The 56,035-nt window shown below is 67.4% G+C and carries 50 protein-coding genes and 1 tRNA gene; 23 read left to right on the top strand and 28 right to left on the bottom strand.

The genetic code is table 11. The annotated features are described in order from the left end of the window. Nucleotides 1-351 precede the first annotated feature (351 nt). Nucleotides 352-684, bottom strand: a complete 333-nt coding sequence (locus C8J30_RS13810; RefSeq protein ID WP_110806431.1) for a hypothetical protein — start codon at nt 682-684, stop codon at nt 352-354. A 342-nt stretch (nt 685-1,026) separates the two neighbouring features. Here C8J30_RS13810 and folE2 point away from each other — a divergent pair, with 342 nt between their 5' ends. Together folE2 and C8J30_RS13800 are read left to right on the top strand one after the other, a co-directional pair. Continuing rightward, nucleotides 1,027-2,118 (top strand): GTP cyclohydrolase FolE2, encoded by a 1,092-nt coding sequence (gene folE2 / locus C8J30_RS13805; RefSeq protein WP_110806430.1) that lies wholly within the window; start codon nt 1,027-1,029, stop codon nt 2,116-2,118. Nucleotides 2,119-2,283: 165 nt separating this feature from the next. Then, the gene (locus C8J30_RS13800; RefSeq protein WP_110806429.1) at nt 2,284-4,635 is read left to right on the top strand and encodes an ATP-dependent helicase; all 2,352 of its coding nucleotides are present in this window, start codon (nt 2,284-2,286) and stop codon (nt 4,633-4,635) included. 241 nt (nt 4,636-4,876) lie between these two features. On the opposite strand, the gene rnd is transcribed toward C8J30_RS13800, so the two are convergent. The 18 genes from rnd to C8J30_RS13710 form a co-directional block, all read right to left on the bottom strand. Further along, the gene (gene rnd, locus C8J30_RS13795) at nt 4,877-6,031 is read right to left on the bottom strand and encodes a ribonuclease D (protein WP_110806428.1); all 1,155 of its coding nucleotides are present in this window, start codon (nt 6,029-6,031) and stop codon (nt 4,877-4,879) included. Nucleotides 6,032-6,206: 175 nt separating this feature from the next. Further along, nucleotides 6,207-6,797: a phosphoribosylglycinamide formyltransferase gene (gene purN, locus C8J30_RS13790; RefSeq protein WP_110806427.1), complete on the bottom strand. Its 591-nt coding sequence runs from the start codon at nt 6,795-6,797 to the stop codon at nt 6,207-6,209. Further along, complete coding sequence (gene purM / locus C8J30_RS13785) at nt 6,794-7,840, bottom strand: phosphoribosylformylglycinamidine cyclo-ligase (RefSeq protein WP_110806426.1); 1,047 nt, start codon at nt 7,838-7,840, stop codon at nt 6,794-6,796. Before purM ends, purN begins: the two co-directional genes overlap by 4 nt. Nucleotides 7,841-7,918: 78 nt before the next feature. After that, the gene (locus C8J30_RS13780) at nt 7,919-8,395 is read right to left on the bottom strand and encodes a GFA family protein (protein WP_110806425.1); all 477 of its coding nucleotides are present in this window, start codon (nt 8,393-8,395) and stop codon (nt 7,919-7,921) included. A gap of 10 nt (nt 8,396-8,405) precedes the next feature. After that, nucleotides 8,406-8,984, bottom strand: coding sequence for a gamma-glutamyl kinase (locus C8J30_RS13775; protein WP_110806424.1), 579 nt, complete (start codon nt 8,982-8,984; stop codon nt 8,406-8,408). A 70-nt stretch (nt 8,985-9,054) separates the two neighbouring features. Beyond that, nucleotides 9,055-10,455, bottom strand: coding sequence for a UDP-N-acetylmuramoyl-L-alanine--D-glutamate ligase (gene murD, locus C8J30_RS13770; protein WP_110806423.1), 1,401 nt, complete (start codon nt 10,453-10,455; stop codon nt 9,055-9,057). Between the two features lie 110 nt (nt 10,456-10,565). Continuing rightward, nucleotides 10,566-11,117 (bottom strand): DedA family protein, encoded by a 552-nt coding sequence (locus C8J30_RS13765; RefSeq protein ID WP_110806422.1) that lies wholly within the window; start codon nt 11,115-11,117, stop codon nt 10,566-10,568. Nucleotides 11,118-11,396: 279 nt separating this feature from the next. Continuing rightward, nucleotides 11,397-11,750 (bottom strand): hypothetical protein, encoded by a 354-nt coding sequence (locus C8J30_RS13760; protein ID WP_110806421.1) that lies wholly within the window; start codon nt 11,748-11,750, stop codon nt 11,397-11,399. Between the two features lie 26 nt (nt 11,751-11,776). Beyond that, on the bottom strand, nt 11,777-12,859 hold the full coding sequence (mraY, locus tag C8J30_RS13755) for a phospho-N-acetylmuramoyl-pentapeptide-transferase (RefSeq protein ID WP_110806420.1): 1,083 nt from the start codon (nt 12,857-12,859) through the stop codon (nt 11,777-11,779). Then, on the bottom strand, nt 12,859-14,310 hold the full coding sequence (locus tag C8J30_RS13750) for a UDP-N-acetylmuramoyl-tripeptide--D-alanyl-D-alanine ligase (RefSeq protein WP_110806419.1): 1,452 nt from the start codon (nt 14,308-14,310) through the stop codon (nt 12,859-12,861). Before C8J30_RS13750 ends, mraY begins: the two co-directional genes overlap by 1 nt. Nucleotide 14,311: 1 nt before the next feature. Continuing rightward, a complete protein-coding gene (locus tag C8J30_RS13745) occupies nt 14,312-15,796 on the bottom strand; it encodes a UDP-N-acetylmuramoyl-L-alanyl-D-glutamate--2,6-diaminopimelate ligase (RefSeq protein ID WP_110806418.1) in 1,485 nt (494 codons plus the stop codon). Nucleotides 15,797-15,892: 96 nt separating this feature from the next. Further along, nucleotides 15,893-16,324, bottom strand: coding sequence for a PACE efflux transporter (locus C8J30_RS13740; RefSeq protein ID WP_110806417.1), 432 nt, complete (start codon nt 16,322-16,324; stop codon nt 15,893-15,895). Nucleotides 16,325-16,465: 141 nt separating this feature from the next. Continuing rightward, nucleotides 16,466-17,326, bottom strand: coding sequence for a hypothetical protein (locus C8J30_RS13735; RefSeq protein ID WP_146227914.1), 861 nt, complete (start codon nt 17,324-17,326; stop codon nt 16,466-16,468). Between the two features lie 151 nt (nt 17,327-17,477). After that, on the bottom strand, nt 17,478-18,032 hold the full coding sequence (locus tag C8J30_RS13730; RefSeq protein WP_110806415.1) for a CIA30 family protein: 555 nt from the start codon (nt 18,030-18,032) through the stop codon (nt 17,478-17,480). An 82-nt stretch (nt 18,033-18,114) separates the two neighbouring features. Beyond that, nucleotides 18,115-19,407 (bottom strand): NAD(P)/FAD-dependent oxidoreductase, encoded by a 1,293-nt coding sequence (locus C8J30_RS13725; protein ID WP_110806414.1) that lies wholly within the window; start codon nt 19,405-19,407, stop codon nt 18,115-18,117. A gap of 3 nt (nt 19,408-19,410) precedes the next feature. After that, nucleotides 19,411-19,830: a Rid family hydrolase gene (locus tag C8J30_RS13720; RefSeq protein ID WP_110806413.1), complete on the bottom strand. Its 420-nt coding sequence runs from the start codon at nt 19,828-19,830 to the stop codon at nt 19,411-19,413. 59 nt (nt 19,831-19,889) lie between these two features. Beyond that, nucleotides 19,890-21,029, bottom strand: coding sequence for a tyramine oxidase subunit B (locus C8J30_RS13715; RefSeq protein WP_110806412.1), 1,140 nt, complete (start codon nt 21,027-21,029; stop codon nt 19,890-19,892). Between the two features lie 57 nt (nt 21,030-21,086). Further along, nucleotides 21,087-22,517: an APC family permease gene (locus C8J30_RS13710; RefSeq protein WP_110806411.1), complete on the bottom strand. Its 1,431-nt coding sequence runs from the start codon at nt 22,515-22,517 to the stop codon at nt 21,087-21,089. A gap of 226 nt (nt 22,518-22,743) precedes the next feature. On the opposite strand from C8J30_RS13710, the gene C8J30_RS13705 reads away from it, so the two are divergent. Then, nucleotides 22,744-23,673 (top strand): AraC family transcriptional regulator, encoded by a 930-nt coding sequence (locus C8J30_RS13705; RefSeq protein WP_181420882.1) that lies wholly within the window; start codon nt 22,744-22,746, stop codon nt 23,671-23,673. 68 nt (nt 23,674-23,741) lie between these two features. Continuing rightward, entirely contained in the window at nt 23,742-24,185 is a 444-nt protein-coding gene (gene aroQ / locus C8J30_RS13700; RefSeq protein WP_110806409.1) for a type II 3-dehydroquinate dehydratase, read from the top strand. Here aroQ and C8J30_RS13695 read toward each other — a convergent pair. Genes C8J30_RS13695 through C8J30_RS13680 form a run of 4 tightly spaced genes read right to left on the bottom strand, consistent with a single transcriptional unit; the run spans nt 24,182 to nt 29,678 of the window. Next, a complete protein-coding gene (locus tag C8J30_RS13695) occupies nt 24,182-25,417 on the bottom strand; it encodes a pyridoxal phosphate-dependent aminotransferase (protein ID WP_110806408.1) in 1,236 nt (411 codons plus the stop codon). The genes aroQ and C8J30_RS13695 overlap by 4 nt on opposite strands. Nucleotides 25,418-25,424: 7 nt before the next feature. Then, nucleotides 25,425-26,936, bottom strand: a complete 1,512-nt coding sequence (amaB, locus tag C8J30_RS13690) for an L-piperidine-6-carboxylate dehydrogenase (protein WP_110806407.1) — start codon at nt 26,934-26,936, stop codon at nt 25,425-25,427. Nucleotides 26,937-26,952: 16 nt separating this feature from the next. Further along, nucleotides 26,953-28,386 carry a hypothetical protein gene (locus C8J30_RS13685; RefSeq protein WP_110806406.1) on the bottom strand — a complete coding sequence of 478 codons (1,434 nt, stop codon included), beginning with the start codon at nt 28,384-28,386 and terminating at the stop codon, nt 26,953-26,955. An 8-nt stretch (nt 28,387-28,394) separates the two neighbouring features. Beyond that, nucleotides 28,395-29,678, bottom strand: a complete 1,284-nt coding sequence (locus C8J30_RS13680) for an NAD(P)/FAD-dependent oxidoreductase (RefSeq protein ID WP_110806405.1) — start codon at nt 29,676-29,678, stop codon at nt 28,395-28,397. A gap of 175 nt (nt 29,679-29,853) precedes the next feature. On the opposite strand from C8J30_RS13680, the gene C8J30_RS13675 reads away from it, so the two are divergent. Continuing rightward, complete coding sequence (locus C8J30_RS13675) at nt 29,854-30,783, top strand: LysR family transcriptional regulator (RefSeq protein WP_110806404.1); 930 nt, start codon at nt 29,854-29,856, stop codon at nt 30,781-30,783. A 100-nt stretch (nt 30,784-30,883) separates the two neighbouring features. Further along, on the top strand, nt 30,884-32,530 hold the full coding sequence (locus C8J30_RS13670; RefSeq protein ID WP_110806403.1) for an FMN-binding glutamate synthase family protein: 1,647 nt from the start codon (nt 30,884-30,886) through the stop codon (nt 32,528-32,530). 9 nt (nt 32,531-32,539) lie between these two features. On the opposite strand, the gene C8J30_RS13665 is transcribed toward C8J30_RS13670, so the two are convergent. From C8J30_RS13665 to C8J30_RS13650, 4 genes are all read right to left on the bottom strand, one after another. Continuing rightward, nucleotides 32,540-33,232 (bottom strand): ATP-binding cassette domain-containing protein, encoded by a 693-nt coding sequence (locus tag C8J30_RS13665; protein WP_110806402.1) that lies wholly within the window; start codon nt 33,230-33,232, stop codon nt 32,540-32,542. 9 nt (nt 33,233-33,241) lie between these two features. After that, nucleotides 33,242-34,414, bottom strand: coding sequence for an FtsX-like permease family protein (locus tag C8J30_RS13660; protein WP_110806401.1), 1,173 nt, complete (start codon nt 34,412-34,414; stop codon nt 33,242-33,244). Next, entirely contained in the window at nt 34,411-35,559 is a 1,149-nt protein-coding gene (locus C8J30_RS13655) for an HlyD family efflux transporter periplasmic adaptor subunit (RefSeq protein ID WP_110806400.1), read from the bottom strand. The genes C8J30_RS13660 and C8J30_RS13655 overlap by 4 nt, the downstream gene beginning before the upstream one ends. A 151-nt stretch (nt 35,560-35,710) precedes the next feature. Beyond that, nucleotides 35,711-35,786, bottom strand: a tRNA-Thr gene (locus tag C8J30_RS13650). A 342-nt stretch (nt 35,787-36,128) separates the two neighbouring features. On the opposite strand from C8J30_RS13650, the gene C8J30_RS13645 reads away from it, so the two are divergent. After that, nucleotides 36,129-37,118, top strand: a complete 990-nt coding sequence (locus C8J30_RS13645; RefSeq protein WP_110806399.1) for an aldo/keto reductase — start codon at nt 36,129-36,131, stop codon at nt 37,116-37,118. Between the two features lie 20 nt (nt 37,119-37,138). On the opposite strand, the gene C8J30_RS13640 is transcribed toward C8J30_RS13645, so the two are convergent. Continuing rightward, the gene (locus C8J30_RS13640) at nt 37,139-38,029 is read right to left on the bottom strand and encodes a LysR family transcriptional regulator (protein WP_110806398.1); all 891 of its coding nucleotides are present in this window, start codon (nt 38,027-38,029) and stop codon (nt 37,139-37,141) included. A gap of 101 nt (nt 38,030-38,130) precedes the next feature. Between C8J30_RS13640 and C8J30_RS13635 the strand changes: the two genes are divergently transcribed. The 16 genes from C8J30_RS13635 (at nt 38,131) to C8J30_RS13560 (ending at nt 56,008) form a co-directional block, all read left to right on the top strand. Next, entirely contained in the window at nt 38,131-39,153 is a 1,023-nt protein-coding gene (locus C8J30_RS13635) for a zinc-binding dehydrogenase (RefSeq protein ID WP_110806397.1), read from the top strand. Between the two features lie 179 nt (nt 39,154-39,332). Continuing rightward, entirely contained in the window at nt 39,333-39,914 is a 582-nt protein-coding gene (locus C8J30_RS13630; RefSeq protein ID WP_110806396.1) for an ANTAR domain-containing response regulator, read from the top strand. After that, nucleotides 39,911-41,086: an ABC transporter substrate-binding protein gene (locus C8J30_RS13625; protein ID WP_110806395.1), complete on the top strand. Its 1,176-nt coding sequence runs from the start codon at nt 39,911-39,913 to the stop codon at nt 41,084-41,086. The genes C8J30_RS13630 and C8J30_RS13625 overlap by 4 nt, the downstream gene beginning before the upstream one ends. Before the next feature lie 282 nt (nt 41,087-41,368). Further along, nucleotides 41,369-42,655 carry a CmpA/NrtA family ABC transporter substrate-binding protein gene (locus C8J30_RS13620; protein WP_110806394.1) on the top strand — a complete coding sequence of 429 codons (1,287 nt, stop codon included), beginning with the start codon at nt 41,369-41,371 and terminating at the stop codon, nt 42,653-42,655. A 3-nt stretch (nt 42,656-42,658) separates the two neighbouring features. Further along, the gene (ntrB, locus tag C8J30_RS13615; RefSeq protein WP_110806393.1) at nt 42,659-43,528 is read left to right on the top strand and encodes a nitrate ABC transporter permease; all 870 of its coding nucleotides are present in this window, start codon (nt 42,659-42,661) and stop codon (nt 43,526-43,528) included. Between the two features lie 7 nt (nt 43,529-43,535). Continuing rightward, the gene (locus C8J30_RS13610) at nt 43,536-44,333 is read left to right on the top strand and encodes an ABC transporter ATP-binding protein (RefSeq protein ID WP_220033734.1); all 798 of its coding nucleotides are present in this window, start codon (nt 43,536-43,538) and stop codon (nt 44,331-44,333) included. 5 nt (nt 44,334-44,338) lie between these two features. After that, on the top strand, nt 44,339-46,783 hold the full coding sequence (nirB, locus tag C8J30_RS13605) for a nitrite reductase large subunit NirB (protein WP_110806392.1): 2,445 nt from the start codon (nt 44,339-44,341) through the stop codon (nt 46,781-46,783). Then, on the top strand, nt 46,780-47,112 hold the full coding sequence (gene nirD / locus C8J30_RS13600) for a nitrite reductase small subunit NirD (protein WP_110806391.1): 333 nt from the start codon (nt 46,780-46,782) through the stop codon (nt 47,110-47,112). Before nirB ends, nirD begins: the two co-directional genes overlap by 4 nt. Then, nucleotides 47,109-49,697 carry a nitrate reductase gene (locus C8J30_RS13595; RefSeq protein WP_110806390.1) on the top strand — a complete coding sequence of 863 codons (2,589 nt, stop codon included), beginning with the start codon at nt 47,109-47,111 and terminating at the stop codon, nt 49,695-49,697. The genes nirD and C8J30_RS13595 overlap by 4 nt, the downstream gene beginning before the upstream one ends. Further along, nucleotides 49,694-50,500, top strand: coding sequence for a uroporphyrinogen-III C-methyltransferase (gene cobA, locus C8J30_RS13590; RefSeq protein WP_110806389.1), 807 nt, complete (start codon nt 49,694-49,696; stop codon nt 50,498-50,500). The genes C8J30_RS13595 and cobA overlap by 4 nt, the downstream gene beginning before the upstream one ends. 227 nt (nt 50,501-50,727) lie before the next feature. Next, complete coding sequence (bioB, locus tag C8J30_RS13585; protein ID WP_110806388.1) at nt 50,728-51,675, top strand: biotin synthase BioB; 948 nt, start codon at nt 50,728-50,730, stop codon at nt 51,673-51,675. After that, nucleotides 51,672-52,805 (top strand): aminotransferase class I/II-fold pyridoxal phosphate-dependent enzyme, encoded by a 1,134-nt coding sequence (locus tag C8J30_RS13580; RefSeq protein ID WP_110806387.1) that lies wholly within the window; start codon nt 51,672-51,674, stop codon nt 52,803-52,805. The genes bioB and C8J30_RS13580 overlap by 4 nt, the downstream gene beginning before the upstream one ends. Then, nucleotides 52,802-53,419 (top strand): dethiobiotin synthase, encoded by a 618-nt coding sequence (gene bioD, locus C8J30_RS13575; protein WP_110806386.1) that lies wholly within the window; start codon nt 52,802-52,804, stop codon nt 53,417-53,419. The genes C8J30_RS13580 and bioD overlap by 4 nt, the downstream gene beginning before the upstream one ends. Continuing rightward, nucleotides 53,419-54,687, top strand: coding sequence for an adenosylmethionine--8-amino-7-oxononanoate transaminase (bioA, locus tag C8J30_RS13570; RefSeq protein WP_110806385.1), 1,269 nt, complete (start codon nt 53,419-53,421; stop codon nt 54,685-54,687). Before bioD ends, bioA begins: the two co-directional genes overlap by 1 nt. Continuing rightward, complete coding sequence (locus C8J30_RS13565; RefSeq protein ID WP_110806438.1) at nt 54,687-55,283, top strand: pimeloyl-ACP methyl esterase BioG family protein; 597 nt, start codon at nt 54,687-54,689, stop codon at nt 55,281-55,283. Before bioA ends, C8J30_RS13565 begins: the two co-directional genes overlap by 1 nt. Further along, entirely contained in the window at nt 55,280-56,008 is a 729-nt protein-coding gene (locus C8J30_RS13560; RefSeq protein WP_110806384.1) for a methyltransferase domain-containing protein, read from the top strand. The genes C8J30_RS13565 and C8J30_RS13560 overlap by 4 nt, the downstream gene beginning before the upstream one ends. Nucleotides 56,009-56,035 lie beyond the last annotated feature (27 nt).

Raw genomic sequence — 56,035 nt, 5'->3', positions numbered from 1 at the left:
GTCAATAAGCAGCCGCTTATTTACGCCCTGATAACCGTCAGGAGGGCGGGCTTAACCTTGGCAGGCATCACCCGGCCGCGGCGAGGATGGCCGTGATCCGACCGCGACACGGTGTGTTCTGCGTCCGACACCGCTGCCGCGTCGCATCGGTCGCGGTGCACGATCACGGCCTTCGCGACACGGCCTTCGAGACACGGCGGCGCTCGCCCGTCGGGCAGATCCTCCAGCCAAGCGGCCTTGGCCGCCTCCTTGAAGCGCCTGAGCGACAGGGTGAAAGGGTTGGTCTTTTGCGACAGCTCGCAGATCTGTCCCAGGGGCTGGCGCGGGTTCGCCGCAAAGACAAGCCGTGTCTCAAGAGGGCCCAGACAGGTGATCGGGGCCCCACTCCAGCCCGGCAAGCGCCAGCACGGGATCGGCGCCGTGAACGCCGCGCCGCATCGGAAAGCTGGCGCGCAGACGCTCGACGTCTTCGGCCTCGTTCTTCGAGACTGCAGCCCAAAAGCCCCCCGCGTCGGCAAGCGCCACGAAGATCGGCGCGGTCGTCATCTGCCGCAGCGCGTGCAGCCAGTCGCCAAGCGCTTTCGCATCCAGCCGCTCACGATAGCGATCGACGTCGAGCGAGATCACTTGCAGATCGGCAGTGCTGCCGCCATCGACCTGAAATTGGAGACTGTCCGAAGTCACTGTAAACGAAGGTGACCTGCTCCCCGACATGAGCCCGGAAGGCGGTCATGCCCGATATACCCTCTTGTTCGACATGCCAAAACAGCCTGTTGTCTGGCGACCGGATCAAGCGCCACTTTGCCGCCAAGGCGAGCGCGGCAGCGTCGCGCCGTGGCAGATTTCGGGGCGGCACTCCCGCCGCAAGAGCCGATCCGATGTCTGCGCCGCCCGACACCGGGGCCGCACAAATCGACGCTCCGACGATTTCCTGAGCTCTTTCGTCGTTTCTTGTGCAACTTTGGTTGGACTTTCGACGTCTCACTCCCATATCGAAACTTGCGCGACAGGCGAAAGGGAGACGCCATGAACATCCACGGACGCATCGACACGCCCGATACGGCAGAAGCCAAGGCCGCGCTTGAAGTTCTGCGGGCTTTCGTGGCGCAGGCACATCCCGCCGAGGTGGCGGGACTGGACCCGGCCATTGCCCGGCTCTTCAACCCGGCCCCGACCCCCTACCCCGAGCTCGCCCGCGTCTATGACGCCGAGTTCCGCCCCGATGACGCCTACAAGGCCGCGATGCCCGATCTGCAGAACGGTCCGGCCTCGCTGATCCGCGGCGCCAAGACCCGCATCGAACATGTCGGAATCTCGAATTTCCGCCTGCCGATCCGCTACAAGCTGCGCGATGGCGGCGATGTCACGCTGGAAACCTCGGTCTCCGGCACGGTGAGCCTTGAAGCCGAGAAGAAGGGCATCAACATGTCGCGCATCCTGCGCAGCTTCTATGCCCATTCGGAAAGCGAGTTTTCCTTCGAGGTGATGGCGGCGGCGCTCGATGACTATATCGATCATCTGGAAAGCTTCGACGCGCGGCTGATGATGCGGTTCTCGCTGCCGCTGCAGGTGGAGAGCCTGCGCTCGGGCCTGCGCGGCTGGCAATACTATGACATCGCGCTGGAGTTGGTCGAACAGGCCGGGGTGCGCACCAAGATCGTGCATCTTGACTATGTCTATTCCTCGACCTGCCCCTGCTCGCTTGAACTCAGCGAAGACGCCCGCATCCGCCGCGGGCGGCTGGCGACGCCGCATTCGCAACGTTCGGTGGCGCGGATTTCGGTGGTGGTCGAGCCGGGCAAGACGCTCTGGTTCGAAGACCTGATCGAGATCGCCCGCGACAACGTCCCGACCGAGACCCAGGTCATGGTGAAGCGCGAAGACGAACAGGCCTTTGCCGAGCTGAACGCCGCCAATCCGATTTTCGTCGAAGATGCGGTGCGCTCGTTCGCGGCCGGGCTCATGGCCGAGCCGCGGGTGGCGGATTTCCGCGTCATCGCCAGCCATCAGGAAAGCCTGCACAGCCACGATGCGGTGGCCGTGCTGACGGAAGGTCCCACTTTCGCCAGCGCGAGCCTCGATCCGAAACTTTTCGCATCGCTTGTGCATGCCGGGTAACGCGGTGCGGAAGGCGCCCCTTCCGCCCGTGTGACCCGCTCCCCCCGGGGGATCCCGCATCGGCATCGGGTTTGCCGCGCGGGATCGCCCGGGGGGTTCGTATTTGCAGGAACAAAAAACGAACAGGCCTTGGCTTTGCCGCCGCGCAAGCTATAGTGGCGCCCCATGAGCAGTATCCTCGATGATGATGATTTCGGCGGGCTGAGCCTGTCGCAACGTGCCATGATGGCGGCGCGCGGCCCTGTCGGCACGCCCTGGCTCGACGGTCTGAACGACGCGCAGCGGCAGGCGGTCGAGGCGCTCGATGGCCCCGTGCTGATGCTTGCAGGCGCGGGCACCGGCAAGACCAAGGCGCTGACCTCGCGCATCGCGCATCTGATCCATTCCGGCCGCGCCCGGCCGAACGAGGTGCTGGCCGTCACCTTCACCAACAAGGCCGCGCGGGAAATGAAGGACCGCATCGGTCGGCTGATGGGGCAGACGCTGGAGGGGATGCCATGGCTCGGCACCTTCCACTCGGTCTGCGTCAAGCTCTTGCGCCGTCACGCGGAACTGGTCGAGCTGCGCTCGAACTTCACGATTCTTGACACCGACGATCAGGTCCGGCTTTTGAAACAGCTGATCATCGCCGCGAACATGGATGAGAAGCGTTGGCCCGCGCGGCAACTGGCCGGGCTGATCGACAGCTGGAAGAACCGCGCCTGGACGCCCGAGCGGGTGCAGGGCGCCGAGACCGCGCATTTCAACAACCGCGGCTCCGAGCTTTACGCCGCCTATCAGGAGCGTCTGCGCACGCTGAACGCCGTCGATTTCGGCGATCTGCTGCTGCACATGGTGACGATCTTTCAGCGCCATGCCGATGTGCTGCAGCAGTATCAGCGCTGGTTCAAATATATCCTCGTCGACGAATATCAGGACACCAACACGGCGCAATATCTGTGGCTGCGGCTGCTGGCGCAGGCGCATCGCAACATCTGCTGCGTCGGCGACGACGATCAGTCGATCTACGGCTGGCGCGGGGCCGAGGTGGGCAATATCCTGCGGTTCGAAAAGGATTTTCCGGGCGCGGTGGTGGTGCGTCTGGAACAGAATTACCGCTCGACCGAGCATATTCTGGCCGCGGCTTCCGGTCTGATCACGGCGAACCGCGACCGTCTGGGCAAGACGCTTTGGACCGCGGACAAGGGTGGTGAAAAGGTCCGGCTGATCGGCCATTGGGACGGCGACGAGGAAGCGCGCTGGATCGGCGAAGAGGTCGAAAGCCTCTCGCGCGGCACTCGCGGCCTTGATCCCATCCCGTTGAACGGACAGGCGATTTTGGTGCGCGCCAGCCATCAGATGCGCGCCTTTGAAGACCGTTTCCTGACCATCGGCCTGCCCTATCGCGTCATCGGCGGCCCGCGCTTCTATGAACGGCAGGAAATCCGCGATGCGATGGCCTATTTCCGGCTGGCCGTGTCGCCCGACGATGATCTGGCGTTCGAGCGGGTGGTGAACCTGCCCAAGCGGGGCTTGGGCGACAAGGCGCAGGCGGTCATTCAAAGCTGCGCGCGGGCGGCCGAGGCGGGTCTGGTCATGGGCGCGAAAGCCGCGCTGCAGCAGGGCGCGATCAGCGGCAAGGCGGCGGGGGCGTTGCGCAATTTCCTTGAGGGCATCGGGCGCTGGCATGCGGCGGTGCTCGACAATTCCGACCATGTGCGGCTGGCCGAAACCATTCTGGAGGAGAGTGGCTACACCGAGATGTGGCTTGCCGACAAGACGCCCGAGGCGCCGGGGCGGCTCGAAAACCTGAAGGAACTGGTGAAGGCGCTCGAAGGCTTCGAGAACCTGCAGGGGTTCCTTGAGCACGTCGCGCTGATCATGGACAATGACAAGGACCAGTCCGAGGACAAGGTCTCGATCATGACGCTGCATGCGGCGAAGGGGCTGGAATTTCCCGCGGTCTTCCTGCCCGGCTGGGAGGATGGGCTGTTCCCGAGCCAGCGCGCGCTGGACGAGGGCGGTCTGCGTGCTTTGGAGGAGGAACGGCGGCTGGCTTATGTCGGCATCACCCGGGCCGAGGCGCTGTGCACGATTTCCTTTGCGGGCAACCGACGGGTTTACGGGCAATGGCAGTCGCAACTGCCCTCGCGCTTCATCGACGAATTGCCCGCCGCGCGGGTCGAGGTGCTGACCCCGCCCGGGCTTTACGGCGGCGGCTTCGGCGCGGCGACGCAGGCTGGCTTCGGCAGTCTGGAGAGCCGCGCGACCAAGGCCGATGTCTACAATTCCCCGGGCTGGAAGCGGATGGAGACCCGCGCGACCGAGCCGCCGCGGCCGAAGGCGCGCACAGTGACGACGGTCGACAGCGTTGCCTTTGGCATCGGCGACCGGGTGTTCCACCAGAAGTTCGGCTATGGCGAGGTGATCGACCTTGAAGGCGACACCGCCTTGATCGAATTCGAAAAAGCCGGATCGAAGCATGTGAAGGCGGGGTTCCTGAAACCTGCCGTCGGGCTGGATGACGTGCCGTTCTGACCGGACCGCCTGATCTGACCGAGGCCACCGCCGAGGTCACGCGCAAGATTAGCCCCATGACCGCCGAGGGCCCAAAGGCACTCGGTGAGCCGCCCGCCCCGCCCTCGGCGGGCGCTTCTCGCCCGCCAGGTCAGGCGCCGGCCTCTGTCAGGCTTGGGGAGGCGATCCCGTGACGGACGTCGCAAAACGGGCGGGGAAACGCGCTGCGTTTCCCCGCCCGAGGACATCTTGCTAATTCGGATCAGACCGGCACGACCCGCACCGAGCCGCCCGCGGCGGTCAGCGCGATCTCGCCCTTGGCCAGCCGCAGCGCGTCATTGCCGAAGACATCGAGCCGCCAGCCGTTCAGCGCCGCCACGTCGCGCTTGCCCGCGGCGATCCGGTCCAGATCCGCGGCGGTGGCAATCAGCTTCGCCGCCACCCCGGTCTCTTCCGATTTCGCCTTCAGAAGCACGCGCAGCAGATCGGCCAGCGCCGTATTCACCTGCAGCTGTGCATCCTCGTCGGGCACCCGCGGGAAATCCTCGGGCTTCGTCTCCATCCCGACCTTCACCGCCGCGATGATGCCATCGGCAATGTCGCCCCGCCGCGCCTCGCGCAGCAAAAGCCGCGACTTGCCCAGCTCATCGAGCGTCAAGGGCTTGGTCGAGGCCAGTTCCAAGAGCGCATCGTCCTTGAACACGCGCGAGCGCGGGATGTTCTTGCCTTGGGCATAGGCCTCGCGGAAGCGGGCCAGTTCGCGCACGACGGCCATGAAACGCCCCGAATTCGTCCGCGTCTTCACCCTTTCCCAGGCTTCCTCGGGGCGGGTGATATAGGTCTCGGGCGACAGAAGGATCGCCTCCTCCTCCTCGACCCATTTCTCGCGGCCGGATTTCTTCAGCTCTTTCGAAAGGAATTCGTAGATCATCCGCAGATGCGTGACATCGGCCAAAGCATAGGCCTTTTGCGCATCGGTCAGCGGGCGGCGCGACCAATCGGTGAAGCGCGAGGTCTTGTCGAGCGACTGCCGCGCGATCTTTTTCACGAGCGTCTCGTAGCCGACCTGCTCGCCAAAGCCGCAGACCATCGCCGCGACCTGCGTGTCGAACAGCGGCAGCGGGAAGACCCCGGCCTCGGTGAAGAAAATCTCCAGATCCTGCCGGGCGGCGTGGAAGACCTTGACGGTGTCCTGATGCCGGAAGAGGTCGTAAAGCGGTTCAAGCGACAGGCCCTCGACCAGCGGATCGACCAGAACCGCCTCGCCCTCCTTGCCGGGAAGCGCCATCTGCACGAGGCAGAGCTTCGACCAGTAGGTGCGTTCGCGGAGGAACTCGGTATCAACTGTCACATAGGGGGCAGCCTTGGCGCGGGTGCAGAATTGCTCCAGTGCGTCGGTGGTGGTGATCGTCTGCATCGTGCCTTTTCCCGGGGATCGCGGGGGCATCCCGCCTTGCCCTTCCGGTTTAGGCATTTGTCCGCACAAAGGAAAGCGTGTCATTGCAGGAATGCACAATTCCTTGTGACCAACGACACATTATTCGCTGCAGAGGGCGGCTCTGACCGGGTCGGACGGAGCCAAGCGCCCGCCGTCACAGATCCAGACGGCTGCGGTTGCCGGTCACGAAGCGGCGCAGCACGGCGGGGTAAAGCTTGTGCTCCTGCGCCAGAACACGGGCCGCCAGCGTTTCCGCCGTATCGCCCGGCTCGACCGGCACCCGCGCCTGACCCAGGATCGGGCCGTCATCCAGAACCGGCGTCACCTCATGCACGGTGCAACCGGCCTCGGCATCGCCCGCCTCGAGCGCGCGCTGATGCGTGTGCAGGCCGGGATATTTCGGCAGCAGCGAGGGGTGGATGTTCAGCATCCGCCCGGCAAAGGGCGTGACGAAATCGGGCGTCAGCACCCGCATGAACCCGGCAAGGCACAGAACATCGGGCTTCGCTGCAAGGATCGGTTTCAGCAGTTCCGCCTCGAACGCCGCGCGATCCTTGCCGAAGGGTCGGTGGTCGATCACCGCCGTCGCGACGCCCAGACGCGCGGCGCGGTCGATCCCCGCCGCGCTCGGGTCGTTCGAGGCCACCAGCACCGGCGTCGCATAGCCAAGGCCCTTCATGTCCTCGACGAGGCGGAGCATGTTCGAGCCCCCCCCCGAAATCAGGATCGCGACGCGGGTGGTCACAGGAGCTTGCCCGTATAGGCGACGCCCTTGCCCTCGGTCACGGTGCCGATCACGGTGACGGTTTCGCCCGCGGCTTCCAGAAGCGCTTTCAGCGCCGGGGCCTCGCCCGCGTCCACCACGCAGATCATGCCGATGCCGCAGTTGAAGGTCTTCAGCAGCTCGGGTTCGGCCATGCTTGCGGTCTCGGCCAGCCAGCGGAAGACCGGCGGCAGCGGCCAGGACGAAAGGTCAATCGTGGCCCCCAGCCCCTCGGGCAGGACGCGCGGCAGGTTCTCGGTCAGACCGCCGCCGGTGATATGGGCGAGCGCATGCACGCCCCCCGCGCGGATCGCGGCCAGCGCCTGTTTCACGTAAAGCCGGGTCGGCGCCAGCAGCGCCTGCCCCAGAGTGCCGTCCGAGAAGGGCGAAGCCGCCTCCCAGCCAAGGCCCGACAGCTCGACCACCTTGCGCACGAAGCTGTAGCCGTTCGAATGCACGCCATTCGAGCCAAGACCGAGCAGCACATCGCCCGCGACCACGCCCGCAGGCAGATCCGACCCGCGTTCCATCGCGCCGACGGCAAAGCCCGCCAGATCGAAATCTTCCTTGGCATACATGCCCGGCATCTCGGCGGTCTCGCCGCCGATCAGCGCACAGCCCGATTGCGCACAACCCTCGGCGATGCCCTCGATGATCGTCGCGGCCTGCGCGACCTCGAGCTTGCCGGTGGCGAAATAATCCAGAAAGAACAGCGGCTCGGCGCCTTGGCAGACCAGATCGTTCACGCACATCGCGACAAGATCGATGCCGATCGTGTCCACGACGCCGGTGTCGATGGCAATCCGCAGCTTCGTGCCGACGCCATCGGTCGCGGCCACAAGGATCGGATCATTGTAGCCCGCGGCCTTGAGGTCAAAGAGCGCGCCGAACCCGCCCAGCCCCGAAACGGTGCCCGGACGGTTGGTGCGTTTCGCCGCCGGTTTGATCCGTTCGACGAGCGCATTGCCCGCATCGATATCCACGCCTGCATCGGCATAGGTCAGGCCAGTCTTGCGCTCGGTCATCGCTGTCTCCGTCGGATTCGTCGTGCGAAGCCCTAGCGCAAAGGGGGCCGCTTGAAAAGCACCGCGTGGCGGGCGGGCTCAGCTGACCTTCGCCAGCGCCGCGCGGCGGCGCTCCAGCGCCTCGGGCGACCAGACCTCGGCGCTTTTGTAATACTCGGCAAAGACCTTCGCGCCTTCCGGGAAAACCACCCAAGGCTGTTTCGTCGCGGTGAAGATATGCACATCGGGCGGACAGGCGGCGGGGGTGTCGAGCGTGCCGACGCGGACAAAGGCCAGCACCCGCCCTGCCCCGGCATAATGGCTGAAGACCGCAACGCGGCAGCTGGGGCAGCGGGCGATCTCCTGCCCCTTGCCCGAGGCCGAGGGCGTCATGACGTAATCAACCGCGCCCATCACCTGAAGCCGGTCGGTCTCGATCAGGGTGTTCAGCGCGAAGGCGGTGCCGGTCTCGCGTTGGCACCAGCTGCAATGGCAGGCATGGGTGATCATCGGCGCCGCGGTCATCCGGTAACTCATCTGCCCGCAGGTGCAGCGGCCAGTCAGGCATTCGGTCATGCGATCCTCCTTAGTGCTGCGCCGTCTCCCACATGTTGTAGCAGCGCGCGAAGCGGGTTTCATGTTCCGCCCGCAGCGTCTCGGGCAGATCGAGCGCGCGCTGGGGCGAGACATTGACGACGGGCAGTTCGACCGGCCCCCCGAAGCGCTCGGCCAGAAAGGCCAGAATCCGGTCTTGCGCCTCGTAGCGGAAGAGGTGCTGCACCGGGCAAGACCCGTCCTTGAGGCTTAAAAAGCGCGATTGCGCCCCCTCGGCCTCGGGGTTGCCGGGGGTCAGCATCCGCGCGATGAACTCGGCGAAACTCAGATGCGCGGTCGAACGGGGCGTGCCCTGCAGCTTCGACCGGGTGCGATAGCGGTAATTCGAGCCGTGCCAGTCGAGCGGATGACGGATCACCGCCATCATCTCGTAATCGGCCTTGAGCAGCGGGCGCAGCGACCGCGCGTAGCTGGCCACCGTCATGTGTTTCAGATGCGGCGGATCGCGCAGGACAATCGCAGCGCGGGCATCAAGCGCCGCCTCGATCGCGGTCGTGCCGGTCTTGGGAACCGCGAAAAACACGAGGCTCTCGCGGGGGAACACCATCATGGGGGGCTCTCGCCTGTTGTTGTGGCCGCGGGCGAGTATGACGGCGCCCGCGCCCCATCGCAAGCGCCCCTCAGTCGGGCAGCGCCTGTGCGAGCGCGGTGAAATGCTCGCCGCGTTTTTCGAAGTTCGGATATTGGTCGAACGAGGCCGCCGCCGGGGCCAGCAGCACGGTATCGCCCGGTTCGGCCTCCTCGGCGGCGCGGGCGACGGCGCGGTCCATCGTCTCGCAGATCTCATGCGCGAGCGGCGCCAGTTCGAGGGCGAAATCGCGCCCGGAATGGCCGATGAAATAGGTCTTCTTCACCGTGCCCAGAAGCGGTTTCAGCGCGCTCACGCCGCCTTCCTTGCCCATGCCGCCAACGATCCAGCGAATGTTGGTGAAGGCTTCCAGCGCCTTGGCCGCGCTGTCGACGTTCGTCGCCTTGCTGTCGTTCACATAGCGCACACCGCGCTTTTCCGCGATGGTCTGGCTGCGGTGCGGCAGCCCGCCAAAGCTGTGGAAGGCCTCCTCGATCAGCTTCGGCGCCAGACCGAGCGAGCGGCAGGCGGCATAGGCGGCGCAGGCGTTTTGATGGTTGTGCGCACCGGGCAGCGCCTTCACGCCGCGCAGATCGATCGAGGCGACCTGCCGCCCCTTGCGCCATTCGGCCAGAAAGCCTTTGCGCGCAAAGACCGACCAGCCGTAATCGCCGAGTTTCTTCGCCGAGGAGACCCGGATCACCCGGTCATCCTCGCGCCCCATCGCCATCTGATTGGCCAGATAGACCCCCTCGGGCTCGTCGATGCCGATCACCGCGCGATCAGGCGCGCCTTCGGCAAAGAGCCGACGCTTGGCGGCGAAATAGCCGCCCATGCCGGAATGGCGGTCCATGTGATCGGGCGAGAGGTTGGTGAAGACGGCGATATCGGGGGTCAGCGCGCGGGCGAGATCGGTCTGGTAGGAGGAGAGTTCCAGCACCACCACCTCGCCATCCGCGGGCGGATCGATATCAAGGACACCGCGGCCGATGTTGCCCGCCATCTGCGTGGGCCGACCCGCGTGGGTCAGGATGTGATGGATCAGCGCCGTGGTGGTCGATTTGCCGTTCGAGCCGGTGATGCAGACCGTGCGCGGCGTGACGTCGAAATCATCCCAGCCCGCCGTCGCCCAGGAGCGGAAGAAGAGCCCGATGTCATTGTCGACCGGCACGCCCGCCGCCATCGCCGCGGCGATGACCGGATTGGGGCGGGGATAAAGATGCGGGATGCCGGGCGAGGTGATCAGCGCGGCGATGCCGTCAAAGGCGCCCTGACGGGTCAGATCGGTGCAGGTGTACCCCGCGGCCTCGGCCTTGGCCCGGGCTTCGGGGCTGTCGTCCCAGAGCACGGGCTCCGCGCCGCCTGCCCTCAACGCCGCCGCCGTCGCGAGCCCCGAGCGCCCGAGCCCCAGCACCGCGACGCGCGCGCCCTCATATCCCTGAACCGGTATCATCCGCGACCTCCGTAAGCAGCGGGGCTCTGCCCCGCACCCCGAGATATTTGAGGCAAGATAAAAGGAAAAGCCCTTCCGGCCCGGTTCACGGCACAAGCGCGCGAGGCGCGTCAGCGCCGCCGCAGGATCCGGTGCAGCGCCCAGGCCGCGGCCAGCACGCCAAGGATGGCGATCGCCAGATGGACATGCAGCGCCAGATCGCCGAAGAAGCGGGTGATCGCCTGCCCCGCGACATAGCCGAGCCCGACGAAAAGATGCGCCCAGACGAGGCAGGAGAGCGCGTCAAGCGTGGCGAAGCGGCGCCAGCCGATCTCGGAGGTGCCGATCAAGACCGCCCCCGCGATCTTCAGCCCATAGACGAAGCGAAAGCCGAGGACCGAAAGCGTCTGATGCCGCCCAAGCTGGCGATGCAGCGCCTGCACCGGGCCTTTCGAGAGCAGGCGGGCGGCCAAGGCGCCCTGCCCCGCAAGCCGCCCGAGCGCGAAGAAAAGCTGATCGGCCGCGATGGCTCCGGCGGTGACGACAAGCGAAACGATCTCGACCGGAAAGAGTGCGCGATGCGCCAGCACGCCGCCCAGCACGGCGACGCCCTCGCCCTCGGCCATCGTGCCGAGAAACAGGCCCGGAAGACCGGCGGTCTGGATCAGCGTGTCGAACGACATGGGAACCCTTTGAAAATGCGAAGAACGGCCCGGCTCACCCGCAGTTCCGGGCCGTCACGCTGCCTGCGCCGCATCTGCGGGAACAGGTCGTCGGAAGGGGCGGATCGCGCCTTCCCGCCCGGGGGCCCGCGTGTTCTGGAGCGGGGGGCCGGGACTTGCGGGCTCACTCGGGCAACCGCCCGATCCTGCGCCCGCACGCGGGATCGGGGCGTCCCGGGGTCGTCCCCGGGGGTTGCCGTCCTCGGGCGGGCGGCTAGCCGCCCGCTCAGCCGATCAGGCTCAGCGCTTTTTCAGCGCGTAGCCGGCGATCGAGACGAAGCACAGCACCACGGCGCCGGCGAAGGCGACCGGCGCGAGGCCCGGCTGGGTCATCGCGAAGATCAGCGCGACGATGTTGAGCAGGGCAAGGAACACCCAGACCGAGGTGCGGGCGCGCTCGGCGGTCATCGGGCGCGTGTCGGCGCCGACGATCACGTCGAGGAACTTGCACAAGGCCAGAAGACCGATGGTCAGCGCGATGACCGGGCCCCAGCCCAGCGTCAGGTTGCTCATGCCGGTCAGATTGGCAAAGAACACGAGGAACGGCAGCAGCACTGCCGTGACTTTCAGCGGATCCGTGAAGTTCTTGATCATGCGGGTCTTCCTTCCTTTTCAAGGGGTCAGCGGATTTTCAGCGTAGCAAGGCCTATCAGAGCGAGGATTAGAGAGATGATCCAGAAGCGGATCACGATCTGCGGTTCGGCCCAGCCCTTCTTCTCGAAGTGGTGGTGGATGGGTGCCATCAGGAACACCCGTTTGCCGGTGGTCTTGAAGTAGGCCACCTGAATGATGACCGAGAGCGCCTCGACGACGAAAAGCCCGCCGACCACCCCCAGAACAAGTTCGTGTTTCGTGCAGACGGCAATCGCGCCGAGCGCGCCACCCAGCGCGAGCGAGCCGGTGTCGCCCATGAACACCGCCGCCGGGGGCGCGTTGTACCACAGGAATCCGAGGCCTCCGCCGATCAGCGCGGCGGTGAAGACGAAAAGCTCCCCGGTGCCGGGCACGAAATTGACGCCCAGATATTGCGTGAAGTCGGCGCGGCCCACGACATAGGCGATGGCGCCGAGCGTGCCCGCCGCGATCATCACCGGCATGATCGCGAGCCCGTCAAGCCCGTCGGTCAGGTTCACCGCATTGGCGGCGCCGACGATGACGAACATCGAGAACGGAACGAAGAAGATGCCGAGGTTGATCAGCACATCCTTGAAGACGGGCAGCGTCAGCATGTTCGTCAGTTCCGGCGGATGCATCAGCGCGGCACAGATCCCCGCCAGCGCCGCCAGCGCAAGGCCAAGCGCCATGCGCGTGCGTCCCGAGACGCCCTTGACGTTCTGCTTCGTCACCTTGGCATAGTCATCGGCAAAGCCGATCGCGGCATAGCCATAGGTGACGCCCAGCACGATCCAGACATAACCGTTCGACAGCCGCGCCCAGAGCAGCGTCGAAAACAGCAGTGCAGAGAGGATGAGCAGGCCCCCCATCGTCGGCGTGCCCGCCTTGGCGAAATGGGTGGCCGGGCCGTCGTCGCGGATCGGCTGGCCCTTGCCCTGCTTGCGGCGCAGGATGTCGATCAGGGGCCGCCCGAACAGGAAACCGAAGATCAGCGCGGTGAAGAAAGCTCCACCGGCGCGGAAGGTGATGTAGCGGAAGAGGTTGAAGAAATCGCCCCCGTCCGAAAGGTTCGCAAGCCAGTAAAGCATTATTCTTTTCCCTTGAAGGCCTCTGCCGCGCCGGGCTGACCGAGTTTTCTGAGCGCGTCAACCACGAGCGAGACCTTCGAGCCTTTCGATCCTTTTACCAGCACCACATCCCCGGCATCGACCAGATGCGGCGCGCGGTCGGCCAGATCCCTGGCGGTCTCGACCCACTCGCCCCGCTTGCCCCGCGGCAGCGCTTCGTAAAGCGCCCGCATCCGCGGTCCGGCCAGATGCACGATGTCTATCGATACCATTGCGGGCAGTTCGGCAATCGCGGCATGAAGCCGCGCCTCCTCGGGACCGAGCTCCAGCATGTCGCCCAGAATGGCGACGCGACGCCCGCGTTTGACCCGCCCCACCCCGTCGCGCGGGACCTGTCCGGCGAGCACGTCGAGCCCCGCTTCCATCGAAGCAGGATTGGCGTTGAAGGCATCATCGAAGAGATCGAAGCTCTGCGCCTCGTCGATCAGATCAAGCCAGATCCGCTCGCGTTTGCCACGCCCCGCGGGGGGCGCCCAAAGCCCGATATCGAGCGCCGCAACGGCCGGATCGGCCCCCACCGCCTGCGCCAGCGCAAGAACCCCCAAGGCGTTGTTTGCAAAGTGTTTTCCCGGCGTCATCACCTTGAAGAGCATCGGCCGCCCGGCATGGTCGGCCTGCACGATCGTGGCATCGCCCACGATTTTCGCGCTCACCAGCCGGTAGTCCGATCCGGGCGCCGGACCGAAGCTGACAACCGTCCCCGCGCGCGCCTTTGCCGCAGCCAGAAGAATGCCCGTCGTCTCGAGGCCGGTGGGCACGACAGCGGTGCCGCCGGGCTCCAGACCGTCGAAGATCGCGGCCTTCTCATGGGCGATCTGATCGAGGTTTTCGAAGGCCTCCAGATGCGCCGCAGCGACCGTGGTGATCATCGCGGCATGGGGTCGCGCCATCTTGACCAGAGGCGAGATTTCCCCCGGATGGTTCATGCCGATCTCGATCACCGCGAAATCGGCGTCCGCGGGCATCCGCGCCAGCGTGATCGGCACGCCCCAGTGGTTGTTGAACGAGGCCTCGGCGGCATGGACGCGGCCTTGCGCCGACAGAACCGCGCGCAGCATCTCCTTGGTCGAGGTCTTGCCGACCGAGCCCGTCACCGCGATCACCTGCGCGCGCGACCGCGCCCGACCCGCGCGGCCCAGATCTTCCAGCGCCTTGAGCACGTCGGGGACCAGCAGCAGCGGGTCTTCTTCGCTCATCCCCTCGGGGATGCGGCTGACGAGCGCGCAGGCAGCGCCCTTTTTCAGCGCATCGGCCACGAAATCATGGCCGTCGCGCACGTCTTTCAGCGCCACGAACATCTCGCCGGGGCGGATCGAGCGGGTGTCGATCGACAGCCCCGTCACCATGAAGGGGCGCGTCGCCCGGCCGCCGGTGGCGACGGCCGCATCGATCGAGGTCCACAAAACGGCCATGTCAGATCTTCCCATCCAGAGCGGCCACGGCGATCGAGGCCTGTTCGGCATCGTCAAAGGGGAAGACATCGGTGCCGATGACCTGCCCCCGCTCATGCCCCTTGCCCATGATCAAAAGCGCATCACCCGGGCCAAGCGCATCGACGCCGCGCAAGATCGCCTCGGCACGGTCGCCGACTTCGGTCGCCTCGGGTCCCGCGCCCGCCATGACGGCAGCCCGGATCGAGGCCGGGTCTTCGGTGCGCGGATTGTCGTCGGTGACGATGACCTGATCGGCATGGGCCGAGGCGGCCGCGCCCATCAGCGGGCGCTTGGTGCGGTCGCGGTCACCGCCCGCGCCGACGATGGCGACGATGCGCCCCAGAACATGCGGACGCAGCGCCTTGAGCGCGGTTTCGACCGCATCGGGCGTATGGGCGAAATCGACGAAGACGGTGGCGCCATTCGTGCGCGTCGCGGCCAGCTGCATCCGGCCGCGCACGGTCGAAAGCTGCGGCAGCGCGTCGAACACCTCTTTCGGCTCGGCGCCGCAAGCGATGACCAGCCCCGCGGCGGTCAGCACGTTCATCGCCTGAAAGCCGCCGATCAGCGGCAGGCGCACCATCTGCGGCCCGCCATGCCACAGGAAGCGCACATCCTGCCCGGCCGCATCGAAGCGCTGCCCCTGCAGCTGGATCTCGCAGCCATCGCCGTGGCCAACGCGGATCACCTTCTGCCCGCGCGCCTTGGCGAGCGCGGCCAGCCCCGGCCCTTTCGGATCGTCGGTGTTGATCACCGCCGTCCCCTCCTCGGGCAGGACGCGGGTGAAGAGACCCGCCTTGGCGTCGAAATATTCCTCGAAGGTGGCGTGATAATCGAGGTGATCCTGGGTGAAATTGGTGAAGGCCGCCGCGCGCAGCACGACGCCATCAAGCCGCCGCTGCGCCAGCCCGTGCGAGCTGGCCTCCATCGCCGCATGGGTGACGCCCGCCGCGGCCATGTCGGCCAGAAGCCGGTGCAGGGTGATCGGCTCGGGCGTGGTGTGTGCAGAGGGCGCGGTGAAGGCGCCCTCGACCCCGGTGGTGCCGATATTCGCGGCCTCAAAGCCCAGCGCCTGCCAGATCATCCGGGTGAAGGTCGCGACCGAGGTTTTGCCATTCGTGCCGGTCACCGCGACCATCTGATCGGGTTGCGCGCCGAAAAAGAGCGCCGCCGCGCAGGAGAGCGTCAGCCGCGCATCCTCGACCACGACGAGCGCGACCGAGGTGCCCGCAAGCGCCTGTCGCACGCTTTCCTCGCCCGACCGGTCGGTCAGCACCGCCGCCGCGCCACGCTCCAGCGCCGCCGCGACAAAGGTTGCGCCATGCACCTTGGTGCCCGGCAGGGCCGCGAACAGATGCCCGGGTTTGACCAGTCGGCTGTCCACCGAAAGACCCGTCACCGCAACGTCGCTCCCCGGACGGGCCGTCAGCCCCAATGCACTCAAAGGCTTCGCCGTGAGGGCCATATCTTGTGTCCTTGTTCAGTTCCTGCCCCATTTAGAGGCGAAGCCGGGGGGGCGTCAACGCAAGCCTTGTAAACAAGGCCGAAGCCGCCCATCGGGTCACGGCCGCGCGGCGATGCCCTGGCGTGGAACCAGCCGGTCGAAGCCCCAGGTGAACAGGAAGGTGTAGATCAGGAAACAGCCCAGAAGCGCCGCCTCCATCGCGATCGCCGCGGTCAGGGTGACGCCGTAAAAGCCCATGTAAAGCGGCACGGTAAAGAGAAACAGCCCGCCCTCGAAGCCCAGCGCATGGGCGGCGCGCAGGGCAAAGGTGCGGGTCAGCCGGAAGCGATGCTCGATCGCCTCGAAGCCGCGGTTGAAGACAAGGTTCCAGATCAGCGCCACCAGAGTCACGAGGATCGAGACGAGAAGCGAGTCCTCGGCCGGGCCGGAACTGAGCGCCGACAGAAGCAGCGTCGACAGCGCGATGGCCCCGGCTTCGAAGGTAAAGGCATAGACGAGACGCCGCAGCGTCGGGGACAATGTGACCATTTGGGGCCTCGAAGCGATCGCTTCCCGATTTCGGATCGGCCCGTCCCGACTTTGGTTTCTGCATCGGCGCCACGGTTTCCGCGCCTGCGGCAGAACTATCCCGCCGCTGGGGACAGGGTCAAGGCCGAAGCGGGCCGTGGGTCACTCGGGGAAGACGCAGACAAGCCGACCCGGCTCGCCCTCGGCGATATAGGCCCGGTTCCGATCGCCGGTCTCGGCGCGCAGCGTCCGCTCGGCCTGATCGATCGCCGCGCCAAAGCGGGCCACGACCTCGGCCCGGGGGCTTTCGAAGACAAGGCTCTGCTCCAGAAATCCGCCGCCTTCGGGCCGGTAGTCATACTGCACCCGCGCGACCGGCAGGCCAAGGTAATTGCCCTGCAGCGCAACATCGATCTGCACCCGCGGGCCGACCTTCTGCGCCGCGACCAGCTCCGGCGCCAGAAGCCCGCCCGGAGGCCAGATCACCGGCGTCTCGGTCGCCGCGACCGGGCCGTCGGGCGCATCGGGCGGCGTCGCGTAACTGTCGGACAGGTTTTCGAAAAAGGTCTTCAGCGCCTCGGACGGGGTGCAGCTGTCCATCCCGGCCAGAAAACCATCAAGGACGGGCAGCCCGGGCTCCGGCCCCGGCTCGAAGCGCAGCACCTTGCCCGCCTCGGTCGAGACGACAAGCCAGCCCTCGGAATCCTCGCCGATGAAGGTGACGGGGCTGTCGAGGAATTGCGAGGCGCAATCCTTGCCCACACCGCGCAGCAGATTGGCCTCGCCCCGGCCCGGGATCTTCACCGTGATCACCTCGCCCGTGCAGCGCCCCGAAGTGTCTTCCGCCGTGACCTTGGTGCGCAAGACGGCGCAGGTGCCGCGATAGGACAGCTTGCCCGCCTTCACCAGATCGCACCCGCCCGCAAAGGGCAGATCCGGCGCGCGGGCCTGCCCGGCCCCCGCGGCAAGGAGCGGACAGAGCGCGATCATGGCGGCGATGATGACGGAATGCAGACGTGTCATCCGGTCCCTTTCCGAAAGTCTTTTGCGGCGCAGCATGACGCCGAGCGCTGAAGGAAAGGCTAATCGATGCGGCGTCCCGGCCCGGATCGTGCATTTTTCACGCCCGGGCGCGCGGCGGTGCGGCTCCATCGCGATGGGGCGCCGCGCGGGCTCAGTAAAAGCCGACCTCGCGGACCTCGATTTCGGCCTCGTGCGCGCGTCCATAGGCCACGACCGCGACCGAGCGCAGGCTTTCCACCGCGGGCGTGCCCGGCATCATCCGCCCCGAGGCGTGAAAGGCGGTGAAGGGCAGCCGCACCTCGGCCCAGTCGGGCGTGACCTCGAAGGGCGCCTGATAATATTGCCAGGGCATCAGGGTCGCGCCGTTGCGCAGATGCGCGAAGTAGCGCTGCCCATTGCCGCGCACGATCAGCCGCAGGCCGGTCGTGCCCGCGGGCGGAGGGGCATCGAGATCGCGCCGCATCTGGATGAAGCCGCCATTGTTCGCGGTGCTGATCTGGCCGGTCATCCGCGCATGCGGCGCGCCGTCGCCCGTGACGATCTCAAGCCGCCCGGTCGAAACGCCGCCCATCACGGCATCGGTGAAGAAACGCCAGCGGTTTTCGGGATGCATGGTGAAATCCTCGATCACGGTGTCGGCCTGCGCGGGCAGGACCGCGGCAAGCCCGAGCGCCAGCGTGAGGACAAGGGACAGTTGCCGTCGCATCGACCCCTCCGAAGGTTTGCGAGGCTTTCAGGGGACCATGAAACCCGGCTTTTTTCCAGCGGTTTTCACGGCCCCCCTTTTCTCAGAACCGCGCCAGCCGATAGGGCGCGGGATCGACGATCGGCGGGGCGCCGGTCGCCAGATCGGCCGCCAGATGCCCCGCGGCGGGGCCGGTGCCGAAGCCATGCCCGGAAAAGCCGGTGGCGAGGATCAGCCCGGGCATCGCGGCCACGCTGTCGATCACCGGATCGCTGTCGGGGGTGACGTCGATCATCCCCGCCCAGGTCGCGGCGATGCGGGCCTGATCGAAGATGGGCCAAGCCTTGCGCAGCGCCGCCATCGCCTCGGCGTTCAGGCCGGGATTGACGTCCGGGTCCATGATCCGGCAGCGCTCGAAGGGGGTGATCTCGTCGTCTTTCCAGCGCCTTGCGGACAGAAGTTCGTGCAGGAAATGCCGCCCGAGACCCACCTGCGTCGCGCCTTTCTGCGCGCGCAGAACCGGCAGATAGCGCAGCCCGAGCCGCAGGTGATCGGGCGTCAGCGGCGCATCAAGCCGCCCGCGCTGGGTGATGGTGAAGCCGCCATCCGTGCGCTTGCGGAACGAAAAGTCCGGCCCACCCACGGCAGTCTCGCAAGGCCCCTCCATCGGCGCCGTGCGCAGGACCGAACAGATCAAGGGCAGCGTCGGCAGGAAGATCCCCAGATTGCCGAGGAACCGGCGCGACCAGAGCCCCGCGGCGAGGATCACCTTTTCACACGCAATCTCGCCGCGTTCGGTGACGACGCCCGCGACTTTGCCCGCCTTGGTCGCGAGGCTGCGCACGGCGCAATTCTCGACGATCTGACCACCCTTCGCCAGCACCGCCCTCGCCAGCGCCGCACAGGCGAGCGAGGGCTCCGCCCGCCCGTCCGAGGGCGTGTGAACCCCGCCGAGCCAGTCGCCCTTGCCGCCGGGCACAAGCCGGTCGATGTCCTTGGGCGAGACGAGGCTCGCCCCCAGATCCAGCGGCGCGACGGCCTTCAGCCAATCCTCGTAAATCCCCATCTGCTTTTGCGACCGGGTGACGAACAAGATCCCGGCCTGACGATAGCCGCAATCGGCGCCGATCCGCGCGGGCATCTCGGCCCAAAGCCGGTCGGCAGCCTGCGCCAAGGGCACATCGGCGGGCGCGCGCGAGGTCTTGCGCACCCAGCCCAGATTGCGCCCTGATTGCTCGGCGCCGATGCGGCCCTTTTCCAGCACCGTCACCGGAATGCCGCGCTCGGCCAGTGTCAGCGCGGCCGAGAGCCCGACGATGCCCGCGCCGATCACGACGACAGTGGTTTGCGCCGGAATGTCGGGGGTGGACGCCGGAAGAATGGCAAGCGGTTCCATGGCTTACACCCCCAGCCGGATCAGCTCGGCGCCCTTCGAGGCGCCGCGGAAAGCGGTCACTTCGATCTCGACCTTGTAGACGGTCGAGCCAAGCGGCGGGCAGGTCACGGTCAGCGCCGGATCGACCCCGCGGAAGATCTCGCCGAAAATCTCCATCACCTGCGGCGTGTCGGCGGGCTCCTGAATGAAGACGCGGGCCGAGATCACATCGCCCAGACCCGATCCCACCGCGGCAAGCGCGCGGGAGATGTTGGCGAAGACCTGATGGGTCTGCGCGGTCACGTCTTCGGGGATCAGCTTCGTCTCCGGGTTGCGCCCGGCGGTGTTCGACACGAAAATCCAGTCGCCCACGGCCACAAGGCGGGAATAGCTGCTCTTGTCCTCCAGCACCGCGCCGGATTTCAACTTCACGATCTTTGTCATTGGTTTTCCTGAAGGTTTGGGGGGCTGATCCCGGGCAGGGTGGCGCCCCCCCCGAAAGGTCAGCGCAGGACGGGCTCGTCCCAGAGGTTCAGCTTCACGCCGATGCCGCGTTCGATCGCGTTGCGATAAAGCACCGTGCCCCAGGCCACGTCTTCGACCGGCATCCCGCCCACCGACATGATGATGATTTCCTCATCGTTCTTGCGGCCCGGCGCCTCGCCCGCGACGATGGCGCCAAGGTCTTCGAGGTCGTCATGGGTCAGCTTGCCCTCGGCGATCATGTCCATGAACTTCACGCCGATCACCGGAATGGTGTTGTGCGCGGGCTTCGGCACTTCTTCGTACCAGGCCTCGTAAAGCCCGGTGTTATCGAGCACCTTGCGCACGTCGGGGGCCTGCATCCCCTCGTCGATGTTGCACACCGCGGGCATCGCCATGAAGGCGCCGGGCTTGACCCAGTCGCGCTTCACGATCGGATAGGTCGAGGGGTCGCCCGTCTCGCCCGAGTTGCAATAGGAGAACAGGTCCGAGCCGCGCACGACCTCTTCGACACTGTCGACAACCGTGACCGAGGTGATCTGCGGATAGGTCTCGGCCACCCAGGCGAGGAAATTCTGCAGGCTCTTCTCGCCGCGGCCCTTCACCTTCAGCGTGTCGATTTTCGGGCAGGCGACCATGAAGGCCGCTAGCGTGGTTTTCGCCATCACGCCGGGTCCAAGGATGCCGACGATCTTCGAGTCGGGCCGGGCGAGATGCCGCGCGCCCACGCCCGGCACCGCGCCGGTGCGATAGGCCGAGAGCAGGTTCGCCGACATATGGGCGAGCGGCGCCCCGGTCTCGGTGTCGTTCAAGGTGAACATCAGGATCGAGCGCGGCAGGCCCTTTTGCCGGTTCGCGATGTTCGAGCCATACCACTTGACGCCCGTGGTGCAGAATTGGCCGCCGAGGTAAGCGGGCATCGCCATGAAGCGCCGGTCCGCGGTGGGTTTCGGCATCGTCGGGAACGGGCTTTCCGCCGGGAACATCACCATCGCGCCGTGGCTGTCGTTGTTCGCCCCGGCCATGCGGTAATCGCCCGAATGCAGCAGGCCGAACATCTCCTCCATGCAGTCGACGCAAGCGGCCATGTCGGTGACGCCCGCCTTGATCATGTCAGGTTCGGACAGGTAGATGAAATCGATACGCGTTTCGGCGTTCATGGGGTTTCTCTCTGGTTTGGGAAGGGTGGCCCTGCCGCGCGGCAGGGCGGGAAAGGCTCAGTCGAAGGCGCGGCCGAGGCGGGCGTAAAGCTCGGGCTGGCTGCGCTTGATGCGCAGGGCGAGAAGCGAGCCCGAGGCCGCGACGAGAAGCACGATCACCGGGAAGGCCTGCACCACCGGGCTTTCGGAGCCCGTCAGCATCGGCAGGTTCGACCAGACAAGGCCGAAGGCGGTCATCAGCCCAAGCGTCGCCAGAACCGGGGCCACAAGGGTGACGAAGGGCGAGCGGCCGAAGCTGTCGCGGCGGAAGAAGGCGATGACGGCGATCGAAACCATGATCTGCACCGCGACGATCGACAGCACCGCCAGCGCCGACATCCACGAGAAGACGACGCCGTAAGGATCGGCCCCGATCAGCGCGAAAAGCCCAAGGATCACCACCACCATCGCCGCCTGCACCAGCCCGGCGACATGGGGCGAGCCGTGATCGTCATGGACTTTCGTCACATGCGACGAGAGCAGCCCCTCGTGCCCCAGCGCATAGAAGTAGCGGTTGAGCGTGTTGTGGAAGGACAGCAGGCAGGCAAAGAGGCTGGTGATCAAGAGGATATTGGCGATCTTCACCACCCAGCCGCCCAGAAGCGCCTCCATCGGGGCGAAATAGAACCCTTCGAGCGAGGCAGCGGCGGCGGCTTGCGCCTTTTCGGGACCGTAATATTGCACGATGGCCCAGGTCGAGAAGGCATAGAAGGCGGTGATCAGGATCACGGCGATATAGGTCGCACGGGGAATGGTGCGGTCGGGGTTCGAGGCTTCCTCGCCGAAGATCGCGGTGGCCTCGAAGCCGACGTAGGAGCCGAGCACGAAGACCATGGTGACGCCAAGGCCGGGGCCGAAGACATCCGACGGCCGGAAGCCCGAGACCGATATCCCCGCATCGCCGCCGCCATGCGCGAGGATCGCGATATCAAGGACAAGCAGGATGATCAGCTCGGCGATCATGCACAGGCCCAGGATGAAGCCCGAAACCGCGATGTGGCGACGCCCCAGAAACACCACGACGGCAAGGCCCGCGAAGGCCCAGACCCACCACGGCAGATCAAGGCCAAGCGAGGAGGCGAAGCCCGAGACGAAGACGGCAAACAGCGCAAAGACCGAGATCTGCACCGCGAAATAAGCGAGAAGCGCCGTCAGCGCCCCGCCGATGCCCGCGGGCGAGCCAAGGCCGCGGGTGATATAGGCGTAAAACGCCCCTGCCCCGCTCACATGCCGCGTCATCGCGGTGAAGCCGACCGAGAACAGCAGATACAGGATCCCCGCCAGAATGAAGGCGCCCGGCACGCCCGCGCCATTGCCGAAAGCGAAGGCGGGCGGCGTCGCGCCAACGACAGCGGTCATCGGCGCGGCGGCCGCAACGACAAAGAAGATGATATGCGCCAACCCTATCGAATTGGCCTGCAGGCGGTTTGCGCCCGGTTGTTGTTCCATGTTCCCGATCCCTGTTTCGGTTTCTTTGGAACCGGTCTGCAGGCCGCAAGACAAGAGCGGCCATTGCAAAGCGCGCCAAAAATCCGATAGTTTGCGCCAAAGGCCCCTCTCGGGCGGAAAATGAGGAAAAATGTCCGCGACAAGCAGCCCATTGCCCGGAATGCTGTCTGTCAGGGCCCTGATTTTTGGGCCAATTCTGGAATACTTTGCCGATGATCCGGGCAAGTTGAAAACTCTGCTTGCCCGCGAAAAGCTCTCGCCCGAGGTGCTGGCCGATCCTTACGAAGCGATTCCCTTGCAAAGTTATCTCTCGATTTTCGAGACTGCGGCGGAATTGGCGGGCGATCCGCTCTTTGGCGCACGCTTGGGCTTCGGGATGCGACCGGGCAATCTGGCGCCGATCGGGCTGCGCGCGGTGCAGGCGGGCACGATCCGCAGCGCGCTTGCGGCTTTCGCGCGCTGGTCGGGGGCGCTGCAAAGCGCGACGCAATCGAGCCTGACCGCGGAGGACGACCAGCTCGTCTTCACCTACCGGTTGACGGCGCCGGTGCTGATCGCCTCGCGGCAGGATACGGAATTCAGTCTGGCGGCGGTCTCGCGGCTGATCCGCGGCGCTTTCGATCCGCGCTGGCGCCCGCTCGAGATCCGCTTCACCCATCCGCCGATCCCCGAGAAAGCCCGGCTCGAGGCGCTGTTCCGCGCGCCGGTGCGCTATTCGCAACCGACGAATGCCATCGTCTTTTCCGCCGCCGAGGCCGACCGGGTGCATCGCGCCGAAGACCCCGACATGATCGCGCTGATCGAGCGGCACCTGCAGGATCTGACCGCCGATGTGAGCCGCGCCGAAAGCCTTGTCACCCAGGTCGAGGCGCTGATCGACCTCTATCTCGGCGTGCGCGCGATCGACGTGCCGACGATTGCGGCGGCGTTGCGGATGGCGCCGCGCAGCCTGCAACGGGGTCTGGCCGCGGAAGGCGCGAGCCTGAGCGGACTTTTGCGCCAGCAACGGCAGCGCCGGGCCGAGGTGTTGCTGCGCGAGCGCGGCCTGAGCGTCGAGGCGGTGGCGCAGGCGCTCGGCTATGCCGATGGCACGGTGTTCTGGCGCGCGTGGCGCAACTGGACAGGCGTTGCCCCAAGCCGCCTCCCCCCGAAATGACGCCCTGATTTCAGTTTCCCTTCGCCCCGCCCCGGTCTAGGTTGGCGCAAATCCGCAGGAGTGTGCTCGTGTCGAAAACCATCTTCATCCTCAACGGCCCGAACCTGAACCTGCTGGGCAAGCGCCAGCCGGAAATCTACGGCGCCGACACCCTCGCCGATGTCGAGACCCGCTGCCGCGCGCTGGCCGAAAGCCTTGGCTTTGCCGTCGAGTTTTTTCAGTCGAACCACGAGGGCGTGATCATCGACACGATCCACCGCGCCCGCGAGGAAGCCGCCGCGATCGTCATCAACCCGGGCGCCTTCACCCATACCTCGGTCGCGATCCTTGACGCGCTGAACGCCTATGACGGGCTGGTGTTCGAGTGCCACATCTCGAACGTGCACAAGCGCGAGCCCTTCCGCCACCACAGCTTTGTCTCGGCCCGGGCCGATGGCGTGATGGCGGGCTTTGGCACCGAGGGCTATGAACTCTGTGTCCGCCGCGCCTGTTCGCTGCTCTCGAAAGCCTAGTCGCGGGTCAGCCGCGCGCAGGCGGCGGTGATCCGCGCCAGCGCCTCGCGCAGCTCGGCCTCGGAGGTGGCGTAGGAAATGCGGAAATAGGGCGAGAGGCCAAAGGCCGCGCCGGGCACCATCGCCACCTCGGCGGTTTCCAGAAGCCACGCGCAGAAGTCACGGTCCGAGGCGATCGTGCCGCCCTCGGGCGTCGTCGCCCCGATCAGGCCCGAACAATCGGCGAAGGTGTAAAACGCGCCCTCGGGCAGGCGGCAGGTGATCCCCGGGATCGCGTTCAGCCCCGCCACCACCAGATCGCGGCGGCGCTGAAAATCGGCGGCGCGTTCGGGCAATAGATCCTGCGGCCCGGTGAGCGCGGCCAGAGCCGCCGCCTGCGAAATCGAGCAAGGACAAGAGGTTGACTGGCTCTGCACCACGGCCATCGCCTTGATCAGCGCCTCGGGCCCGCCCGCATAGCCGATCCGCCAGCCGGTCATCGCATAGGCTTTCGAGACGCCATTCACCGTCAGGATGCGCCCCTTCAGCCGCGGTTCGAGCGCGGCGGGTGTGGTGAAGCGGAAGCCCTCGTAACAGATGTGCTCATACATGTCGTCGACCATCAGCCAGACCTGCGGATGGGCGCGCAGCACCTCGAGCAGCGGGCGGTAATCGGCCTCTGCATAGGCCGCCCCGGTCGGGTTCGAGGGCGAATTGAGCATCAGCCAGTGCGTCTTCGGCGTGATCGCGGCGGCCAGCGCCTCGGGTTGCAGCCGGAACCCCTGCGCGCCGTCGCAGGGCACGGCGACCGGCACGCCGCCCGCGATGCGCACGATGTCGAAGTAAGACGTCCAGCACGGCGTCGGGATGATCACCTCGTCGCCCGGATCGAGCGTCGCCATCATCGCATTGTAAAGCACCTGCTTGGCCCCGGTGGCCACGGTGATTTCCGCCACCGTATAGTCCAAGCCATTCTCGCGCTTGAACTTTTCGACGATCGCCGCCTTCAGCGCCGGGGTGCCGTCCAGCGCCGTGTATTTCGTCTCGCCCCGCGCCATCGCCTCGGCGGCGGCCTGTTTGACATGCTCGGGCGTGTCGAAATCGGGCTCGCCCGCGCCAAGGATGATCACCGGCCGCCCGGCCCGCTTCATCGCCGCCGCCTTGGCGCCGATCTGCAGGATTTCGGAGACGCCAAGCGTGGCGATACGCTCGGCGGGGCGGAAGGCCACGCCGGTCTGGTCTTGCAGGGTCATCTGTGCCTCACTCGATGTCGAAAACCACGCCCTGCGCCAGGGGCAGGTCACGCGAGAAGTTGATGGTGTTGGTGGCGCGCCGCATGTAGCCCTTCCAGGCGTCCGAGCCGCTTTCGCGCCCGCCGCCGGTTTCCTTTTCGCCGCCGAAAGCGCCGCCGATCTCGGCGCCCGAGGTGCCGATATTGACATTGGCAATGCCGCAATCCGACCCCGCGGCCGAGAGGAACGTCTCCATTTCCCGCAGATCAAGGGTGAAGATCGCCGACGAGAGCCCCGCCGCCACCGCGTTGTGCTCTTCGATCACGGCTTCAAGGTCGGAAAAGCGCATGACGTAAAGGATCGGCGCGAAGGTTTCTTCCAGCACCGGGCCGATCTGCGCGGGCATCTCGACCAGCGCCGGGCGGACGTAATAGGCGCTGTCGGGGCCACAGGCGACGCGGGTGCCGCCATGCACGATGCCCCCCGCCGCCAGCGCGGCATCGAGCGCCGACTGCATCGCATCGAACGCGGCGCGGTCAATGAGCGGGCCGACAAGCGCCTGCGTCTCCAAAGGGTTGCCGACCGAGACCGAGGCATAGGCGCGGATCAGCCGGGGCATCAGCGTGTCGTAGACGCTGTCATGCACGAAGAGCCTGCGCAAGGTCGTGCAGCGTTGCCCGGCCGTGCCCATCGCGCCAAAGGCCACGGCGCGCAGGGTCATGTCGAGATCGGCCGAAGCGCAGACGATGCCCGCATTGTTGCCGCCGAGTTCAAGGATCGAACGCCCAAACCGCGCCGCCACTTTCGGGCCGACGATCCGCCCCATCCGGGTCGAGCCGGTGGCGGAAATCAGCGCCACTTTCGGGCTCTCGACCAAGGCAGCGCCGACCTCGGGCCCGCCGATCAGAAGTTGCGCCAGCCCCTCGGGCGCGGCGTCGAACCGGGCCAGCGCGCGGCCCAGCACCGCCTGCGCGGCCAAGGCGGTCAGCGGGGTTTTCTCGGAGGGTTTCCAGAGCACCGGATTGCCGCAGACCAGCGCCAGCGCCGTGTTCCAGGCCCAGACCGCGACCGGGAAGTTGAAGGCCGAGATCACGCCGACAACGCCCAGCGGGTGCCAGGTTTCCATCATCCGATGCCCCGGCCGCTCGGTCGCGATGGTCAGCCCGTAAAGCTGGCGCGACAGGCCCACCGCGAAATCGCAGATGTCGATCATCTCCTGCACCTCGCCCAGCCCTTCGGAGGCGGACTTGCCCGCCTCGATCGAGACGAGACGGCCGAGATCGGCCTTGGCGGCGCGCAATTCCTCGGCCCAGAGCCGGACGAGTTCACCGCGTTTCGGCGCGGGCACCAGCCGCCACAGGCGGAAGGCAGCGGCCGCACGCGCGATCGCGGCAGCGGTGGATTTCGGCGTCTCGGGCGTCAGCGCGCCGATCTGCGCGCCGGTCAGGGGCGAGAAGCTGGCCATCGACCCGCCTTCAAAGGCCGCAGGGACAACGCCAAGGCGGCAAAGCAGGGTCCGGGTTTCATCGCGCAGCGTCATCGGGCGTCCTTTCGGGTCAGTCGAGGGCATAGACAAGGCCAACGACCAGCGCCGCGGCGGCCATCAGTCCAAGGGTGAAGCGCAGGTTCAGCGCAAAGGTGACGCGTTGCGGCGTGACGCCGAGTTCGCGCCCGGTGATGATCGACATCGCCGAGATCGGCGAGGCGGCAATGGCCAGCGCCCAGGCGAAAAGCAGCGCAAGTCCAAGCGCATAGGGATGATCGGCGCCGACCGGCCCGGCGCCGAAAAGTTGCGCTGCCATGATCATCACGATGGTGTGCGGGATCATCACCGCACCAACGGCGGGGATGAGGACGAGGCAGGCAAGGATCACGGCAAGCGCCGGAAGCTGCCCCCCCGCGATCAGCGCATCGATCCCGGCCGCCTGCGCCGCCGCGGCCACCGCCGCGCCGATCACCGCCGCGGCCAGAAAGATCGTGCTTTCCGTCGCCATTCCCTCGGAGGCCGCCGAAAGCCGGGTCAGCGCGCCCTCGGGGCCGGGGCTGCGCAGGCCGGGTTCCAGCCGCGGCCACAGCGCGGCCAGCAGCGGCAGCACCAGGCAGGCGGCGATCAGGAAGCTGACGTCGAGCAACCGGTGCGCGGCAATCGTCAGCGCGATCAGCCCCGCGATGGCGGCCAGAACCAGCGCCAGCGCGCGGCCAGCCCCCTCGGGCGCGGGGTCATGCGGGCGCGGGCCCGCCGGCAGCTTGGTCGCGGCGGCATCAAGGACCGCGGCGACGACGGAGATCAGCGCAACGATGGCGAAGGCAAGCCCGAAGAACAGCACCGGATCCAGCGTCGGGATCGCGCTTGTGACGATGGCAAAGCCAAGCCCGATCGGCGACCAGACCGTCATCAGAAGCGTGCCGCGCAGCGCCGCCAAGGTCATCGCCCGGGTGTCGATGCCGCGCTTGCCCGCCGCCTTGCGCGCGGCGTCATGGTTGCGCGCGATATCGGCAATCATCCCGATCGTGCCGATATTGAAGAGCACCGAAATCCCCTGCGCGCCGAGCGAGACGGCAAAGACGCGCGCCCGCGCGGAATGGGCGAAAAGCCCCTCGGCCGCGCGGGCAATCAGGGCCGAGCGGCGCACCGGCGCGCGGATGAGGCCGAGTGCGGTCAGAAAGGCGGAAAAGGCCGTGCCCTGCATCAACGCCGCCTGCATCGCGGGCAGCGCCTTGGGCAGAGCCACCGCGACGATCAGCGTGGCAAGGAAAGCGCCCGCCAGAAACACCTGCGCGATGCGCGAGACGCGGGGCAGACGCAGCAGCGCGAGCCCGATCGCGGTGATAGCGGACAGGGTCAGCAGCGCCCCTGCCCCCGGCAGCCACGCCGCGCCGATCTTGCCCACGACAAGGCTGGCGAGCAGCAGAAGCGACAGCACCCCCGCGGCGGCCATCGCGGTTTGCGGGCCGAAGGGCAGGCGGAAACGGGGGAGGGTGGTGTGCATGGCGGTCCTCAGATCCGGTCGGCGAGCAGATGCGCCGCCGCCGCGCCGGTGATGTAACCGGCCTCGTGCAACAGGCGCAAGGACGCCGGGGTGATCAGGCTGACCGGCAAGGGCATCGCCTCGATCTTGCGCGCGCCACAGACATGCTCGGCCAAAGCCTTCCCGAACACGGTGCCGGGGGCGATGCCGCGACCGTTGTAACCGGCGATCGACAAAGCGTTTTTCCCCAGCACATGCAGGCGCGGCAGGTTGTCGGCGGTCATGCCGATCCAGCCGAACCATTCGCTGTCAAAGCCGATGCCGCTGAGCTGCGGAAAGATCCGATGCATCGCCCGCAGCGCCCAAGCCCGGTGGATGGCGCGGTCCGCCATTCCGAGCCGCCCGACCGAGCCGAAGACAAGCCGCCCCGCCGCATCCATGCGAAAGGACGAGAGCACCTCGCGCGTGTCCCAGCAGCCCTCGCCGCCCGGCAAGAGCTCGGCGCGGATCGCGTGCGGCAAGGGCGGTGTTGCCATGTTGAAATAGGGCAGCCCGACCTGCGCGCGGCGCAGCCCGGGGTTCGGCCCCTGGGTATACATGTCGGTGGCGGCGATCAGCCACGCGGCCCGCACCTCGCCCTTGGGCGTGGTGACGCGCCAACCCGCGCCCTGCGGCGCGACGCCCGTCGCGGCGGTTTCGGTGCAGATCTGCGCCCCTGCAGCCAGCGCCGCCCGGGCAAGCCCGCGCACATAGGCGAGCGGCTGGATCGTGCCCGCGCGCCGATCCAGAAGCGAGCCCGCATAGCGCCCGCCGCCAAGCCGCCGCGCCGTTTCTGACGCATCCAGCAACTCGACCGGCGCCCCGCGCGCCGCCCATTGCCGGGCGCGCTCGGTGATCTCGGCAAGCCCCGTGGTGCCGACGGCGCAATGCAGCGTGCCATTCGGCATCGCCTCGCAATCGATCCCGTGGCGCTTCACCAGCGCGAACACCTCGGCCGGAGCATTGCCAAGGAAATCCAGCAGCCGCGGCCCGTAGACGGGGCCAAGCACCTGCGGCATCGCCTCGGGCATCACCCACATGCCGGCATTGACGAGCCCGACATTGCGCCCCGAGGCGCCGAAGCCGATCTGATCGGCCTCGAGCACGAGCACCGATTTCCCCGCCTCGGCCAGATGCAGCGCGGCGGAAAGCCCGGTGAAACCTGCGCCGATCACCACCACATCGGCCTCGGCCGGGCCGACAAGCGACACGGTCGCGGGCGCTTGCGGCGCCGTGGCTTCCCAAAGACCATGCGAGCGGGGATCGTTGCGCATCTGACCCTCCTGCGGGGCTGTTCCGGACCCTTCCTGCCCGTCTTTGCCTCCGAAGGCCAATTCCCGATATGTCTCAGGTCATTCCATTTCGGAATGACCTTTCCGCGACCGGGCGCGAAAAACGCTTGTCGCGCAGGGCAGAACGCGCAAGGACTGGGCAGGACCGGAGAAAAAGATGAAGACCCCGCGCCGTTTTCTGCCCTCGCTTGCGCTTTTGCAGGCCTTCGAAACCGCCGCGCGCACGCAAAGCATCACCGCGGCGGCGGCAGAGCTGTCGCTGACGCAAAGCGCGGTGTCGCGGCAGATCCGGGCGCTGGAGGCGCAGCTCGGCACCGAGCTTTTCCACCGCGAAAAGCAGACGATCCGGCTGACGCAAGGCGGCGCGGCCTATGCGCGGGAAATCCGGGCGGCGCTGCAGAAGATCTCGACCGCCTCGCTCAATCTGCGCGCCAATCCGGGCGGCGGCACGCTGACGCTGGCGATCCTGCCCACCTTCGGGACGCGCTGGCTGGCGCCGCGGCTGCCCGACTTTCTCGGCGCGCATCCGGGGATCACGCTGAACCTCGTCACCCGGCTGACGCAGTTCGATTTCGCCACCGAGGCCGTGGATGCCGCGATCCATTTCGGCGCGCCGGACTGGCCGGGGGCGGAGTGCACCTGGCTGCGGGGCGAGCATGTCGTGCCCGCCTGCGCCCCCGATCTGGCGGCAGAGCGCGCGTTCAAAACGCTCGACGAGCTGCGGGCCGCGCCGCTTCTGCATCTGACCTCGCGCCCGGATGCCTGGGAGAAGTTCTTCGAGCGCGCGGGGATGGCGCCGCAACCGCTGCACGGGATGCTGTTTGACCAATTCGCCACCGTGGCGCAGGCGGCGATGGTCGGGCTGGGCGTCGCGCTGCTGCCCGAGTTCCTGATCGAGGATGACATCACCGCGGGGCGGCTCGTGGTGCCGCTTCATGCGCGGATGCGCTCGGACGAGGCCTATTATCTGTGCGCCCCGCGCGGACGCGGCCCGCATCGCCCGCTCGAGGCGTTCCGCGACTGGCTGTGCCAGGTCGCACAGGCGGCCGAGGCAGCGGAAGCCGCCCGGCGCGACGGGACAAGCTGATTTAAGATCAAACACGCGCACATCTTTACGCAGCGCGTGCTTGTCTTGTGCCCCGGGCCGTGCTTTCAAATTGGCCAACGCCCCTTGCCCAGAGCCCGTCATGCCCAAGCTGCGCCTCAATATCCGTTATGTCCCCTTCATGGCGGCCCTGCTTTTGACACTGATCTTCGGCATCGTGCTGCTGATCGTGCCCGCGCTTTGGGTGCTGGCCATCTTCCTGATCGCGGCGGGGCTGAGCGTGGTGGGCGTTTACGACCTGAACCAGCGCCGCCACGCGATCTTGCGCAACTATCCGGTCATCGGCCATCTGCGCTACATGATCGAAAGCATCGGCCCCGAATTCCGGCAGTATTTCTTTGAATCCGACTTCGACGAGGTGCCCTTCAGCCGCGAGATCCGCGGTCTCGTCTATCAGCGCGCCAAGGGCGTCGAGGACAAGCGCCCCTTCGGCACCGTCGAATCCGTCTATGCCTCGGGCTTCAACTGGCTGACGCATTCGATCGTGCCGAAGACGATCAAGGACACGAATTTCCGCGTCCGGGTCGGCGGGCCGGACTGCACCCAGCCCTATGACGCCTCGGTCTACAACATCTCGGCGATGAGTTTCGGCGCGCTGTCGGCCAATGCGATCTCGGCGCTGAACCGCGGCGCGAAGATCGGCGGCTTTGCCCATGACACCGGCGAGGGCGGGATCAGCCGCTATCACCGCGAGGGCGGCGGCGATCTGGTCTATCAGATCGCCTCGGGCTATTTCGGCTGCCGCAATGACGATGGCAGCTTCTCCCCCGAGAAATTCGCGGCGCAAGCCCGCGATCCGCAGATCAAGATGATCGAGATCAAGCTGAGTCAGGGCGCGAAGCCGGGGCATGGCGGGATGCTGCCCGCCTCGAAGATCTCGCCCGAGATCGCCGAGGCGCGGGGAATTCCGATGGGGCGCGATTGCGTCTCGCCCGCGGCGCATCCGGCGTTTTCGACGCCGCTGGAATTCATGGCCTTCATCCGGCAGCTGCGGGAATTGTCCGGCGGCAAGCCCGTGGGCTTCAAGCTCTGCATCGGGCATCGGCGCGAATTCATGTGTCTGGTCAAGGCGATGATCGAGACCGGCACGACGCCCGATTTCATCGTTGTCGACGGCAAGGAGGGCGGGACCGGGGCGGCGCCGCTCGAATTCGTCAACCGCGTCGGCATGCCGATGCTCGAGGGGCTGCATTTCGTCCACAACCTGCTTCGCGGCGCCGGGCTGCGCGATCGCATCCGCATAGGCGCGGCGGGCAAGATCGTCTCGGCCTATGACATCGCGCGGGCGATGGCGCTGGGGGCGGACTGGTGCAACTCGGCGCGCGGCTACATGTTCGCGATCGGCTGCATTCAGGCGCAGTCCTGCCACACGAACCGCTGCCCCGCGGGCATCGCGACGCAGGATCCGCGGCGGATGCAGGCGCTGGATGTCGGCGACAAGACCCAGCGCGTCGCGCGGTTCCACAAGAACACGCTGCATGCGCTCGGCGAACTTGTCGGCGCCGCGGGGCTCTCGCATCCGTCCGAATTCCTGCCCTATCACTTCATGTTCCGCGAAAAGGACAATGCGTTTCAGGACGGCAACGAGGTCTTCGAAGACCTGCCCGAAGGCTTCCTGATCAACGGCTCGAACCATCCCGATCTGCAGGTCTGGCTGGACCGCTGGAACCGCGCCTCGGCCGAGACTTTCGTGCCGCTGCGGATGCCGAAAAGCCGGTTTGCCGGCTGAGGGCAGCGGTCACGCGCGGTCTTCGACCTTGACGATGCGGCCGTCTTCCAGCGTCAGGATGCGATCGGCGCGATCCAGAATCCGGTTGTCATGGGTGACAAGAAGCGTCGTCGTGCCCCGCGCGGCGCCCATGCGTTTCAGAAGATCGACCACCCCGGCGGCCGTGTCCTTGTCGAGCGCGGCAGTGGGTTCATCGGCCAGAACCAGCGCCGGGTTGCCGACGAGCGCGCGCGCCACCGCCACCCGCTGCTTCTGCCCGCCCGAGAGGTTCGCGGGCAGGTAATCGATCCGGTCCGAGAGCCCCACAAGGCCCAGAACCTGCGCCGCCGCCGCCCGCGCCGTCGCGTCGGGCACGCCCGGATGCACCTGCAGCCCCATGATCACATTCTGCGCCGCGGTCAGGCTTTCATGCAGGTTGTGCATCTGGAAGATGAAGCCAAGACGACGCCGCAGCGCCACCAGATGCGGCTCGGGCGCGCCGTGCAACTCGTGCCCCAAGAGCCGCACCGATCCCGCCTGCACCGCGCGCAGACAGCCCAGAAGCGTCAGAACCGTGGTCTTGCCGGAGCCCGACGGCCCCATCAACACGGTGAAAGAGCCGCGCGGCAGCGCCAGCGACACATCGAACAGCGCCTGTTTGCGGGTCTCGCCCTGCCCGAACCAATGGCTCAGACGCTCGGCAGAAACGGTGATCTCGGTCATCGCACCCCCTCAGAACAGATCGGCCGGATCGGCCGCCGCCAGACGGCGCGTCGCGATCGCACCCGAGAGCGCCGAGAACAGAACCGTGCCCAGAAACACGCTGAGGGCCATGTCGGGCGTCATCCGCAAAGGCAGCGTCGTGACCTTGCCCATCAGCGTCAGGATCCCGCCGCCAAAGATCATGCCGGGGATGAAGCCCAGAACGCCCAGCACCAGCGCCTCTTCGAAGACGACGCCCAGAAAGAAGCTTGGCCGGTAGCCCATCGCCTTGAAGGTCGCATATTCGCGCAAATGGTCGGCAACGTCGGAGGAAAGCACCTGATAGACGATGACCAGCCCGACCAGCACGCCGATCAGCACGCCAAAACCGAAGACGACACCGGTGGGACGGCGGGTCTGCTGATAGCGCAGGTCCTCGGCCTTGGCGTCGGCAAAGGAGCGGATGCGCAGGCCGGGGTCGGAAAGGGTCGCCTTGAGCCGCGTCACCACCGCCGCGACATCTGCGCCCGGTGTGACGCGCAACAGGATGTGGTCGGGCGCCGCCGCGCGGCGGGCCGGGAAAAGCCGCAGGAAGGTCTGATCCGAGACGAACATGTAGCCATCCGAGCCAAAGCCGCCGCCGCCCGCGAAGGTGGTCCAGGCGGTGAGGGTCCGGCGCTCGGTCTCGAAGCTGAGCGGCGTCGCGGGGCTGATCCCGGCGGCATCGGCGCGGTTGAAGCCGCGCGCGAGCCGGTCGAGCAAGGCCGCGTCGCGCAGCTGCAGAAAGCCCGCATCCGGGCCAAGCGTCCCGGTCAGGAACTGCGGCTGGAACGGATCGACGCCGAAGGTGGTCAGGCTGATGTCGGTCATGCCGCGATCCCAGGGCACGTTGGTGACGTAAAGCCCCATGCCCTCGGCCACCTCCGGGTCGGCCAGCGCCTGATAAAGCCATTGCCGGGCGACATTCGCTCCGTCTGACAAGGTATTGGCATCATGGGCGGAAATCATGATATCGGCGGAGAAGAAGGCATAGGGCCGGACCGCCGCCGAGGACATGGAATTCATGATCCCCAGCTGCACGAAGACGAGCACATTGGCAAAGGCGACGCCCGCCAGCGCGGCAAAGAACCGGGTGCGGTTGTGCGTCAATTGCAGCCAGCCGACCGGCAGGCGCCCGAACAACCGTTGCAGAAGACGGCTCATGGGGTGACCTTGGCGGCGGTGTCGATATGGGCGATCACCTCGAGATCGGTGAGGCCCGCCGCCTGTTTCGAGGCCTCGGGATCAAGCGCGATCAGCACCTTGACCACCCGCGCATCGGTATTCGCCGCGCTGTCCTCCGAAATCAGCCCCTGCCGCCCGACCGTCAGGCCGATGCTCTCGACACGGCCCGAAAGCGGCGCGGGAAAGGCGCGCGAGAGCAAGCTGACGCGCTGACCGGGTTTCACGAAGCCGATGCGATCTTGCCAGATCTCCGCCTCGGCCATCATCTGACCGACGTCGCCCATCGTCAGGATGCCGTCCGAGGGCGGCTTGCCCCCCGGCGTCGCGATGACATCAAGCACCGTGCCGGTGATCGGCGCCACGACCAGCGCGCGCTCAAGATCAAGCTCGGCGCGCGCAAGGCTCGCCCTTGCGGCGGCCAGATTGCGCTCGGCCACGGTCACGTCGGGCTGGGCTTCCAGCGCAACCGCCGTATAGCGCGCGAGCGTCGCCTCGGCGCGGATCACCGCAAGCCGGGTTTCCTCGGCGGTTGCGCGCACGGCATCAAGCGTCGCCGTCGTCGCCACGCCGCGGGCATGCAGGGCCTCGGTCCGGGTCAGGCTGGCCGCGGCTTCCGTGGCGGCCGAGCGCGCCTGATCCAGTGCCGCCTGCGCCTCGTCGCGGCTGGCCTGCACCGCGGCCTTCACCTGCACCAGCGCCGCTTCGCGCACCGCAAGATCGGCCTTGGCCGCCAGAATGGCGCTCTGCAATGCCGCTTCATTGTCGAGCCGCGCGACCGGGGTGCCCTTGTCCACCCGCGCCCCCTCGGCCACCAGAATTTCCGCCACCCGCGCATCGCCCGAGCCATAGGGCGCGGCCACCACGGCCACATCGCCCTTCGGCATCAACCGGGCCATGCCCACGACATCCTCGGCCGCAAAGGGCGCTTCGGGCGCGGCAACCACCGGCGCAGCAGGCGGCGGCGCGCGCCGTGCGGCGACGAAGAACCCCGCCCCGGCGGCCAGTGCCACCAGCGCCAGCATCCCGAGCCATCGCCCCCGGCCCATCCCGGGCGGCGGCAAGTCGAGCGGAGCCGCGCTCACCCCGGTATCCAGCGGCAGGCGGGGGTCGTTGTCTTCGGTCATCGGTCATTCCTCGTGGCGCACCTTCTCCATAGCGCGGCCAGCGCGCAGGCTGAAGGCGACATGAGGCGCGGCAGGCAGGACGGGAAAACGGTCATCCCAAGCCGCGCGCGATCGCGGGGTCTGTGATGCCGGATGCGCTGCAGGATGTGGATGGTGCCCCCAGAGAGACTTGAACTCCCGACCTCGAAATTACAAATTTCTTGCTCTACCAGCTGAGCTATGAGGGCGAAACCATTACACATTTACCAAAGGCATCGCAGCGGTCAGACCGGCAAGACGGCACCTTGGCCATTCCGTATCATCGCAGGGTTTGACAGCCAAGACCGAATCCATCGCCCTGCGACACAAGTGATTTAAGCAAGCCGCGCGCGATCGGCAAGTCGGCAGAGGGGTGCAGGATGTCTCATGGCGGGCGTCAGCCGCCGGATGGCCCGCGGCACGCCCCGAACGCGGCGGCGCCGATTTCGTCGCGGCACGGGCCTCAATTTGCGCGACAGCCTTGGCGGGGCGTGTCACTCTTCGTCAGCGCAAGGCCCGCAGCGCGGAGCGACCGAAGAAAGGACCTGCCGATGAAAACCCGCAGACTTGGCCCGCTCGAGGTCTCCGAAATCGGCTTTGGCGCGATGAGCTTTGCCGCCTCCTATGGCGCCGCCCCCGCCGAGGCCGAGGCGATCGCCGTCATTCGCGGCGCCGTCGATCTGGGGGTGACGCATTTCGACACCGCCGAGATCTATGGCCCCTGGACGAACGAGGTGCTTTGGGGCCGCGCGCTGGCGCCCCTGCGCGATCAGGTGACGATCGCGACGAAATTCGGCTGGAACATCGATCAGGTCACCGGCGCGCATGACTGGAGCCTGAACAGCCGCCCCGCGCAGATCCGCAAGGTGGCCGAAAACAGTCTCAAGCGGCTGGGGGTCGAGGTGATCGACCTGTTTTATCAGCATCGCGTCGATCCTGCCGTGCCGATGGAAGAGGTCGCGGGGACGGTGCGGGATCTGATCGCCGAGGGCAAGGTGCGCGCCTTTGGCCTGTCGGAGGCCTCCGCCGCCAGCATCCGCCGCGCCCATGCGGTGCAGCCGGTGGCGGCGGTGCAAAGCGAATATTCGCTCTGGACGCGCGAGCCCGAGCCGGAAATCCTGCCGCTCTGCGCCGAACTGGGCATCGGCTTCGTGCCCTGGAGCCCGCTTGGCGCGGGGTTCCTGACCGGCACGATCGACGCCACCACCCCGATCGGCCGCGCGGATTTTCGTGCCCACTCGCCCCGCTTCACCCCCGAGGCGCGGGCGGCGAACATGGCTCTGGTCGATCTGCTGGCACGGATCGCCACGGCCAAGGGGGCCACGCCCGCGCAGATCGCGCTCGCTTGGCTTTTGGCGCAGCGCCCCTTCATCGTGCCGATCCCGGGCACGCGGCGGCTCGACCGGTTGGCCGAGAATGTCGCCGCGGCGCGGGTCGCGCTTGACGCCGTAGATCTGGCCGAGATCGCCCGCGAGGCGGCACAGATCCCGGCGCAGGGCGCGCGCCTGCCCGAGGCGATCCTGGCGCTGTCCTATCGCTGAACGGGGCGGCGGGCGGCGGATCAGCCGCGCCAGCGCAGCGCATCGATCAGCAGGCGGAAGGCGGGGGTGATCTGGCGGCTGCTCGGGTAATACAGGTGGTAGCCCGGAAACGGCGGGCACGAGTCGGAGAGCACCCGGATCAGCCGGCCGTCCCGCACATGGCCCGTCAGCAGGTCCGAGGGCAGGCAGACAAGCCCGCGCCCGGCCAGCGCCACCGCGATCAGCAGATCCGGGTCATTGCTGGTAAAGGGCCCCTCGACCCGGACCGTGAGCGGCCGTCCGTCGCGCTCGAACTCCCAGGCGTAAAGCCCGCCCAGCGTCGGCAGCCGCAGGTTCAGACAGTCCTGCCCGGTCAGATCCTGCGGCACCTGCGGCACCGGATGGCGCGCGAAATAGTCAGGCGCCCCCGCGACGATCATCTCCAGATCGGGGGAGATCCGCACCCCGATCATGTCACGATCCAGGCTTTCGCCCAGCCGGATCCCGGCATCGAACCCCTCTTTCGCGATGTCGACGAAGCGCGCCTCGGCCGAGATCTCGACCTTGACCGCGGGGTGATCGGCCATCAGCCGCGTGACGGCGGGCAGCACGATCCGGGCGGAATGGTGCGAGGCGGTCAGCCGGATCGTCCCCGAAGGCCGGGCGCGGATGTCATCCAGCGCCGCCAGCTGCGCTTCGATGCCGTCAAAAGCGGGGCGCAGCGTCTCGACCAGCTTTTGCCCGGCCTCCGTCACCGAAACCGCGCGCGTCGTGCGGGTCAACAAGCGCACGGCCAGCCGCTCCTCCAGCCGCCGCACCACCGCGCTGACCGCACTTTGCGAGGTGCCAAGCCGGGCCGCCGCGCGGGTGAAGCTGCGCTCCTCCGCCACCGCCAGAAAGGCGATCAGATCGCCCATTTCATCCCGCCGCATTCATATTCCCCGAAGATAGCTGCAATCTGCATCTAGCGCATTATCGCCATGCCGCGAAGTCCCTAGCTTACCTCCCAAAGCACAGATCGAAAGGTTCCCCCATGTATGCCACCGTGATGCACGGCCCCGGCGACGTTCGCTACGAGCGCGTCGAGGACCCGAAAATCCTGAAACCGACCGATGCGATCCTCAAGCTTTCGGCCACCTGCATCTGCGGCTCGGACCTCTGGCCCTGGCGCGGCGCAAACCCGATCGAGGCCCCCGTGCACATGGGCCACGAATATTGCGGCGTGGTGGTCGAGGTGGGCTCGGAGGTGCGGACGGTGAAGCCCGGCCAGTTCGTCGTCGGCTCGTTCTGCCTTTCGGACAACACCTGCCCGCATTGCCAGTTCGGCTTTCAGTCCTCCTGCGAACAGCGCGAATTCATGTCGGGGGCGCAGGCGCCCTATGCCCGGGTGCCCTTGGCCGATGGCACGCTGGTTGCCACGCGCGAGATGCCCGATGCCGCGATGATCCCGCATCTGCTGGCGGTCTCGGACGTGCTCGGCACCGGCTGGTATGGCGCGGTGGCGGCCGATGTGCGGCAGGGCGGCACCGTCGTCGTCGTGGGCGATGGCGCAGTCGGGCTGATGGGCGTGATGGCGGCGAGCCAGATGGGGGCCGAGCGGATCATCGCGATGAGCGGGCATGAGAGCCGCGCAAAACTCGCGCTGGACTTTGGGGCCACCGATATCGTGTCCGAACGCGGTGCCGAGGGGATCGCGCGAGTGATGGAGTTGACGAACGGCGTCGGCGCGGCGTCGGTGATCGAGGCGGTGGGGACGGTTGGCTCGATGGCGCAGGCCACCGGCGTGTGCCGCCCCGGCGGTTCGATCGGCTATGTCGGCGTGCCGCATGGGGTCAGTTTCGACGGGAGCCAGATGTTCTTCAAGCAGCAGCGGATGCTCGGCGGCCCCGCGCCCGTCCGCCGCTTCCTGCCCGATCTGATGGAGCGCGTTCTGACCGGCCGCATCCAGCCCGGCAAGGTCTTCGATCTGACCCTGCCGATCGCGCAGGTGGCCGAGGGCTACCGCGCGATGGACGAACGCCGCGCGATCAAGACGCTGCTGCAGCTCGACGGCTGAGCAGCATCGGCCCGCCCTGCCGATGCGCCGGGCGCGGCGCTCTCCCGACTGCCGCGAATTTGAGCAGTTGGACGAGTGCCGCCCAATCTCGCAGCGCTTCGGCTCGAAGCGCGGCCTTCGGGGCGCGGAGGCGTTGTCGCGCAGCAGGGCCGTGGCAATAGTCGGGCCAAGGAGCTTCCATGACCCGCCTCTCCATCCTGATCGTCGAGAAAGACCACGACCGCGCGCAGAAGATCGTCGAGGGGATCGCGGCCGCGGGTCCGCATGACGTGACGGTGCTGACCGAGACGGGCGGTCTTGCGCGCCGCATCGCCGAAGTGTCGCCCGATATCGTGCTGATCGAAGTGGCCGACCCCTCGCGCGATGTGCTGGAAGACCTCGCGCTGGCCTCGGGCCCGCTCGATCGTCCGGTGGCGATGTTCGTCGATCACTCCGACGAGCATCTGACGCGCGCGGCGATCGAGGCCGGGGTCTCGGCCTATGTCGTCGACGGGTTGCAGCCCGAGCGGATCAAGCCGATCCTCGATGCCGCGATCGCGCGGTTTCACATGGTCTCGAAGATGCGCGCGGAACTGGCCGCGACCAAGGCCGCGCTCGAGGATCGCAAGATCATCGACCGGGCGAAGGCGATCTTGATGAAGTCGAAGGGCATCGACGAGGAAGCGGCCTATGCGCTGTTGCGCAAGACCGCGATGGACCGAAAGCTGCGCGTGGCCGAGATCGCGGGGCAGCTGGTGATGGCGGCGGGGCTTCTGTCATGAGCCTTGCCTGCTTGCGTCTGGGCTATCTGCCGCTGATCGATGCGGCGCCGCTGATCGTGGCCGAGGAGCTCGGTTTTGCCGCCGAAGAGGGGCTTGCGCTCGATCTGACCCGGATGGCGAACTGGTCGCAGGTGCGCGACATGCTGGCGATGGGGGCGATCGAGGCGGCGCATATGCTGGTGCCAATGCCCGTCGCCCAGCGCATGGGGCTGGGTCCGGCGACGCCGGATTTCGATCTGCTGATGGTGCTGTCGCAGGGCGGGCAGGCAATCGCGGTCAGTGCCGCGCTGGCGGCGCGGCTGCGCGCGGTGGGCCATGGCTTTGGCTTCGACGACCCGGCCGCGGCTCGCGATGCCTTGGCTGCCGTGGTCTCCGGGCCGCTCGTCGTCGGTGTCCCCTTCCCGTTCTCGACGCAGGCGGAACTGGTGCGCCGCTTCGTTGCACTGTCTCCGCTCGCCGCGCAGATCACCATCCGCACTGTCCCGCCACCACAGATGGCCGCCGCGCTGGCCTCGGGCGAGGTGGACGCCTTTTGCGTCGGCGAGCCTTGGGCTTCGCATGCGGTCGAGACGGCGGCGGGGGCTTTGCTCGTCGCCGGGCGCGCGATCTGGCAGGCGGCGCCGGAAAAGGGGCTGGTGGTCACGCATCGCTTCGCCGAGACCCGGCCCGAGGAAACCGCGCGGCTGATCCGGGCGCTCTGGCGCGCCTGCCGCTGGCTTGACGGGCCGGAAAACCGCGCGACGGCGGCCGAGATCCTGGCCCGGGCCGACTATCTGAACCTGCCGCCGGAACTGTGCGAACGGGGTTTGCTCGGGCGGCTGCATATCTCGGCGGCGGGCGACATCCGCCCCTGCCCCGGTTTCATCCGCTTTCACGAGGGCGCGGCGAATTTTCCCTGGCGCTCGCTTGCGGCGCTTCTGGCGCGCGGCATTGCCGAGGCGCAAGGGCTTGACCCCGTGGCGGCGATGGCGGCGGCGAAGGCCGCCTTCCGCACCGATCTTTACCGCGCCGCGCTGCGTCCGATGGGCGCCGAACTGCCCGCGGCCTCGTCGCGCATCGAGGGCGCCCTGCGCGAGGCCACCCCGGCACGGGCCGAGGATGGCACGATGATTCTGGGCCCCGACGCCTTCTTTGACGGCGCGACCTTCGACCCGGATTTTCAAACCTGCTGAAAATTGCACCAAACGGACCCCGGAAAGGTCCGTTTCCCCTGCATCTGCACGATACGGATGCTGCAGGCGCGAAATCCCCCCGCAGCGCTTGACCGGAGCCGCCCCCTGAAGGCACGCTGACCTCAAGACCGAAGCAACGGCGCTTCGGATCGATCCTGCCGCAAGGACGCGGCCTCCCCGAAATCGGCAACGACGCCACCCCTCGTGCTTTCTCCGGAAGGTCCGTTGCCGGTGGTCTTTTCGCGTTGCCCTCATGCCCTCCGGGCGCTGACAGGACCGACCATGACCACTTTCCTTACCCGCCGCCGCTTCCTTGCCACGACCGGGATGGCCGCGACCGCTGCCGCGGCCACCGCGCTGATCCCGGGCGGGGCCTTCGCCACGACCTCGGCCCCCGAAGTGACCGGGGCGACGCTGGGCTATATCGCGCTGACCGATGCGGCGCCCCTGATCATCGCGCTGGAAATGGGGCTTTTCGCCAAGCACGGCCTGCCCGAGATGAAGATCGTGAAACAGGCGAGCTGGGGCGCGACGCGCGACAACATGGCGCTCGGCTCGGCGAATGGCGGCATCGACGGCGGCCATATCCTGCGCCCGAAGATCCACCTTTATGCGACCGGCAAGGTGATGCAGGGCGGCGTGCCCCTGCCGATGTATAATCTGATGGGGCTGAACGAGCAGTGTCAGGGGATTTCCGTCAGCGCCGCCCATGCTGCCGCCGGTGTCGGGCTGAATTCGGCGACCTTGAAGGAGATCTTCGCCGCGAAAAAGGCCGCTGGCGCCGAGGTGCCGGTGGCGATGACCTTCCCCGGCGGCACGCATGATCTGTGGATGCGCTACTGGCTGGCCGCGGGCGGGATCGATCCGACGAAGGATGTGAACCTGATCGTCGTGCCGCCGCCGCAGATGGTGGCGAACATGAAGGTCGGCAACATGGAGGCCTTCTGCGTCGGCGAGCCGTGGAACGCGCAACTGGTCAATCAGGGCATCGGCTTCACCGCCTGCACGACGGGCGAGATCTGGGCGAAACACCCCGAAAAGGTGCTGGGCATGCGCGCCGACTGGGTCGATGCGCACCCCAATGCCACGAAAGCCATCCTGATGGCGGTGATGGAGGCGCAGATCTGGTGCGAGGCGGCCGAGAACAAGGAAGAAATGGCCACGATCATCTCGGGGCGGCAGTGGATGAAGGTGCCGGTGCCCGATATCCTCGGCCGTCTGAAGGGCGAGATCGACTATGGCAACGGCCGGGTGGAGAGCCGCCCCGATCTGGCGATGCGGTTTTGGGGCGAGAATGGCTCGACCTCGTTCCCGTGGAAATCGCTTGATACGTGGTTTCTCACCGAGAACCAGCGCTGGGGCTATCTGCCGGGCGATCTCGACACCGCCGCGCTGGTCGCGAAAACCAACCGGTCCGATCTGTGGCTGGCGGCGGCGACCGAGCTTGGCCTGACGACCACGGGCTTTGGCGACAGCCGGGGCGTCGAGACCTTCTTTGACGGCAAGAGCTTCGATCCGGCCAATCCTGCGGCCTATCTCGACAGCCTCTCGATCAAGGCGATGGTGTAAGCGATGGGGGTGAGTGTTCTGAAACCCCGGGCGGCCAAGGCTGCCGCGGCGCAGGTGGTGGCGCTGCCGCCGCCCACCCGCAAACCGATCCTGAAGCGGTTGCAAAAGCCGCTCGCGGAAAACGTGATCCCGCCGGTTCTGGTGGTGCTGGCGATCCTTGGCATCTGGCAGGCGCTCTCCTCCCCCGGCGCCGCGCTGCCCTCGCCGCTTGATATCTGGCAGACCTCGGGCGATCTGATCCTGCATCCGTTCTATGTCGCAGGCTCGCAGGACATGGGGCTCGGTTGGCGGGTGCTGACCTCGCTCGAGCGCGTCGGCGTCGGTTTCGGCCTTGCCGCGCTCGTCGGCGTCGTCGTCGGCGCGGTGCTCGGCCAATCGGCTTGGCTGATGCGCGGCGTCGATCCGGTGTTTCAGGTGCTGCGCACCGTGCCGCCGCTGGCCTGGCTGCCGATCAGCCTTGCCGCTTTCATGGACAGCCGCCCCTCGGCGATCTTCGTGATCTTCATCACCGCGATCTGGCCCATTCTGATCAACACCGCCGCGGGCGTGCGCGCAATCCCGCAGGACTATCGCAATGTCGCCGCCGTGCTGCGCCTCAACCCGCTCGAATTCTTCACCAAAATCATGGTCCCCGCGGCCGCGCCCTATATCTTTTCGGGCCTGCGCATCGGGGTGGGCCTGGCCTGGCTCGCCATCGTCGCCGCCGAGATGCTCACGGGCGGCGTCGGCATCGGCTTCTTCATCTGGGACGCGTGGAACTCCTCCATGCTGACCGATATCTTCGTCGCGCTGCTTTACATCGGCGCCACCGGATTTGCGCTTGACCGCCTTGTCGCCTTCCTCGGCCGGGTCGTCAGCCGCGGCACGATGTGAGGGCATCATGAGCTATCTGAAAATCGACCGCGTGGTGAAAAGCTTCCCGGCCGCGGGTGGGCGCGAGAATGTGGTGCTGCAAGACGTGCGGCTCGACATCGAAAAGGGCGAATTCGTCTCGATCATCGGCCATTCCGGCTGCGGGAAATCGACGTTGCTCAATCTGGTGGGCGGGCTGACGCAGGTCACGACCGGGGCGATCAAGCTCGAAGGCGCCGAGGTGAACGCGCCGGGCCCCGACCGCGCCATCGTGTTCCAGAACCACTCGCTGCTGCCCTGGCTCACCGTTTACGACAACGTCAAGCTGGCGGTGGACAAGGTCTTTGGCCGGGCGAAATCGAAGACGGAAAAGCACGACTGGATCGTGCAAAACCTTGATCTGGTTCACATGACCCATGCGATGGACAAGCGCCCCGGCGAGATTTCCGGCGGCATGAAGCAGCGCGTCGGCATCGCCCGGGCCTTAGCGATGGAGCCGAAGATCCTGCTGCTCGACGAGCCCTTCGGGGCGCTTGATGCCCTCACCCGGGCGCATCTGCAAGATGCGGTGATGGAGATCCATGCCCGGCTGGGCAACACGATGCTGATGATCACCCATGACGTGGACGAGGCGGTGCTTCTGGCCGACCGGATCGTGATGATGACGAACGGCCCCGCCGCGACGATCGGCGAGGTGCTTGACGTGGCGATCCCGCGGCCGCGCAACCGCATCGCGCTCGCCTCCGACCCGACCTATCTGCGCGCGCGCGAAAGCGTGCTGCGCTTCCTTTACGAACGCCATCGGCTGGTGGAAGCCGCGGAGTAAGCCCCATGAAACAAAGACTTGTGGTGATCGGCGCGGGCATGGCCTCGGGCCGGATGCTGGAACACATCTTCGAGGCGGCCCCGGACGCCTTTGACGTGACGCTCTTCAACGCCGAGCCGCGCGGCAATTACAACCGGCTGATGCTGTCGCCGGTGCTCTCGGGCGAGAAAACCTACGCCGAGATCGTGACGCATGATGCCGAGTGGTATGCGGCGCGCGGCGTTGATTGCCGCTTTGGCGAGCCGGTGGTGAAGATCGACCGGGCGAACCGCGTCGTTTATTCCAACGCGGGCGGCGTGCCCTATGACAGACTGGTGATCGCGACCGGATCGGCGCCGTTCCTGCTGCCGGTTCCGGGCAAGAACTTGCCCGGCGTCGTCGCCTATCGCGACCTTGAAGACACGCAGGCGATGATTGACGCCGCCGCCCCCGGGGCGAAGGCGGTGGTGATCGGCGGCGGTCTATTGGGGCTTGAGGCGGCGGCCGGCATGGCCGCGCGCGGGGCCGAGGTGGTGGTCATTCACCTGATGGGCCATCTGATGGAGCGCCAGCTCGACCCCGCCGCGGGCTATCTTCTGCAACGCGATCTGGAGCGTCGCGGCATCACCGTTCATTGCAAGGGCGCGACCAAGGCGATCCTTGGCACCGACCGGGTGGAAGCGGTTTTGCTCGATGATGGAACCACTTACCCCGCCGATCTGGTCTGCATGGCGATCGGCATCCGGCCCGAGACGCGGCTTGCGAATGATGCGGGGCTCGAGGTGAACCGGGGGTTGGTCGTGTCCGACCAGATGCAGACCAATGACCCTGCGATCTTTGGCTTGGGCGAATGTGTCGAGCATCAGGGCCAGCTGTTCGGCCTTGTCGCGCCGCTTTACGATCAGGCCAAGGTGCTGGCGGCGACGCTTCTGGGCACCGAAGCCGCCTTCCGCCCGGTGCAGACCGCGACGAAGCTGAAGGTCACCGGCGTCGATCTCTTCAGCGCGGGCGATTTTGCCGAGGCCCCTGGGCGCGAGGATATCGTCTTCCGCGATCCCGGCCGGGGGGTCTACAAGCGGTTGATCCTTGAGGGCGAAAAGCTCATCGGCGCGGTGATGTATGGTGACACCGCCGATGGCGCTTGGTTCTTCGACAAGATCAAGACGGGCGAGGACGTCACGGCCCTGCGCGACACGCTGATCTTTGGCCCGGCCTTCAGCGGGGGGGCCGCCGCGGACCCTCTCGCAGCCGTTGCAGCCTTGCCGCCTGAGGCGGAGATTTGCGGCTGCAACGGCGTATGCAAAGGCAAGATCACCGAGGCCGTCGCGGGCGGAGCCACGACGCTTGAGGCCGTGCGGGCGGTGACAAAGGCGTCTGCGTCCTGCGGCACCTGCACCGGGCTCGTGGAAAAGGTCATGGCGCTGACGCTTGGGGCGGCGTTCAAGCCGGTCGAGAATCCGCCGATGTGCAAATGCACCGATCATACGCATGAAGATGTGCGGCGGCTGATCAAGGCGCGGGCGCTCAAATCCATCCCGGCGGTGATGCAGGAGCTGGGCTGGAAGACCTCGGGCGGCTGTGCCTCGTGCCGTCCGGCGCTGAACTATTACCTGCTGTGCGACTGGCCGTTCGACTATACCGACGACCGGCAGAGCCGCTTTGTCAACGAGCGCAACCACGCCAACATCCAGAAAGACGGCACCTATTCCGTCGTGCCGCGGATGTGGGGGGGCGTCACCACGCCCACTGAGCTGCGCGCCATAGCGGACGCGGCGGAAAAATACGCCGTGCCGATGGTCAAGGTCACGGGCGGGCAGCGCATCGACCTTCTGGGGGTGAAGAAAGAGGATCTGCCCGCGATCTGGTCGGATCTGAACGCCGCCGGGATGGTCTCGGGCCACGCCTATTCCAAGGGGCTGCGGACGGTGAAAACCTGTGTGGGCGAGCAGTATTGCCGCTTCGGCACGCAGGATTCGACCGGGCTTGGCATCAAGCTGGAACAGCTTCTGTGGGGCTCGTGGACGCCTGCCAAGCTGAAACTCGGCGTCTCGGGCTGCCCCAGGAACTGCGCCGAGGCCACCTGCAAGGACATCGGCGTGATCTGTGTCGAGAGCGGCTATCAGATTTCGGTGGCAGGCGCGGCGGGGCTGGAGGTGAAGGAAACCGAACTGCTTGTCACCGTCGCGACCGAGGCCGAGGCGATGCAGGCGATTGCCGCCTTCACCCAGCTTTACCGCGAAAACGCCCGCTACCTGCACCGGGTCCACAAATGGGTCGCCAAGGTCGGCCTCGCGTGGTGCCGCGCGCAGATCGAGGACCCGGAGACCCGCAAGGCCTTGGCGGATCGGTTCGAGGAAAGCCAGTCGATCTACCGTGTCGACCCTTGGGCGGAGTTGGCCGCGAAACCCGCCGATTGGGCGCCCGTCGCAGATCTGTCCCAACCCGCCGTGATTTTGGGGGCCGCCGAATGAGTCACTTCATCGACATTGCCGCGCTTGACGACATCCCCCGGCAAGGGGCGCGGGTGGTGAAGACGCCCTCGGGCTGCGTCGCGGTCTTTCGCACCCTTGACGATCAGGTCTTTGCGATGGACGACCGCTGCCCGCACAAGGGCGGCCCCTTGTCCGAAGGCATCGTGCATGGCACCCAGGTCACCTGCCCGCTGCACGGCTGGGTCTTCGATCTGGCCACCGGCCTTGCGCAGGGCGCCGACAGCGGATCGGTCGCCACCCATGCCGCGCGGATCGAGGGCGGACGGGTGCTGCTCTCCGAAACCTGCCTGCGGGGGCGGGCGGCATGACCCGGACCACCTGCCCCTATTGCGGTGTCGGCTGCGGTGTGATCGCGACGCCCTCGGCCAAGGGCGTGAGGATCGCGGGCGACCCGGAGCACCCCGCGAACCGGGGGCGGCTTTGCGTCAAGGGCACCGCTTTGGGCGAAACGCTCGCGACTGGGGGGCGGCTTCTGGCGCCGCGCACCTTTGGGCAGGAGAAGGGTTGGGGCGAAACGCTTGACCTGATCGCGGCGCGGTTTTCCGCCGTCATTGCAGAGCATGGCCCCGATGCCGTGGCCTTCTACGTCTCGGGGCAATTGCTGACCGAGGATTATTACGTCGCCAACAAGCTGATGAAGGGCTTCATCGGGTCCGCCAATATCGACACGAATTCAAGGCTTTGCATGGCATCGAGCGTGGCCGGGCACCGCCGCGCCTTTGGCACGGACACCGTGCCCGGGCAATATGAGGATCTGGAACAGGCCGATCTGGTCGTTCTGGTCGGCTCGAACCTGGCCTGGTGCCATCCGGTGCTGCACCAGCGGCTGATGGCCGCCAAATCCGCCCGGCCCGGGCTGAAGATCGTCGTCATCGACCCGCGCCGCACCGCCACCTGCGAGGGGGCGGACCTGCATCTGCCGCTCGCCCCCGGGGCCGATGCGCATCTGTTCAACCTGCTTCTGGCGCATCTGGCCGACACCGGGCGGGCTGATCCGGCCTTTCTGCGCCATGTCAGCGGGCTGGAGGAGGCCCTGACCGCCGCCCGAACGTCTACGCCCGAAACCACGGGCCTTGATCCCGCCGATCTTCAGACCTTCCTTGACCTTTGGGCCGCCACCGAAAAGGTCGTCACCGTCTATTCGCAGGGCATCAACCAGTCCGAGACCGGCACCGACAAGGTCAATGCGATCCTGAATTGCCACCTTGCGACGGGCCGCATCGGCCGCCCCGGCATGGGGCCGTTCTCGGTCACGGGCCAGCCGAATGCCATGGGCGGGCGCGAGGTGGGGGGCCTTGCCAACATGCTCGCCTGTCATCTGGAGATCGACAACCCCGCCCATCGCGACGCCGTCGCCACCTTCTGGGCCGCGCCGAAGATGGCCGCAAAACCGGGGTTGAAGGCGGTCGAGATGTTCCGTGCCGTCGAGGAGGGCCGGATCAAGGCGCTGTGGGTGATGCATTCGAACCCCGCCGTGACGATGCCCGAGGCCGACCGGGTGGCCCGCGCCATCGCCGGCTGCGATTTCACCGTCGTCTCGGATCTTTGGGCCGAAACCGACACCGCGCGGCTGGCCGATGTGCTCTTGCCCGCGACGGGTTGGGGCGAGAAATCCGGCACGGTGACGAATTCCGAGCGCTGCATCTCGCGGCAACGCGCCTTTCTGCCCACGCCCGGGCAGGCGCGGCCGGACTGGTGGGCGCTGGCGCAAGTGGCGCAGCGGATGGGGTTTTCCGGCTTCGACTGGCAAGGCCCGGCGGAGATTTTCGACGAATATTGCGCGCTCTCGGGCGTCGCCGGGGCGCTTGGGTCCGATTTCGACATCTCGGGGCTGGTGGGCACGGATTACGACACCCTTCCCCCCACGCATTGGCCGCAGGCCGCGCAAAAGGGCGGGCGCTTTTTCGGCACCGGGCAGTTTCACACCCCCGACAGACGCGCCCGGATGATCCCGGTCACCGCCCGGCTGCCCGAACCGCTCGGCGCGGCGCATCCCTTCCGGCTGAATACCGGGCGCATCCGCGATCAGTGGCACACAATGACCCGCACCGGGCAAAGCCCGCGGCTTGCGGCCCATCTGGGCGAGCCGTTTCTGGAACTCCACCCCGAGGATGCCGCGCGCCTGAGCCTCGCCGCCGCCGATCTGGCAGAGGTGACGAACAGCCACGGCCGCGCGCTCCTGCGGGTGATGATTTCGGACCGCGTCGCCCCCGGCCATCCTTTCGCGCCGATGCATTGGACGGGCGAGACCGCGCCCTCGGGGCGGATCGACGCGCTGGTGACGGCGCGGACCGATCCCGTCTCGGGCCAGCCTGCGTCGAAATCCGCCGCGGTCGCGATCCGCCCGTTCAAGGCGCGCTGGCACGGCTTTGCGATTGCCCGCCACGATCTGCAGCCGGGCTGCGACTATTGGGCGAAAGCGCCGATCCCCGGCGGTTGGCGGGCGGAACTTGCGGGCAGCAAAAGCCCCGAAGACTGGGCGCTTTGGGCCGAGGATCTGATGCGCCTCGGCCCGCCCGCGCTGGTGGTTTCAGATCCGGCCAAGGGCCTGCACCGCTTTGCCTTTTTCGACGGCGACCGGCTTGCGGGCGCGCTTTTCATCGCCCCCGGCCCGGTGGCGCTTTCCCGCAGCCATCTCGCCGCCAGCCTTGGCACCGCGGATCGCAGCATTCTGGCGGGCCTGCCCGAGACCAGCCGCCCCGATCCCGGTCCGACCGTCTGCGCCTGCCTGAATGTCGGTCTGAACACGATCCTGCGCGCCATCGCCGATCAGGGCCTGACCTCGGTCGAGGCGATCGGCCAAGCGCTTGGCGCAGGCACCAATTGCGGCTCCTGCCGCCCCGACCTTGCCACCCTGCTGTCCCGCCCCCAACACCAAGAGGCCGCGCAATGAGCTTTCTCACCCGTCCCGAAGACCTGACGCCCGCCACCACCGCCGATCGCAAGGGCAAGATCAGCCTTGTCGGCGCTGGCCCCGGCGCCGCGGACCTGTTGACGCTGCGCGCGATCCGCTGCCTTGGGCAGGCCGATGTGATCTGCCACGATCGGCTGGTCGATCCCGAGGTGCTGGCCTTCGCTCGCCCCGGCGCGCGGCTGATCGCGACCGGCAAGGAGGTCGGCGCACATTCCTGGCCGCAAGAGCGGATCGACGCCTTCATCGTGACCGAGGCGCTTGCGGGCCATCATGTGGTGCGGCTGAAATCGGGCGACCCCTCGGTCTTTGGCCGCGCGGGCGAAGAGATCGCCGCCGCCCGGGCGCATGGGATTGCCGTTGACATCATCCCCGGCATCACCGCCGCCTCGGCCGCCGCGGCGCGCCTGTGCGAGCCGCTGACCGAGCGCGGCGTGACCGACCGGCTCGTGCTCGCCACCGCCACCTGCCGCCCGGGAGAGATCCCTTCGGATATTGCCGAGATCGCAAAACCGGGCACGGCGCTCGTCTTTTACATGGCGATGGCGCAGCTGGACCGGCTGTCAGGCGAGTTGACCCGCGCCGGGATCGCGCCCACGCAGCCGGTCACCATCGCCCGCAACGTCGAGAAGGCCGGGGCGGAGGTGCTGCACACGACGGTGGCCGCGATGGCCAGGGACGCCGCAGATCGCGGCATCACCAACCCGGCCGTGCTGATGATCCGGATCGCGAAGACCGTGGCGCAGCCTCTGGCCGCCTCGATCCCCTGCGCGGCGATGGTCTGAAGCGGGGCGCAAGAAACGAGCGCCACCAACCCGGCGGCGCGGAAGGATTATATATTATAGTCAGAGCGGCGCGGCCTTGTTGCGGGGCCACCCGGAACATCGCCACGCAACGCATTGAAAAGATGTCCCTTCGCCGCGAGCCGCCGCAACCAGATCATAGATAGCTTTCAAAATTGAGAGCCGCCCGGATTTGCGATCCTCTGACCCCGCCAGCCAGGAGGTCAGCCATGCAACGCCGCGCACAAGACATTTACACCCTTCCGCTCATGGATCTTCTGTTCCGGGCGCAAACCGTTCACCGCGAGAATTTCGACCCCAACCGCATCCAATGCGCGAAGCTTCTGTCGATCAAGACCGGCGGCTGCGCCGAGGATTGTTCCTATTGCGCGCAATCGGCCCGCAACGGCTCGAAGCTGTCCGCCTCGAAGCTGATGGAGGTGCAGAAGGTTCTGGCCGAGGCACAGAAGGCCAAGGCCTCGGGCGCCACCCGCTATTGCATGGGCGCGGCCTGGCGCTCGCCCAAGGAGCGCGACATGCCCACCGTTCTGGCGATGGTCGAGGGGGTCAAGGCGCTCGGGCTCGAGACCTGCATGACGCTTGGCATGCTCGACGACAGTCAGGTGGTCCAGTTGAAGACGGCGGGGCTGGATTACTACAACCACAACATCGACACTTCGGAAAGCTTCTACCCCTCGGTGATCTCGACCCACAGCTTTGCCGACCGGCTCGACACGCTCGATCGAGTCCGCGCGGCGGGGATCAATGTCTGCTCGGGCGGGATCGTCGGTCTGGGCGAGGCGGCCGAGGACCGGATCAGCATGATCCAGACGCTCGCCGATCTGCCCGAGCCGCCGCAATCGGTGCCGATCAACATGCTGATGCCGATGGCCGACACGCCCCTCGCCAATGTCGCGCCGCTCGATCCGATCGAGATGGTCCGCACCATCGCCACCGCCCGCATCCTGATGCCGAAATCCTATGTGCGGCTCTCGGCCGGGCGCAGCGCGATGTCGGATGAATTGCAGGCGATGTGCTTCTTTGCCGGGGCGAATTCGATCTTCGTCGGCGACACGCTCTTGACCGCCGAGAACCCCGATGACAGCGCCGATGCCCGGCTTTTCGCCAAGCTCGGCCTGCAGCCCGAGGCGCCGCGTCGCTGCGGGGATGCGGCGTGAGCCGGTATCCCCGCCATGCCGAGCGTCTTCTGTGCGCCGCCGAACGCGGCCGGGCGCGGGCGCTGATCTCGGCGCGGGGGCTCGATTTCGCCTCGAACGATTACCTTGGCCTGCGCGCCTCGGCGGATCTGGCGCAGGCGGTGACCGAGGCTCTGGCGCGCGGGGTCGCGGTGGGGGCGGGCGGATCGCGGCTTCTGCGCGGCAATGACCCGGAATTTGCCGCGCTCGAAGCGGAGGCCGCCGCCTTTTTCGGGGCCGAGGCCTGCCTTTACATGGGCGGCGGGTTTCAGGCCAATCAGGCGGTCTTTGCGACGCTGCCGATGGCGGGGGATCTGGTGCTGCATGACGCGCTGATCCATGCGAGCGCGCACGAGGGGATGCGTCTGGGCGCGGCCGAGCTGCGCCGCTTTCGCCACAATGACGTTGCGGATGCAGCCGGGCAGATCCATCTGTGGCGGGCTGCGGGCGGGCGCGGGCGGGTCTGGATCGCGCTTGAGACGCTTTATTCGATGGATGGCGATTTCGCCCCGGTCGAAGATTTCGCCGCCCTCGCGCGGCGCGAAGACGCGGTGCTGATCCTCGATGAAGCCCATGCCACCGGGCTTTATGGCCGCGACGGGCGCGGTCTGGCCCCCGACGCGGGCGATCTGGCGCTGATCGTCGTGCATACCTGCGGCAAGGCGCTGGGGGCGAGCGGCGCGCTGATCTGTGCCGATCGGGTGCTGATCGAAACGCTGGTGAACCGGGCGCGGCCCTTCATCTATGCCACGGCGCCCTCGCCCTTGATGGCGGCGGCGGTGCGGGCGGCCTTGCGCCTGTTGCCCGCGCGGCCCGAGCTGCGCGCCCATGCGGCGGCGCTGCGCGCGCAGGCGCAGCACCGCGCGGCCGAGATCGGGCTTGCCCCGGGCGAAAGCCAGATCCTGCCGTGGGTGCTTGGCGCCGACACGGCCGCGCTGAGCGCGGCCGCGCGGTTGCAGGCGGCGGGCTTCGATCTGCGCGCCATTCGTCCGCCGACCGTGCCGAAGGGCACGGCGCGGCTGCGCATCTCGCTGACGGGCGGGCTGCAAACCTCCGACATTGACGCGCTTTTCGACGCGATTTCAGACCTTTGGACCGAGTTCCTCCCATGACGACAGCCCTTGTGATCACCGGCACCGATACCGGCGTCGGCAAGACCGTCTTCAGCGCCGGCCTGACGCTGGCCTTGCAAGCGTGCTACTGGAAGCCCGTGCAGGCGGGGCTCGACGAAGAGACCGACCGCGAGACCGTGGCGCGGCTGACCGGTTGCCCCACCCTGCCCGAGGCTTATCGGCTGCGCACCCCGGCCTCGCCGCATCTGGCCGCGGCCCTCGACGGTGTCGAGATCGGGCCGATGCCCCTGCCCGATCTGCCCGGCTCGCTGGTGATCGAGGGGGCGGGCGGCGCGCTGGTGCCGCTCGCCGGGCGCAGGCTTTTCGCCGATCAGATGGCGGAGTGGCAGGCACCGGTGATCGTGGTGGCGCGCACGCGCCTTGGCACGATCAACCACAGCCTGCTGACAATCGAGGCGCTCCGCAGCCGCCGCGTGCCAATGCTGGGCGTCGCTTTCGTAGGCGCGGAGGTGCGCGACAGTCAGGACACGATCTGCCGCGTGGCCGATCTGCCCTCCTTGGGCCGCCTGCCGCCGCTCACTGCGCTGACCCGCCCAGCGCTGGCCGAGGCCTTCGGCGCCATCGACCTTGACACGATCCGGGGGGCGCTCTGATGGAGGATCTTGCCTTTGATGCCGCCCATGTCTGGCATCCCTACACCGCGCGCTTCACCCCCGCGCCGCAGCACAAGATCGTCGCGGCGAAGGGGATCTGGCTGACGCTTGCGGACGGGCGGCAGATGATCGACGCGATGTCGTCCTGGTGGTGCACCGCCTTCGGCCATGCGCCCGAGCCGCTGGTGACGGCGCTGCAGGATCAGGCCGCCACCCTGCCGCATGTGATGTTCGGCGGGCTGACGCATCGCCCGGCGATCGAGCTGACCCGGCGTCTCGTCGCCGCCCTGCCCGAGGGGCTGGATCAGGTGTTTTACTCCGACAGCGGCTCGGTCGCGGTCGAGGTCGCGGTGAAGATGGCAATTCAGGCGCAGCTGGCGCAGGGGCGGCGCGGGCGCACAAGTCTTGCCACGGCGCGCGGCGGCTATCACGGCGACACCTGGAAGGCGATGAGCCTGTGCGACCCGGAAAGCGGGATGCACAGCCATTTCGGCGCCGCCATCGCGCCACACCATTTCGTCGCCCGCCCGCCCATTGCCTATGGCGCGGCGTGGCCGAGCGACGACAGCCGGAACGGGCTGGCCGAGGTCGCAGCCCTTTTCGAGCGGCACGGCGATCAGATCGCCGCCTTCATAATTGAGCCCATCGTGCAGGGCGCCAGCGGCATGTATTTCTACCACCCCGCCTATCTGAGGGGGCTGCGCGCGCTCTGTGACCGCTTCGAGATCGCGCTCATCTTCGACGAGATCGCCACCGGCTTCAGCCGCACCGGCAGCGATTTCGCGATGCACAAGGCCGGGGTCGTGCCCGATATCCTGTGTCTGGGCAAGGCGCTGACCGGCGGGATGATGAGCCTTGCCGCGACGGTGGCAAGCCGCGATCTGGCCGCGCGCACGGGCGCCTTGATGCACGGGCCGACCTTCATGGCCAATCCGCTCGCCTGCGCGGTGGCCGTGGCCGCGCTGGATCTGTGGCAAAGCCGCGACTGGTCCGCCGAAGCCCGCCGGATCGAGGCGCAATTCACGCAAGAATTGGCCCCGGCGCGCGGCTTTGCAGGCGTGGCGGATGTCCGCGCGCTTGGCGGCATCGGCGTGATCGAGATGCGCGCGCCCTTGCCGATGGATGCGATCCACCGCTTTTGCGCCGAAACCGGCGTCTGGCTGCGCCCCTTCGGCCCGATGCTTTACGCCATGCCGCCGCTGACCATCGCGCCGGACGAGCTGAGCCGCGTCACCACCGCGATGTGCACGATCGCGCGGGGGCTCTGATGCGGGCGGAGTGGCTGCAGCGCCAAGGCAGCGATGATCTGATCCTTTTCTTTGCGGGTTGGGCGGTCGGGCTGGACCCGATCCGGCATCTGCAGGGGGCGGCGGATGTTCTGGCGCTGTCGGACTACCGCGACGAGATCCTGCCCGAGGCGCTTTGGGCGCCCTATCACCGCCGGATCGTCGTGGCCTATTCGATGGGCGTCGCCGTCGCCGCGCGTCATCTGCCGCGCCTGCGCGCAGACCGGGCGGTGGCGATCTGCGGCGCCCCCGATCCGCGCAGGGTGATCGGCCCGGCGATGTATGACGGCACGATCGCGGGGCTGAGCCCGCGCAGCCTTGCGCAATTTGCCCGCCGCGCCGGGTCACCGGTGCCGCCCGAGGCCGACCTTGCCGCGCTTGGTGCCGAACTTCAGGCGCTGGCCAGCCGCCCGGCCGCGCCCGCCCCGGCTTTCGCGCGCCTCCTTGCCGCGCGCGAAGATCGCATCTTCCCCCCCGCCGCGCTGGAATCCGCCTGGCCGGGGGCGCGGATCGACTGGCTCGACGGCGGCCACAGCCCCTTTGGCCGCTGGCAGGACTGGCAGGAGATCACCGGATGATCCCGCGCATCGCCACGGGCTTTGCCCGCCATCTGCAGAGCTACGACGGCGCCGCCTGCGCGCAGGCGCAGATCGCCGCGCGCCTGGCGGGCGAGATCGCGCCGCGTGTCGCCCGCGGCGCACGGGTGCTGGAACTTGGTCACGGCACCGGCTTTCTGACGCGCGCGCTGGCACAGCTCGAACCGGGGGAGGTCTGGCTCAATGACCTTGTCGCCCCCCTGCCCGCGCTCGGCTGGCCTGCGAGGGCCCGGGTGCAGGCGCTGCCCGGCGATGCGGCGGATCTGCGCTTTCCCGCGGGGCTTGATCTGATCGCCTCGGCCTCGATGCTGCAATGGCTTGCCGATCCCGCGGCGCTGTTGGAAAAAGCCGCCCGCGCGCTGCGCCCCGGCGGGCTTCTGGCGCTCAGCAGCTTCGGGCCGGGCAACTTCCCCGAACTGGCGGGGCTTGGCCTGCCGCCCGGCGCGCCCTCCTATCGCGATGCGGCGGGGCTTTGCGCCGATCTGCCCGCGGGGCTGCAACTCATCACCGCTTGGGACGAGAGCATCACGCTCGCCTTCCCCGACGCCCGGGCGCTGATGGAGCATCTGCGGGCGACGGGGGTGAACGGGTTGCGGGCGGGGCATCTGTCGGTGCCACAGCTGCGCCGCCTGATGCAGCAGATGAACCGGGCCGGTCCGACAACTTTGACCTATCGGCCGTCTTACTGTATTGCGCGCAGGTGCTGAGCGGCCCCGGCCGCCGATCGTCGCCTC

It is taken from the genome of Rhodobacter viridis (assembly GCF_003217355.1).
Classification (GTDB): domain Bacteria; phylum Pseudomonadota; class Alphaproteobacteria; order Rhodobacterales; family Rhodobacteraceae; genus Rhodobacter; species Rhodobacter viridis.
This window is presented reverse-complemented; position numbering and strand designations above follow the sequence as displayed.

Coding starts and splice junctions, on each gene's coding strand:
- C8J30_RS13745 (WP_110806418.1), bottom strand. CDS start 15,796: ATGGCCCTCACGGCGAAGCCTTTGAGTGCATTGGGGCTGACGGCCCGT.
- rnd (WP_110806428.1), bottom strand. CDS start 6,031: ATGCAGACGATCACCACCACCGACGCACTGGAGCAATTCTGCACCCGC.
- murD (WP_110806423.1), bottom strand. CDS start 10,455: ATGATACCGGTTCAGGGATATGAGGGCGCGCGCGTCGCGGTGCTGGGG.
- nirD (WP_110806391.1), top strand. CDS start 46,780: ATGAGTCACTTCATCGACATTGCCGCGCTTGACGACATCCCCCGGCAA.
- nirB (WP_110806392.1), top strand. CDS start 44,339: ATGAAACAAAGACTTGTGGTGATCGGCGCGGGCATGGCCTCGGGCCGG.
- C8J30_RS13645 (WP_110806399.1), top strand. CDS start 36,129: ATGAAAACCCGCAGACTTGGCCCGCTCGAGGTCTCCGAAATCGGCTTT.
- C8J30_RS13560 (WP_110806384.1), top strand. CDS start 55,280: ATGATCCCGCGCATCGCCACGGGCTTTGCCCGCCATCTGCAGAGCTAC.
- C8J30_RS13715 (WP_110806412.1), bottom strand. CDS start 21,029: ATGAACGCCGAAACGCGTATCGATTTCATCTACCTGTCCGAACCTGAC.
- cobA (WP_110806389.1), top strand. CDS start 49,694: ATGAGCTTTCTCACCCGTCCCGAAGACCTGACGCCCGCCACCACCGCC.
- C8J30_RS13670 (WP_110806403.1), top strand. CDS start 30,884: ATGCCCAAGCTGCGCCTCAATATCCGTTATGTCCCCTTCATGGCGGCC.
- C8J30_RS13735 (WP_146227914.1), bottom strand. CDS start 17,326: ATGACACGTCTGCATTCCGTCATCATCGCCGCCATGATCGCGCTCTGT.
- C8J30_RS13775 (WP_110806424.1), bottom strand. CDS start 8,984: ATGATGGTGTTCCCCCGCGAGAGCCTCGTGTTTTTCGCGGTTCCCAAG.
- C8J30_RS13685 (WP_110806406.1), bottom strand. CDS start 28,386: ATGCACACCACCCTCCCCCGTTTCCGCCTGCCCTTCGGCCCGCAAACC.
- folE2 (WP_110806430.1), top strand. CDS start 1,027: ATGAACATCCACGGACGCATCGACACGCCCGATACGGCAGAAGCCAAG.
- C8J30_RS13625 (WP_110806395.1), top strand. CDS start 39,911: ATGAGCCTTGCCTGCTTGCGTCTGGGCTATCTGCCGCTGATCGATGCG.
- C8J30_RS13680 (WP_110806405.1), bottom strand. CDS start 29,678: ATGCGCAACGATCCCCGCTCGCATGGTCTTTGGGAAGCCACGGCGCCG.
- mraY (WP_110806420.1), bottom strand. CDS start 12,859: ATGCTTTACTGGCTTGCGAACCTTTCGGACGGGGGCGATTTCTTCAAC.
- C8J30_RS13630 (WP_110806396.1), top strand. CDS start 39,333: ATGACCCGCCTCTCCATCCTGATCGTCGAGAAAGACCACGACCGCGCG.
- C8J30_RS13780 (WP_110806425.1), bottom strand. CDS start 8,395: ATGACCGAATGCCTGACTGGCCGCTGCACCTGCGGGCAGATGAGTTAC.
- C8J30_RS13695 (WP_110806408.1), bottom strand. CDS start 25,417: ATGACCCTGCAAGACCAGACCGGCGTGGCCTTCCGCCCCGCCGAGCGT.
- bioB (WP_110806388.1), top strand. CDS start 50,728: ATGCAACGCCGCGCACAAGACATTTACACCCTTCCGCTCATGGATCTT.
- C8J30_RS13640 (WP_110806398.1), bottom strand. CDS start 38,029: ATGCGGCGGGATGAAATGGGCGATCTGATCGCCTTTCTGGCGGTGGCG.
- C8J30_RS13655 (WP_110806400.1), bottom strand. CDS start 35,559: ATGACCGAAGACAACGACCCCCGCCTGCCGCTGGATACCGGGGTGAGC.
- amaB (WP_110806407.1), bottom strand. CDS start 26,936: ATGACGCTGCGCGATGAAACCCGGACCCTGCTTTGCCGCCTTGGCGTT.
- C8J30_RS13800 (WP_110806429.1), top strand. CDS start 2,284: ATGAGCAGTATCCTCGATGATGATGATTTCGGCGGGCTGAGCCTGTCG.
- C8J30_RS13660 (WP_110806401.1), bottom strand. CDS start 34,414: ATGAGCCGTCTTCTGCAACGGTTGTTCGGGCGCCTGCCGGTCGGCTGG.
- C8J30_RS13610 (WP_220033734.1), top strand. CDS start 43,536: ATGAGCTATCTGAAAATCGACCGCGTGGTGAAAAGCTTCCCGGCCGCG.
- ntrB (WP_110806393.1), top strand. CDS start 42,659: ATGGGGGTGAGTGTTCTGAAACCCCGGGCGGCCAAGGCTGCCGCGGCG.
- C8J30_RS13750 (WP_110806419.1), bottom strand. CDS start 14,310: ATGGCCGTTTTGTGGACCTCGATCGATGCGGCCGTCGCCACCGGCGGC.
- C8J30_RS13725 (WP_110806414.1), bottom strand. CDS start 19,407: ATGGAACCGCTTGCCATTCTTCCGGCGTCCACCCCCGACATTCCGGCG.
- C8J30_RS13620 (WP_110806394.1), top strand. CDS start 41,369: ATGACCACTTTCCTTACCCGCCGCCGCTTCCTTGCCACGACCGGGATG.
- bioD (WP_110806386.1), top strand. CDS start 52,802: ATGACGACAGCCCTTGTGATCACCGGCACCGATACCGGCGTCGGCAAG.
- bioA (WP_110806385.1), top strand. CDS start 53,419: ATGGAGGATCTTGCCTTTGATGCCGCCCATGTCTGGCATCCCTACACC.
- C8J30_RS13665 (WP_110806402.1), bottom strand. CDS start 33,232: ATGACCGAGATCACCGTTTCTGCCGAGCGTCTGAGCCATTGGTTCGGG.
- C8J30_RS13635 (WP_110806397.1), top strand. CDS start 38,131: ATGTATGCCACCGTGATGCACGGCCCCGGCGACGTTCGCTACGAGCGC.
- C8J30_RS13565 (WP_110806438.1), top strand. CDS start 54,687: ATGCGGGCGGAGTGGCTGCAGCGCCAAGGCAGCGATGATCTGATCCTT.
- purM (WP_110806426.1), bottom strand. CDS start 7,840: ATGACCGAGCGCAAGACTGGCCTGACCTATGCCGATGCAGGCGTGGAT.
- C8J30_RS13760 (WP_110806421.1), bottom strand. CDS start 11,750: ATGATCAAGAACTTCACGGATCCGCTGAAAGTCACGGCAGTGCTGCTG.
- C8J30_RS13740 (WP_110806417.1), bottom strand. CDS start 16,324: ATGGTCACATTGTCCCCGACGCTGCGGCGTCTCGTCTATGCCTTTACC.
- C8J30_RS13720 (WP_110806413.1), bottom strand. CDS start 19,830: ATGACAAAGATCGTGAAGTTGAAATCCGGCGCGGTGCTGGAGGACAAG.
- C8J30_RS13710 (WP_110806411.1), bottom strand. CDS start 22,517: ATGGAACAACAACCGGGCGCAAACCGCCTGCAGGCCAATTCGATAGGG.
- C8J30_RS13730 (WP_110806415.1), bottom strand. CDS start 18,032: ATGCGACGGCAACTGTCCCTTGTCCTCACGCTGGCGCTCGGGCTTGCC.
- C8J30_RS13595 (WP_110806390.1), top strand. CDS start 47,109: ATGACCCGGACCACCTGCCCCTATTGCGGTGTCGGCTGCGGTGTGATC.
- C8J30_RS13675 (WP_110806404.1), top strand. CDS start 29,854: ATGAAGACCCCGCGCCGTTTTCTGCCCTCGCTTGCGCTTTTGCAGGCC.
- C8J30_RS13765 (WP_110806422.1), bottom strand. CDS start 11,117: ATGTCGTTCGACACGCTGATCCAGACCGCCGGTCTTCCGGGCCTGTTT.